At 63.8% G+C, this 56,475-nt stretch carries 54 protein-coding genes (2 of these 54 running past the window's edge); 35 read left to right on the forward strand and 19 right to left on the reverse strand.

Features of this window, described 5'->3' with window-relative positions:
• On the reverse strand, positions 1-192 hold the start of the coding sequence (locus DYZ14_RS10460) for a PilZ domain-containing protein (protein ID WP_115669344.1). Its footprint begins 420 nt before the window's first position; the window shows 192 of its 612 coding nt (coding positions 1-192); its start codon is at positions 190-192; its stop codon lies off the left edge, out of view.
• A 322-nt stretch (positions 193-514) separates the two neighbouring features.
• Here DYZ14_RS10460 and DYZ14_RS10465 point away from each other — a divergent pair, with 322 nt between their 5' ends.
• Both DYZ14_RS10465 and DYZ14_RS10470 read left to right on the forward strand, forming a co-directional pair.
• Positions 515-1,279 (forward strand): rhomboid family intramembrane serine protease, encoded by a 765-nt coding sequence (locus DYZ14_RS10465; protein WP_154720615.1) that lies wholly within the window; start codon positions 515-517, stop codon positions 1,277-1,279.
• 114 nt (positions 1,280-1,393) lie between these two features.
• Positions 1,394-1,828, forward strand: a complete 435-nt coding sequence (locus DYZ14_RS10470; RefSeq protein WP_154720616.1) for a CBS domain-containing protein — start codon at positions 1,394-1,396, stop codon at positions 1,826-1,828.
• A 60-nt stretch (positions 1,829-1,888) separates the two neighbouring features.
• On the opposite strand, the gene DYZ14_RS10475 is transcribed toward DYZ14_RS10470, so the two are convergent.
• The 3 genes from DYZ14_RS10475 to folE form a co-directional block, all read right to left on the reverse strand.
• Positions 1,889-2,848 (reverse strand): patatin-like phospholipase family protein, encoded by a 960-nt coding sequence (locus DYZ14_RS10475; RefSeq protein ID WP_154720617.1) that lies wholly within the window; start codon positions 2,846-2,848, stop codon positions 1,889-1,891.
• A gap of 102 nt (positions 2,849-2,950) precedes the next feature.
• Positions 2,951-3,412, reverse strand: coding sequence for a phosphoribosyl-AMP cyclohydrolase (gene hisI, locus DYZ14_RS10480; protein WP_154720618.1), 462 nt, complete (start codon positions 3,410-3,412; stop codon positions 2,951-2,953).
• Positions 3,413-3,438: 26 nt separating this feature from the next.
• Entirely contained in the window at positions 3,439-4,044 is a 606-nt protein-coding gene (gene folE / locus DYZ14_RS10485) for a GTP cyclohydrolase I FolE (protein ID WP_115669527.1), read from the reverse strand.
• Positions 4,045-4,322: 278 nt separating this feature from the next.
• Between folE and DYZ14_RS10490 the strand changes: the two genes are divergently transcribed.
• The 4 genes from DYZ14_RS10490 (at position 4,323) to thrS (ending at position 7,711) form a co-directional block, all read left to right on the forward strand.
• Complete coding sequence (locus tag DYZ14_RS10490; protein ID WP_154720619.1) at positions 4,323-4,772, forward strand: iron-sulfur cluster assembly scaffold protein; 450 nt, start codon at positions 4,323-4,325, stop codon at positions 4,770-4,772.
• Between the two features lies 1 nt (position 4,773).
• Positions 4,774-5,157: a membrane protein insertion efficiency factor YidD gene (gene yidD / locus DYZ14_RS10495; RefSeq protein ID WP_154720620.1), complete on the forward strand. Its 384-nt coding sequence runs from the start codon at positions 4,774-4,776 to the stop codon at positions 5,155-5,157.
• Complete coding sequence (locus DYZ14_RS10500; protein ID WP_210209287.1) at positions 5,154-5,582, forward strand: DUF2267 domain-containing protein; 429 nt, start codon at positions 5,154-5,156, stop codon at positions 5,580-5,582. Before yidD ends, DYZ14_RS10500 begins: the two co-directional genes overlap by 4 nt.
• Positions 5,583-5,704: 122 nt before the next feature.
• Complete coding sequence (thrS, locus tag DYZ14_RS10505) at positions 5,705-7,711, forward strand: threonine--tRNA ligase (protein ID WP_154720622.1); 2,007 nt, start codon at positions 5,705-5,707, stop codon at positions 7,709-7,711.
• A 109-nt stretch (positions 7,712-7,820) separates the two neighbouring features.
• Here the strand turns inward: thrS and DYZ14_RS10510 are convergent, their stop codons facing one another.
• Positions 7,821-8,768 carry a hypothetical protein gene (locus DYZ14_RS10510; RefSeq protein WP_154720781.1) on the reverse strand — a complete coding sequence of 316 codons (948 nt, stop codon included), beginning with the start codon at positions 8,766-8,768 and terminating at the stop codon, positions 7,821-7,823.
• A 109-nt stretch (positions 8,769-8,877) separates the two neighbouring features.
• On the opposite strand from DYZ14_RS10510, the gene DYZ14_RS10515 reads away from it, so the two are divergent.
• Together DYZ14_RS10515 and DYZ14_RS10520 are read left to right on the forward strand one after the other, a co-directional pair.
• Positions 8,878-9,462: a nitroreductase family protein gene (locus DYZ14_RS10515; RefSeq protein WP_154720623.1), complete on the forward strand. Its 585-nt coding sequence runs from the start codon at positions 8,878-8,880 to the stop codon at positions 9,460-9,462.
• A complete protein-coding gene (locus DYZ14_RS10520; protein WP_154720624.1) occupies positions 9,462-10,085 on the forward strand; it encodes a flavin reductase family protein in 624 nt (207 codons plus the stop codon). The genes DYZ14_RS10515 and DYZ14_RS10520 overlap by 1 nt, the downstream gene beginning before the upstream one ends.
• Here DYZ14_RS10520 and DYZ14_RS10525 read toward each other — a convergent pair.
• Positions 10,076-10,771 carry a hypothetical protein gene (locus DYZ14_RS10525; RefSeq protein ID WP_154720625.1) on the reverse strand — a complete coding sequence of 232 codons (696 nt, stop codon included), beginning with the start codon at positions 10,769-10,771 and terminating at the stop codon, positions 10,076-10,078. The genes DYZ14_RS10520 and DYZ14_RS10525 overlap by 10 nt on opposite strands.
• 150 nt (positions 10,772-10,921) lie before the next feature.
• Between DYZ14_RS10525 and DYZ14_RS10530 the strand changes: the two genes are divergently transcribed.
• Positions 10,922-12,055, forward strand: a complete 1,134-nt coding sequence (locus DYZ14_RS10530) for a DUF2336 domain-containing protein (protein WP_154720626.1) — start codon at positions 10,922-10,924, stop codon at positions 12,053-12,055.
• Between the two features lie 25 nt (positions 12,056-12,080).
• Here the strand turns inward: DYZ14_RS10530 and DYZ14_RS10535 are convergent, their stop codons facing one another.
• From DYZ14_RS10535 to parE, 4 genes are all read right to left on the reverse strand, one after another.
• Positions 12,081-12,512 (reverse strand): hypothetical protein, encoded by a 432-nt coding sequence (locus tag DYZ14_RS10535; RefSeq protein ID WP_154720627.1) that lies wholly within the window; start codon positions 12,510-12,512, stop codon positions 12,081-12,083.
• Positions 12,513-12,623: 111 nt separating this feature from the next.
• A complete protein-coding gene (locus DYZ14_RS10540; RefSeq protein WP_154720628.1) occupies positions 12,624-13,850 on the reverse strand; it encodes an AI-2E family transporter in 1,227 nt (408 codons plus the stop codon).
• 67 nt (positions 13,851-13,917) lie between these two features.
• Entirely contained in the window at positions 13,918-14,289 is a 372-nt protein-coding gene (locus DYZ14_RS10545; protein ID WP_154720629.1) for a hypothetical protein, read from the reverse strand.
• Between the two features lie 29 nt (positions 14,290-14,318).
• A complete protein-coding gene (gene parE, locus DYZ14_RS10550; RefSeq protein ID WP_154720630.1) occupies positions 14,319-16,382 on the reverse strand; it encodes a DNA topoisomerase IV subunit B in 2,064 nt (687 codons plus the stop codon).
• Between the two features lie 239 nt (positions 16,383-16,621).
• Between parE and DYZ14_RS10555 the strand changes: the two genes are divergently transcribed.
• The 5 genes from DYZ14_RS10555 to DYZ14_RS10575 all read left to right on the forward strand — a co-directional run bounded on the left by DYZ14_RS10555 (position 16,622) and on the right by DYZ14_RS10575 (position 21,493).
• Positions 16,622-17,509, forward strand: coding sequence for an alpha/beta hydrolase (locus DYZ14_RS10555; protein WP_154720631.1), 888 nt, complete (start codon positions 16,622-16,624; stop codon positions 17,507-17,509).
• 160 nt (positions 17,510-17,669) lie between these two features.
• Entirely contained in the window at positions 17,670-18,443 is a 774-nt protein-coding gene (tpiA, locus tag DYZ14_RS10560) for a triose-phosphate isomerase (RefSeq protein ID WP_154720632.1), read from the forward strand.
• Positions 18,444-18,546: 103 nt separating this feature from the next.
• Positions 18,547-18,972 carry a preprotein translocase subunit SecG gene (gene secG / locus DYZ14_RS10565; protein WP_154720633.1) on the forward strand — a complete coding sequence of 142 codons (426 nt, stop codon included), beginning with the start codon at positions 18,547-18,549 and terminating at the stop codon, positions 18,970-18,972.
• A gap of 134 nt (positions 18,973-19,106) precedes the next feature.
• On the forward strand, positions 19,107-20,744 hold the full coding sequence (locus tag DYZ14_RS10570) for a CTP synthase (RefSeq protein ID WP_269749445.1): 1,638 nt from the start codon (positions 19,107-19,109) through the stop codon (positions 20,742-20,744).
• 215 nt (positions 20,745-20,959) lie between these two features.
• A complete protein-coding gene (locus DYZ14_RS10575) occupies positions 20,960-21,493 on the forward strand; it encodes a DUF992 domain-containing protein (protein ID WP_154720635.1) in 534 nt (177 codons plus the stop codon).
• A gap of 127 nt (positions 21,494-21,620) precedes the next feature.
• Here DYZ14_RS10575 and DYZ14_RS10580 read toward each other — a convergent pair whose 3' ends face one another.
• The 5 genes from DYZ14_RS10580 to DYZ14_RS10600 are packed head-to-tail and all read right to left on the reverse strand — an operon-like array spanning position 21,621 to position 27,084.
• Positions 21,621-22,844 carry a molybdopterin molybdotransferase MoeA gene (locus DYZ14_RS10580; RefSeq protein WP_154720636.1) on the reverse strand — a complete coding sequence of 408 codons (1,224 nt, stop codon included), beginning with the start codon at positions 22,842-22,844 and terminating at the stop codon, positions 21,621-21,623.
• Positions 22,845-23,330: a cyclic pyranopterin monophosphate synthase MoaC gene (gene moaC, locus DYZ14_RS10585; protein WP_154720637.1), complete on the reverse strand. Its 486-nt coding sequence runs from the start codon at positions 23,328-23,330 to the stop codon at positions 22,845-22,847.
• Positions 23,330-24,142, reverse strand: coding sequence for an indole-3-glycerol phosphate synthase TrpC (gene trpC, locus DYZ14_RS10590; protein WP_154720638.1), 813 nt, complete (start codon positions 24,140-24,142; stop codon positions 23,330-23,332). The genes moaC and trpC overlap by 1 nt, the downstream gene beginning before the upstream one ends.
• 9 nt (positions 24,143-24,151) lie before the next feature.
• Positions 24,152-25,174 (reverse strand): anthranilate phosphoribosyltransferase, encoded by a 1,023-nt coding sequence (gene trpD, locus DYZ14_RS10595; protein ID WP_154720639.1) that lies wholly within the window; start codon positions 25,172-25,174, stop codon positions 24,152-24,154.
• A 20-nt stretch (positions 25,175-25,194) separates the two neighbouring features.
• Positions 25,195-27,084, reverse strand: a complete 1,890-nt coding sequence (locus DYZ14_RS10600; protein ID WP_154720640.1) for a peptidylprolyl isomerase — start codon at positions 27,082-27,084, stop codon at positions 25,195-25,197.
• A gap of 285 nt (positions 27,085-27,369) precedes the next feature.
• On the opposite strand from DYZ14_RS10600, the gene DYZ14_RS10605 reads away from it, so the two are divergent.
• The gene (locus tag DYZ14_RS10605) at positions 27,370-30,000 is read left to right on the forward strand and encodes a cation-translocating P-type ATPase (RefSeq protein ID WP_232365502.1); all 2,631 of its coding nucleotides are present in this window, start codon (positions 27,370-27,372) and stop codon (positions 29,998-30,000) included.
• 90 nt (positions 30,001-30,090) lie between these two features.
• Here the strand turns inward: DYZ14_RS10605 and gltA are convergent, their stop codons facing one another.
• Positions 30,091-31,380 (reverse strand): citrate synthase, encoded by a 1,290-nt coding sequence (gene gltA / locus DYZ14_RS10610; protein WP_154720642.1) that lies wholly within the window; start codon positions 31,378-31,380, stop codon positions 30,091-30,093.
• Between the two features lie 281 nt (positions 31,381-31,661).
• On the opposite strand from gltA, the gene DYZ14_RS10615 reads away from it, so the two are divergent.
• Positions 31,662-34,235 carry a ComEC/Rec2 family competence protein gene (locus DYZ14_RS10615; RefSeq protein WP_154720643.1) on the forward strand — a complete coding sequence of 858 codons (2,574 nt, stop codon included), beginning with the start codon at positions 31,662-31,664 and terminating at the stop codon, positions 34,233-34,235.
• Here the strand turns inward: DYZ14_RS10615 and lexA are convergent.
• A complete protein-coding gene (gene lexA, locus DYZ14_RS10620; RefSeq protein ID WP_115669375.1) occupies positions 34,216-34,923 on the reverse strand; it encodes a transcriptional repressor LexA in 708 nt (235 codons plus the stop codon). The two genes, DYZ14_RS10615 and lexA, sit on opposite strands and share 20 nt — an antisense overlap.
• 249 nt (positions 34,924-35,172) lie before the next feature.
• Between lexA and DYZ14_RS10625 the strand changes: the two genes are divergently transcribed.
• From DYZ14_RS10625 to DYZ14_RS10695, 15 genes are all read left to right on the forward strand, one after another.
• On the forward strand, positions 35,173-36,066 hold the full coding sequence (locus tag DYZ14_RS10625; protein WP_154720644.1) for a VOC family protein: 894 nt from the start codon (positions 35,173-35,175) through the stop codon (positions 36,064-36,066).
• The gene (kdsA, locus tag DYZ14_RS10630; RefSeq protein ID WP_154720645.1) at positions 36,063-36,911 is read left to right on the forward strand and encodes a 3-deoxy-8-phosphooctulonate synthase; all 849 of its coding nucleotides are present in this window, start codon (positions 36,063-36,065) and stop codon (positions 36,909-36,911) included. Before DYZ14_RS10625 ends, kdsA begins: the two co-directional genes overlap by 4 nt.
• Before the next feature lie 176 nt (positions 36,912-37,087).
• On the forward strand, positions 37,088-38,362 hold the full coding sequence (gene eno, locus DYZ14_RS10635; protein ID WP_154720646.1) for a phosphopyruvate hydratase: 1,275 nt from the start codon (positions 37,088-37,090) through the stop codon (positions 38,360-38,362).
• Between the two features lie 140 nt (positions 38,363-38,502).
• On the forward strand, positions 38,503-38,823 hold the full coding sequence (locus DYZ14_RS10640) for an FtsB family cell division protein (RefSeq protein WP_154720647.1): 321 nt from the start codon (positions 38,503-38,505) through the stop codon (positions 38,821-38,823).
• 145 nt (positions 38,824-38,968) lie between these two features.
• Positions 38,969-40,015 carry a pyruvate dehydrogenase (acetyl-transferring) E1 component subunit alpha gene (gene pdhA / locus DYZ14_RS10645; protein ID WP_115669380.1) on the forward strand — a complete coding sequence of 349 codons (1,047 nt, stop codon included), beginning with the start codon at positions 38,969-38,971 and terminating at the stop codon, positions 40,013-40,015.
• 15 nt (positions 40,016-40,030) lie between these two features.
• Positions 40,031-41,449 (forward strand): pyruvate dehydrogenase complex E1 component subunit beta, encoded by a 1,419-nt coding sequence (locus tag DYZ14_RS10650; protein WP_154720648.1) that lies wholly within the window; start codon positions 40,031-40,033, stop codon positions 41,447-41,449.
• Between the two features lie 15 nt (positions 41,450-41,464).
• The gene (locus DYZ14_RS10655; RefSeq protein WP_154720649.1) at positions 41,465-42,805 is read left to right on the forward strand and encodes a pyruvate dehydrogenase complex dihydrolipoamide acetyltransferase; all 1,341 of its coding nucleotides are present in this window, start codon (positions 41,465-41,467) and stop codon (positions 42,803-42,805) included.
• Positions 42,806-42,823: 18 nt separating this feature from the next.
• On the forward strand, positions 42,824-43,462 hold the full coding sequence (locus tag DYZ14_RS10660) for an SGNH/GDSL hydrolase family protein (protein WP_154720650.1): 639 nt from the start codon (positions 42,824-42,826) through the stop codon (positions 43,460-43,462).
• Positions 43,463-43,555: 93 nt separating this feature from the next.
• Positions 43,556-43,795, forward strand: a complete 240-nt coding sequence (locus tag DYZ14_RS10665) for a YdcH family protein (RefSeq protein ID WP_154720651.1) — start codon at positions 43,556-43,558, stop codon at positions 43,793-43,795.
• A 76-nt stretch (positions 43,796-43,871) separates the two neighbouring features.
• Positions 43,872-45,317: a dihydrolipoyl dehydrogenase gene (gene lpdA, locus DYZ14_RS10670; protein WP_154720652.1), complete on the forward strand. Its 1,446-nt coding sequence runs from the start codon at positions 43,872-43,874 to the stop codon at positions 45,315-45,317.
• A 70-nt stretch (positions 45,318-45,387) separates the two neighbouring features.
• Entirely contained in the window at positions 45,388-45,642 is a 255-nt protein-coding gene (locus DYZ14_RS10675; protein ID WP_154720653.1) for a GlsB/YeaQ/YmgE family stress response membrane protein, read from the forward strand.
• 141 nt (positions 45,643-45,783) lie between these two features.
• Positions 45,784-46,098 (forward strand): hypothetical protein, encoded by a 315-nt coding sequence (locus DYZ14_RS10680; protein WP_210209284.1) that lies wholly within the window; start codon positions 45,784-45,786, stop codon positions 46,096-46,098.
• Between the two features lie 35 nt (positions 46,099-46,133).
• Positions 46,134-47,099, forward strand: coding sequence for a lipoyl synthase (gene lipA, locus DYZ14_RS10685; protein WP_154720654.1), 966 nt, complete (start codon positions 46,134-46,136; stop codon positions 47,097-47,099).
• Positions 47,100-47,163: 64 nt separating this feature from the next.
• Positions 47,164-48,207 (forward strand): phytanoyl-CoA dioxygenase family protein, encoded by a 1,044-nt coding sequence (locus tag DYZ14_RS10690; protein WP_154720655.1) that lies wholly within the window; start codon positions 47,164-47,166, stop codon positions 48,205-48,207.
• A gap of 80 nt (positions 48,208-48,287) precedes the next feature.
• The gene (locus tag DYZ14_RS10695; RefSeq protein WP_154720656.1) at positions 48,288-48,737 is read left to right on the forward strand and encodes a type II toxin-antitoxin system RatA family toxin; all 450 of its coding nucleotides are present in this window, start codon (positions 48,288-48,290) and stop codon (positions 48,735-48,737) included.
• Positions 48,738-48,760: 23 nt separating this feature from the next.
• On the opposite strand, the gene DYZ14_RS10700 is transcribed toward DYZ14_RS10695, so the two are convergent.
• Together DYZ14_RS10700 and DYZ14_RS10705 are read right to left on the reverse strand one after the other, a co-directional pair.
• Positions 48,761-49,258 carry a CinA family protein gene (locus DYZ14_RS10700; protein ID WP_154720657.1) on the reverse strand — a complete coding sequence of 166 codons (498 nt, stop codon included), beginning with the start codon at positions 49,256-49,258 and terminating at the stop codon, positions 48,761-48,763.
• Positions 49,255-50,466 carry a bifunctional 2-C-methyl-D-erythritol 4-phosphate cytidylyltransferase/2-C-methyl-D-erythritol 2,4-cyclodiphosphate synthase gene (locus DYZ14_RS10705; protein WP_154720658.1) on the reverse strand — a complete coding sequence of 404 codons (1,212 nt, stop codon included), beginning with the start codon at positions 50,464-50,466 and terminating at the stop codon, positions 49,255-49,257. The genes DYZ14_RS10700 and DYZ14_RS10705 overlap by 4 nt, the downstream gene beginning before the upstream one ends.
• Positions 50,467-50,636: 170 nt before the next feature.
• Here DYZ14_RS10705 and dusB point away from each other — a divergent pair, with 170 nt between their 5' ends.
• The 4 genes from dusB to DYZ14_RS10725 all read left to right on the forward strand — a co-directional run.
• Positions 50,637-51,641 carry a tRNA dihydrouridine synthase DusB gene (gene dusB / locus DYZ14_RS10710; protein ID WP_154720659.1) on the forward strand — a complete coding sequence of 335 codons (1,005 nt, stop codon included), beginning with the start codon at positions 50,637-50,639 and terminating at the stop codon, positions 51,639-51,641.
• Positions 51,638-52,774 carry a two-component system sensor histidine kinase NtrB gene (locus tag DYZ14_RS10715; protein ID WP_154720660.1) on the forward strand — a complete coding sequence of 379 codons (1,137 nt, stop codon included), beginning with the start codon at positions 51,638-51,640 and terminating at the stop codon, positions 52,772-52,774. Before dusB ends, DYZ14_RS10715 begins: the two co-directional genes overlap by 4 nt.
• Positions 52,771-54,222: a nitrogen regulation protein NR(I) gene (gene ntrC / locus DYZ14_RS10720; protein WP_115669394.1), complete on the forward strand. Its 1,452-nt coding sequence runs from the start codon at positions 52,771-52,773 to the stop codon at positions 54,220-54,222. Before DYZ14_RS10715 ends, ntrC begins: the two co-directional genes overlap by 4 nt.
• Positions 54,223-54,368: 146 nt before the next feature.
• On the forward strand, positions 54,369-56,475 hold the 5' portion of the coding sequence (locus DYZ14_RS10725) for a sensor histidine kinase NtrY-like (protein ID WP_269749446.1). Its footprint extends 152 nt past the window's final position; 2,107 of the gene's 2,259 nt are visible here — the first part of the coding sequence; its start codon is at positions 54,369-54,371; its stop codon lies off the right edge, out of view.

The following is a 56,475-nucleotide window of genomic DNA, read 5'->3' on the forward strand; positions in this document are numbered from 1 at the left end:
TTCATTGGGCTGCGGGCACCCGGCACAGGCGAAGCGCACGTCGCCGGGCGACATGTCGACGACCTTGCAGACATACTCTTCGTAATTGGCCAGCATCAGCCGGCCTTGCAGGTTCACGGCTACGCGTTGGAACGCCCGCCGTTGAGCAGGAGAGACAAGACCGCCATTCTGTGCCGCCTGAGAAGAATACATGGTGCGGTTTCTGAAATATTTCTCTACCGTTAAACAATTACCGGCAAGCCGTTAACATATCGTTTTGCGCGGCGCGCCGATCCTTGGTGTCCGCGCGATCATACTGTGGAATTAAGGTTAATTCTTTCTGAGTGTTGCGAGCTTCGTCCCGCTATGGCAAATGACGGTCATCAACTTCCCGAAGGATAGCCTTCGGCACCAATTTTCGGGTACAGGTTCGCTCCTGATTTACCCAACGAAGCCGTCCGCAAGCCCGGACGGCTTTTTTTTATGGCGGCCGTCGTTTATGCCTCTTCGAGAAACTTGTGAAGGTGCGTGCCGCATGGATGAATTTCCGCCGAGATCGCCTCGTGGCGAGGAGCCCCACGAAGGGCAAGATGGACCGCCGGCGCAACGCGTTCCGGTGTTCAACCTTCCCTCCGGCATTCTCATCGTCTTGGTCGGCCTCGGCGTCATCTATGCCGTGCAGTCGCTGCTGCTGCCCGGTGCCGCTGCCGAATGGCTCGCCGTCACCTTCGGCTTTTCTCCACTGCGCTATGTTCATCCGCTGTCGCAGCAGGGCTATGAGTGGTTCTGGACGCCGGTGACCTATTCCCTGCTACACGGGAGCATCGAGCATCTCGCCTTCAACGGATTGTGGCTTGCCGCCTTCGGCACCCCCGTTCTTCGGCGAATCGGCAATCTGCGCTTCGTGATCTTCTGGATCACCTCGGCGGCCGCCGGCGCCCTGGTGCATGCCGGCTTCAACTGGGGCCAGCCGACGATCATGATCGGGGCCTCCGGCGTGGTGTCCGCCCTGATGGGAGCTGCCTGCCGATTTGCCTTCGGCACGTCCGGTCGCACGCTGCAGCATCATGTCGGCTATCAACCGCCGTTGCTGTCGATCGGCGCGGCGCTTTCCCTGCGCACCGTGCGGGTGTTCATCCTTGCATGGTTCGCCGGCAATTTGGCGATCGCGCTCGGCCTGCCGCTCTTTGGCGAACTGGCCGGCACGATTGCCTGGGATGCGCATATCGGCGGTTTCCTGTTCGGCTTCCTGCTCTTTGCCCCGTTCGATCCGACGCGGGCGCGCAACCGATCCTTTTAGCTGCATTGCAGGTATATTGCATTCCGCTGAGATAACGGGCACCATTTTCTCCGTTGCGGCCGCGCAGAGGAATGCGGCTGCAGCCATTGCGCAATGAATGCGAAGGAGGAGTGAATGTCTGTGTCAGTCAGGAGCATACTGGACGTCAAGGGCCGGGACGTCGTGACCATCGGTCCGAATGTCACTCTCACCGAAGCTGCCCGGATACTCGACGAACACAAGATCGGTGCCGTCGTCGTCGTCGGCATGGAAAACCGGATCGTCGGCATCTTCACCGAACGCGATCTTGTGCGCTCGATCGGTCGCGCCGGCGCAAGCGCGCTGGACCAGCCGGTCTCCGCCATGATGACCGCCGACGTCTATCGCTGCCGGGACGACAGCACGGTCAACGAACTGATGGAAATCATGTCCAGCCGCAGGTTCCGCCACGTGCCCGTCGAGGACAATGGCAAGCTCTGCGGCATCATCTCGATCGGTGACGTGGTGAAATCGCGCATTCGCGAAGTCGAGATCGAGGCTGAGCAGATCAAGGCCTATATCGCCAGTTGAGGGGATGACCGCTCGGTACCCACCTCAAGCCCGTTCCGCTGGCGCCGCACGGGAGGGGCGCTAGCGGGCGAAGGCCTCCTGCATGCGCTTCAACTCGCCGATACGGGCCTGTGCCTCCTCGTAGCCGCGATCGATCGCTTCCCCGGCCTTGTGGAATTCGGAAAGGCCGATCTCGTTGACGCGCGGGTGAAGCGCCAGGTCCGGCGGATCGCCGGCGAGGCGGGCGCGTGAAATGCGATCCTGGATGATGTTGAAGGCCTGAACCATGACACTGGTCAGGCCGACTTTGTGATGGTCCTTCGGCGGCTCGGCCAGGCTGTCGGGCAGTTCGCTGGCGCGGTGCTTGACGACGGCGGAGCGGCCGAACACGTCATATTGCAGGTTGACCGCCATGACGAGTGGCTGCTCATAGGCGCGGCACACCGAGACCGGCACAGGATTGACCAGCGCGCCGTCGATCAGCGTTCGATTGTTGCATTTGACCGGCTCAAAAATGCCGGGAAGCGCATAAGAGGCGCGCAGCGCAGTGATCAGGTTGCCGCCGTCGATCCACACTTCGTGGCCGCTGTTGAGTTCGGAGGCCACGGCGACGAAAGGCTTGGGCAGGTCCTCGATCATCAGGCCTTCCAGATGCTCCTGCATCCGTTTGGTGAGCCGCATGCCACCGAGCAGCCCGCCGCCGCCGATGGTCAGGTCGAGCAGCGAGGCGATCCGGCGCATGGTGAGCGAGCGCGCGAAGGTTTCCAGTTCGTCGAGCTTGCCGGCGAGGTAGCAGCCGCCGACCAGCGCGCCGATCGAAGTGCCGGCGATCATGCCGACCTCGATCTCGGCCTCGTCGAGCGCGCGCAGCACGCCGATATGCGCCCAGCCGCGCGCGGCGCCGCCGCCGAGCGCCAGGGCTATCTTTGTCTTCCTGGGCTTTTCGGGTTCTCTCACCAGCGGGATGGCGCCGGTTGGTCCATCACCCGCCGGCTGCAGTGAACGCGTCGCCGTACCGTTCCTCAAACTCCAGTTCAGCATCTGCGCACACCCTCATGGCTGAACAACTCCAGTACACTATTAGCGCACCGGATACTTACCATTTCGTTTCGTGGACAGGCTGCCGTGTCCGATTCCGGTCCATCAGGCCTTGTCAGGTTCGCCGTAGACCGCGCCAGGATCGAAATGACGATGATTGTCGGTGATTTCAAGGCGCGCAGCGCCGTCTGCGAGCGTGACGCTACGATAGAAGCAGGATCGCCGGCCGGTATGGCAGGTGGCATCATGGCCCGCGACCTCGACCTTCAGCCAGACGGCATCCTGATCGCAGTCGGTGCGCATTTCCCGGACCGTCTGCAGGTTGCCGGAGCTTTCGCCCTTCTTCCATATCTTGTCGCGCGAGCGGCTGTAATAGTGGGCGATGCCGGTTTCGAGCGTCAAGGAGAGGGCCTCGGCGTTCATGTGCGCAACCATCAGCAGTTCGCCATCGCGCGCATCGGTCACGACGGCGGTCAGCAGGCCGTTGGCATCGAACTTGGGCGTAAAGCGACCATCTTCCTCAAGCGCATGCTTGTCGGCGGGCGGCGGATCGAAGGAGACAGCCATTGATGGGTCCTCAAGAGGAAAAGCGGTCAACGGCCCCGCACCATCGACATGAACCGCGCCTGTTCGGCGGCATTGTCCTTGAAGACGCCGGTGAAGGTGGTGGTGAGTGTGGTGGAGCCGGATTTCTGCACGCCGCGCATGGCCATGCACATGTGCTCGGCCTCGATGAAGACGGCAACGCCCCGCGGCTTGAGGGTTTCGTCGATCGCTGCGGAAATCTGGGCGGTCATGGCTTCCTGGGTCTGCAGGCGCCGACCGAACACTTCCACGACGCGGGCGATCTTGGAGAGCCCGAGAACGCGGCCGTCGGGAAGGTAGGCCACGTGCGCCTTGCCGATCACCGGCAGCATGTGATGCTCGCAATGCGAAAAGAACGGTATGTCACGCACGACGACGATGTCGTCATAGCCGGCAACCTCCTCGAAGGTCGTGCCGAGCACGTCCTCGATATCGGCATCATAGCCGGCGAAAAGCTCGCGATAGGCATTGGCGACGCGCTTCGGCGTGTCGAGCAGGCCCTCGCGTGCCGGATCGTCGCCGGCCCAGCGCAGCAGAACACGCACGGCGTTTTCCGCCTCTTCGCGGCTCGGGCGCTTTGCGTTCGGGGCGAGTTTGTTGACGATGGCATCCATGCCCATGGTCTCCCGGTCCTTGAGGTTCCGGACCGCCTGTTTCGACTTTTCCGCCTGTAAATGCGTAACTCGGCTCATCTTGGCAAGTCCGTTCTTCCGATTCTCGCTCCGGCGCGGTCAATTGCGCTTGATTTGTTTGGACCGAGTTCTGACCTTACATATAATAGCGACTTGGGAAGTGTGAAGGAACACGGGCGCAACAGAGTGTCGCGCATGTGACGACAATCCACTGCGCACCCAACGACGTATAGACGTTTCAGGAAAGTGCCAGGCCGACCATGGACGACATCTACAATTCCAGGATCCTCGAATTTGCCGGCAATATCGAGCGGGGCGGCAAGCTCGCCGACGCCGATGCCAGTGCGGAAAAGCACTCGAAACTGTGCGGTTCGCGGGTCAAGGTCTATGTGAAGATGTCTGACGGTGTGGTCAGCGATTTTTCCCACGAGGTGAAGGCCTGCGCGCTCGGGCAGGCATCGTCGTCGATCATGGCGCGCCATGTCGTCGGCGCGACGCCCGCCGAAATCCGCCAGGCGCGGCAGGACATGCTGGCCATGCTGAAGGAGGGCGGCGAGGGGCCTTCCGGCCGTTTCGAGGACATGCGCTTTCTCAAACCCGTCAAGGACTACAAGGCCCGCCACGCCTCCACCATGCTGACCTTCGAGGCGGTGGTCGATTGTCTCGACCAGATCGATGCGAAGGGCGCGGCCGTCGCCGTGGCCGGCTGAGATGTGCAACTCTCCCGGTTGCGGGCATCCCGGCCAGAAACCGGGTAGTCCAGGCCGTTCCCGCAACTGGTCGGGACCGTTTCGGAAGACACCCGACCGGCTGCTTGGCATGGGCCTGATCCGTCTTTACCAACTGACCCTGTCGAGCATCGTCGGAAGTTCGTGCCGACACATGCCGACCTGTTCCGAATACGGCTACGAGGCGATCGCCCGCCATGGCCTTTGGTCGGGTGGCTGGCTCACGCTGTTTCGCGTCGGACGTTGCGGCCCGGGCGGCACCTGGGGTTTCGATCCGGTGCCGGAGACGCTGCCTGGCGATGTGCGCTGGTGGGCGCCCTGGTCCTTTTGGCGCGTGGGGCGCAAACAGGGCGAAAAGGAGCGCTGATCCTCATGCCCATGCCGATGGAATACAGGCAGGCGTCGCGGGATTTCGACAGGTTCATGGAGGACCTGCGCGACACCTCGATGCTCGCGACCACGCATCAGGCCTATACGATGCTTCAGGGCGTGCTGCAGGTCTTCCGCAGACGCCTGACCGTGCAGCAGGCGCTTCGCTTCGCCGATGTCCTGCCGCCCGTGCTGCGGGCGATCTTCGTCAGCGACTGGAACGTGGAGGAGCCCCCGAGGGCGTTTGCATCGGCTGCGGAGATGAATATCGAGGCACGGGAACTGCGCCCGGACCACAATTTCTCCACCGAAACTGCCATCGCCGATGTGGCATCCGCGCTTCGACGCCATGTCGATGCCGCGGCGTTCGAGCGCATGCTTGGCCAGTTGCCGCCGGCGGCACGGGCCTTCTGGACGCCGTGATCGCCCAACATAATCTTTACTCACGCCCGGTTTGGCATTATCAACCGGCCCGTTGATGGTCGGCCAAGCCGGCCTTTTTTTACCACCCGCATTGGTTGGCGGGACTGGATAAGGAGCAAACCATGTCAGAATCCGTTTCCCTCACTTTTCCCGATGGCTCCGTCCGCGCTTATCCTGCGGGCACGACCGGCCGCGAGGTCGCCGAGGCGATTTCCAAGTCGCTGGCCAAGAAGGCGCTCGCGATCACGCTCGACGGTACCTTGCGCGATCTCTCCGATCCCATCGAGACCGGTGCGATCGAGATCGTGACCCGCCAGGATCCGCGCGCACTCGAACTCATCCGCCACGACACGGCCCACGTCATGGCCGAGGCGGTGCAGGAATTGTGGCCCGGTACCCAGGTGACCATCGGTCCGGTGATCGAAAACGGCTTCTACTACGACTTCAAGCGCGTCCACCCGGACACCCGCGAGGACTGGCCCTTCACGCCCGAAGATCTGCCGAGGATCGAGAAGCGCATGAAGGAGATCATCCAGCGCAACAAGCCGTTCACCAAGGAGATCTGGTCGCGCGACAAGGCCCGTGACGTCTTCGCCGACAAGGGCGAGGCCTACAAGGTCGAGTTGGTCGATGCGATACCGGCCGACCAGGACCTGAAGATCTATTTCCAGGGCGACTGGTTCGACCTTTGCCGGGGGCCGCACATGGCCTCGACCGGCCAGATCGGCACGGCCTTCAAGCTGATGAAGGTGGCCGGCGCCTATTGGCGCGGCGATTCGACCAAGCCGATGCTGACCCGCATCTACGGTACGGCCTGGGCCGAGCAAGAACAGCTCGACAACTACCTTCACATCTTGGCAGAAGCCGAAAAGCGCGACCACCGCAAGCTTGGTCGCGAAATGGACCTGTTCCACTTCCAGGAAGAGGGTCCCGGCGTCGTCTTCTGGCACGGCAAGGGCTGGAGCATGTTCCAGTCGCTGGTCGCCTATATGCGCCGCCGTCTCGCTGGGACCTATCAGGAGGTCAATGCACCGCAGGTTCTCGACAAGTCGCTGTGGGAGACTTCGGGTCACTGGGGCTGGTACCGCGACAACATGTTCAAGGTGACGGTGGCCGGCGACGAAACCGATGACGAGCGGGTCTTCGCGCTGAAGCCTATGAACTGCCCCGGCCACGTACAGATCTTCAAGCATGGCTTGAAGTCTTACCGTGAATTGCCTGTTCGCCTTGCGGAATTTGGCAACGTCCATCGCTACGAACCGTCCGGTGCCCTGCACGGCTTGATGCGTGTGCGCGGATTTACCCAGGACGACGCGCATGTGTTCTGCACCGACGAGCAGCTGGCCGCCGAATGCCTGCGGATCAACGACCTCATCCTCTCGGTCTACGAGGATTTCGGCTTTAGCGAGATCGTCGTGAAGCTTTCCACCCGCCCGGACAAGCGCGTCGGCTCCGACGCGCTGTGGGATCGTGCGGAAAGCGTCATGATGGAGGTCTTGAAGCAAATCGAGGCGCAGTCCGGCGGACGCATCAAGACCGGCATTCTGCCGGGCGAGGGCGCCTTCTATGGTCCGAAGTTCGAATATACCCTGAAGGACGCCATCGGCCGTGAATGGCAGTGCGGCACGACCCAGGTCGACTTCAACCTGCCGGAACGATTCGGTGCCTTCTACATCGACCAGAACTCGGAGAAGACCCAGCCGGTGATGATCCACCGTGCCGTCTGCGGTTCGATGGAGCGTTTTCTCGGTATCCTGATCGAGAACTATGCCGGGCATATGCCGCTGTGGTTCGCGCCGGTTCAGGCGGTGGTCGCGACGATCACCTCGGAAGCCGACGAGTACGGCAAGGAGGTCGCCGAGGCCTTGCGCGAGGCGGGTCTCTCGGTCGAGACCGACTTCCGCAACGAGAAGATCAACTACAAGGTCCGCGAGCACTCGGTGACCAAGGTCCCGGTCATCATCGTCTGCGGCAAGCGCGAGGCGGAGGAGCGCACCGTCAACATCCGCCGTCTCGGTTCGCAGGACCAGGTGCCGATGACGCTGGACGAGGCGATCGCATCGCTCAGCTTCGAGGCAACGCCTCCGGACGTGAAGCGCAAGCTGGCGGCCAAGGCTGCCAGAGGCTGAGACCCGCACCAGAAGACGAAAAAAGGGCCGCCCGGATCTTTCGGGCGGCCCTTTCCGTGGAGGCGGGCACTCTATCCGGCGAGATTCGCGGAAACCCGGCCTCGCCGATTTACTGGGTCAGCAGGATTTCGACGTCCTCGTTGCGGCCGGCGTCCACGGCAAAATCCTTCTGGTAGATCTTGTCCTTGTTGCGCGCAACGGCGGTATATTCGCCTTCCGCCAGCACCATGACCGGGAAGGCGCTGACGCTTTCGGCGACGATGTCGCCCGAACCCGCCAGCACCGACCAGGCGGTATCGGCAATCGCCTCGCCGCCGGGTTCCGACACCAGCTTGAGATTGATTTGCGAGGCATGGTGCTGCATCACCGCCTCGGTCAGCTTGCCTGCCTCGACCTTGATGTCGGCGCGGACCACCGCATTGACCGAACCATATTCCGAAACGATGTGATAGGTGCCGGCATTGAGACGGACGATCGCGTTCGGCGGCACGTCGGCCAAGACCAGGCCGCGTTCACCATCGGCCAGAGCCTCGGAAGAATAGACGTCGAACTTGAGTTCCTTGGCCGGTATCCGCGTATCGGGCCCGGAGACGGCGTTGAGGATGATGCCGCCGGCATCGAGGACCATGACCTGCTTTTCCATCTCGCCATCGCGCGGGACGGTCAGCTTCTTGGTCGCACCGGCGCGTCCAAACGAGACATTGACGAAATAGTCGCCGGGTGCGAGCTGGAAGTCGGCGGAGCCGCCCTCGGCGCTGGCCAGAAGCGGCAGCTTGCCGTCGGTGCCTGGGATCGGGCTGAATACCCGCCATGACAAACCCTGCTGCATGGCCTCGCCGTCATTGGTCAATCGTGCCTCGAGGCTGACATTGCGCGATGTCGATGGCGAGATGGTCCCGCCCATATTGGCCGAGAAGGCGTTGAGCTTCGGCATCTTGACCGAGCCGTCCAACTGCTTGAAGGCCTTGAAAGCGTCTTCGCCATGGGCCGGCGTCAGGGCAAGGAATACCGTCGCCACGACGGAGACGGAGCGGGCAGCATGCATTAGGCAATTCATGGGTGACACGGCAGGTTGACTTCCTCTCCAATGGAAGCAAGTTCAATCCCAATGCGGTGGCAATTTCAAGACGTCGCAGGTGCCAGAAAAGCCGTGAAAGTGTCTGAATATGAAAAATGATATCAAGCTGATCGATTATCTCGCCACACGCCGCTCGGTTCCGGCCTTCCAGATGTGCGAACCGGGTCCTTCGACCGCCGAACTCGAACAGATCCTGACGCTGGCCGTGCGTGTTCCCGACCACGGAAAAATCGCGCCCTGGCGATTCGTCGTCTATCGTGGCGCCGAGCGCGCCCGTATCGGCGAGGCGCTTCTGGCCATGGCGCTCAAGAAGAATCCCGAACTGTCCGAAGAGATGATCGGCGTCGAGCGCGCCCGCTTCACCCGGGCGCCGGTGGTGATCGGCGTCATCAGCACCGCCGGTCCGCATGTGAAAATTCCCGAATGGGAACAGCTGATGTCGGCTGGCGCGGTCTGCCTCAATCTGCTTATGGCCGCCAATGCCCATGGCTATGTTTCGAACTGGCTGACCGAATGGTTCGCCTATGACGAGAAGGCCCATCCGCTGCTCGGCATCAAGCCCGGCGAGAAGGTGGCCGGATTCATCCACATCGGTTCGACGACGTTCCCGATCACCGAGCGGCCGCGTCCGGCGCTTGGCGATGTCGTCACCTGGGTCGGCGACGAAACGTGATGTTCTACGAGACCGCGGACAATCGGCATGGCCTGGCGCACGATCCCTTCAAGGCGATCGTCGCGCCGCGGCCGATCGGCTGGATCGGCACGAAGGGGCGGGACGGATCGTTGAACCTGTCGCCCTATTCCTTCTTCAACGCGGTGAGCGACCGGCCGAAGATCGTCATGTTCTCGTCGAGCGGGCGAAAGGACACGCTGCGCAATGCGACCGAGACCGGTGTTTTCTCGGTCAATTATGTCAGCGCCGATCTGGTTGCCGCGATGAACGCGTCGTCCATTGCCGTGCCTTACGGCACGGACGAATTCGCCCTTGCCGGCCTGACGCCGGTCATGGGGCGGTTGGTCGACGCGCCTTTTGTCGGCGAGGCCTATGCCGTGCTCGAATGCCGGGTGACCGAGATCCACACGCTGAAGACGGTCGACGGCACCGATAGCGACAGCCATGCCGTGTTCGGCCAGGTGGTCGCCATCCATATAGACGAACGGGTCATCCGCGACGGTCGCTTCGACGTGGCACTTGCCCGGCCGGTGACCCGCCTCGGCTATATGGATTACGCCGAGGTGCAGCCGGTCTTCGAACTCCAAAGGCCGAAACCGCCCATTGGCGGCGATCAGCCATAGGCGGCGGCGATCGCCGGCAGATGGTCCGGCGTCTCGGTGATCAGCGCGGTAAACCCGTCGCGGCGGGCCGCGGCGCAGGCGCGTTCCAGATCTCCGCCCGCAAGGGAAAGGTCGAGCCAATCGAGCGCCGCCACTCGAGCCTTGGCCGCGCCGAGCAGGGTCAGCCCACGGCTGAGCGCAACGGGCGCCGATTCGTCGCCCTGCCGATCCGGCGAGCCCGGAACCTGCAGCTCTGCCGCAAGGGCCGTGGCAGCGCGGCCGACGGCCCTCAGCCGCGGCGTCCGGCCGGCAAAGCTTGCGAACGTAAGCAGGCCCGAGGCATTGTCGCCGATCATGACGATCAGCGGGGTCTCGCCGGGTTCGCGCCCCGCCATCGCTTCGGCCACCGCGAGCGCGACATCGAGCCTCTGCAACTCCGTCCCATCGGCGACGCCCGAAAGGACGATGCCGTCGGGGCGAGCCGGGATCAGGATTTCCAGTCGCTCGTCGAGCGCGTCGCTGTCGAGTGACGAATCGACGAGAGCGAGCAGCGGCGTTTCGTCGTCGACTGCCCTGCGGTGGGTCATGAAGAGTGCCGCCGCCTGCCAGTCCGCAATCGATTCTCCGGTGATGATGACCAGCGCATCGGCCGATGGCGCCAATTGGCCGGCATCGTCCGTCGCCCGCACGACCAGGAGAGAATACAAAGGCTTGCCGCCGATGCTGAGGCTTGAAGGGATGGGCAAAGGGATCTCGCGGTTAACGGACATGGTGAACCAATTCTTAAACACTTTCCCGCTAGCGTGAAGCATGGCTGATCGGCCAGGCGTTTTTCTCTTCGGGGATTGGGTTTTTCAGTGATCGTGGCGGCTTTTCTTCGGTGGGTGGAAACGGCAAAGGCAGGGGACAGGGCGCGCGCGGCCAATGCACTGGCGAGGGCCTTTCTGCGCTCGGCCATGGCGCCTCAGGAGCGCCGCGCCGCGCATGTGGCGCTGATCTATCTGCTCGATGATCCTTCGCCGCGCGTCAGGCTGGCGCTCGCCGAGGTTCTGGGAAGTTCGTCCGACGCACCGCGCGGTCTTGTGGTTTCGCTTGCCGAGGACCAGCCGGAAATCGCCGCGCTGCCAATCCTGAATTCCCCGGTTCTGACCGATGCGGATCTGGTCGATCTGGCCGGACGCGGCAGCGCTTCGACCCGCGCACTGATCGCTGCGAGAGCGGGCTTGTCCCGCGGCGTCGCGGCAGCACTTGCTGAAATTGGCGACGCGGAGGAAGTTGTCGTCCTGCTGGAAAACCCGACGGCACAAATTGCGCGGCTGACCTTGAAGCGCATCGCCGAGCGACACGGCGCAAACGACGGCGTGCGGTCGCTGCTGCTCGAGCGCGCCGACCTGCCGGCCGCCGTACGCCAATTGCTGGTGCAATGCGTCGCCGAGGCTCTCTCCGGTTCCGCCTTCGTCCGGGCGGCGATCGGTGCGCGTCGGATCGAACGGGTGACGCGAGAGGCCGGACATGCGGCGACGATCGCCATCCTGGGTAATGTCACGGCCGATGAATTGCCGGTGCTGGTCGAGCATCTGCGGGCCGAGCGCCGACTGACGCCCGCCTTCCTGATGCAGGCCTTGTGCCTGGGCCGGACGGATTTCTTTGCCGCGGCCATCACCCTTCTCTCGGGCGTCGAGGAGCGGCGGGTGCGCTCGATCCTGGCGACGGCACGCCACCATGCGGTGCGCGCCCTCATCGAATCGGCCGGTCTTGCGCGCGAGGTCAGCGCCGTCTTCGTCGAGGCCATCCTGCTTTGGCGCAATGCGGTCCACAGCGCCAGCGACGAGACCGACAATATCGCCCCGCTGCTGGCCGAGAGGCTTCAAGGCTCCGTCCCGCATTCCCCGTCCGCTTGTGAACTGATCGAGATGGTGGGCAAGCTGGCCGTCGCCGAAGAACGACGGCGCGCCCGCGACTATGCGACGGGCCTGGCTCTTGTCGCCTGACATCGATGTCGGTGCTCGTTCCGGTTCACGGCGAGATCTTCTTGGCGACCCAGGAATAGCCGTCTGCGACGACATGCAGCGGGGTTTCGAACACCATACGGATGTCCTGCGTATCGGGTAGAACCTTGCGGATCTTGCCGACGGCGCGTGCTGCCAGCGACTGGCGTTCGCTTTCCGGCAGGGTCGCTGCCGGTCCTGGAAGCGGGGCTGGGTCGGCGATTGCCGGCTTTGCCGCACCCGCGGGGGGCGCGGCGACCTCCGCCTGCGTGTCGGGCGGCTGGCAGACCGCAACCAGCATCGGGTAGCTGACACCCGAATAGCCCGCCAATATCTTCTCCGAGGCGGCGTCGCAGAGCGCCACCGAGACGAAGTGCTCCTGCGCGGTGGCGACGTAGTGGCACTGGGTCACGCTGTCGTCGCAGCCGAGGATGGTCATGACGATGAGGGCGGTCTGCATGGGCTGGTCCGGTGTTGATGGCGCGGGGCGGCGGGGTCAATAAAGCGAGTTCAAACAGAGGATTGCAGCCAAACCAAGACCGGGTGATCCGGCCTGTGACCTGCGGCAGCTTCAACTCCGCGCGTGGATGGTGGGTGTTTCCGCGGGGACGGGATCGGCGGCATAGGGCCCCGGTACATCTTCGCTCGCAAGGCCCGCAGCGCCGGTTCTCGCCGGATCCGCCAGCGCTACTTCGCGGATCCATTCCCGCCAGATCGAGACGATCAGCGCCATCAGTACCGGACCGATGAACAGACCGAGAAAACCCATGGTCTTCACCCCGCCGACCAGACCGAAGAAGGTGGGCAGAAAAGGCAGCTTGATCGGTCCGCCGACGAGTCGTGGACGGATCGTCTTGTCGACGATGAAGAGTTCCACGGTGCCCCAGACGAAAAGAGCGATACCCTGGATATAGGCGCCGCTGGCGACGAGATAGATTGACACCAGCGTGAAGGAAAGAGGCGCACCGCCCGGTATCAACGCCATGACGCCGGTGAGCACGCCAAGCGTGACGGGCGAGGGGACGCCGGCCATCCAGTAGGCGATGCCGAGTACGATACCCTCTCCGATGGCGATCAGGGTCATGCCGGTCACCGTCGAACTGATGGTGGCCGGGACGACGCGGGAGATGCGTTCCCATCGCGTCGGCAGGATGCGCTCGCCCAGAAGGTCCAGCTGGCGCGAGAAGTTGGAGCCGTCACGATAGACGAAGAACAGGGCGATCAGCATGAAGAGCAGGGTCAGGGCCAGATGGAAGACGCCATCGCCGGCGGCGACCAGGGCCCGATAGATATTGCCGATATTGGCGCCGCTGACGATCTGGATGAGTTCACCGATCGCGCCGGGAGAGCCGATATGCTCCCGCCACTTCTCCGAGAGCCACTCGCCGACGCCGGGAAGCCGGGTTATCCACTCCGGCGGGGGCGAGCCGATCCGGTTGACCTCGAGCGTCCAGCCGATCCACTGACGCAGTTCCTCGACGGTGTAGGCGATCGCGATTCCGATCGGGACGATGAGGAAGGCGAGAATGGCGAGCAGCGCCAGCGTTGCCCCGACGGTCGTATTGCCCCCGATCGCTTCGAGAAGCCGGCGGTAGAGGGGCCAACTCGCGAAGGCGATGACGAGTGCGGCGAGGACGGGCACGGCGAAGCCATGGAAGAAGTAGATCGCGGCAATCACGATCAGCACCAGCAGCCAGCGGGCAGCCGAAATCGGCGTGATGAGGGCGGATCTGCTCGGGGTGGTCGGGCCCAGCCAGCGGGGGCCGGGTTGCGGCTTGGGTTCTTCGGCCTTGCTCACGTCTCTACCGGTCCATTTTCTGTGTTGCCCAGCATATGGGGCATTCTCCGCGGGCACGCAAGGACGCTTAAGGCAAAGCCGGCGGCGCCGGTGAAGTCCGGCACATGAACGGCAGGAAGGAACTGGCCGCACCGCCGTTCATCGCCATCAGCGTGAGCGCATTGGCGAACTCCATATCGCCTGGCGATGTCGGGCATATGTCGGCGCCGTTCGAACAGCCGGCGGAGATGAAATTGCGATTGCCACGGATGAAGCCGTCGGTGATGCCGCGCCCCTCAAAGACCTTCAGCAGATCGGTGAAAGCCCGGCGGTAGCGATCGCATTTCTCGATCGTCCAGGCATCGGGCGCTGCAACGTCGTCCTGGCTTGCGGCGCTGGCGCTGGATGGGGCGAGGACCAAGCTTGAAAGGAGGATCGCCGTGGCGGGACGGAGTCTCATCTCAACTCTCCCGCCCGGACGTTCGTCCGTCAGATATCGAGGTTGTCGGCGAAGGCCGCACGTTCCTGGATGAAGCGGAAGCGGGCCTCGGGCTTCGTACCCATCAGCGCGTCCACGGCATCGCGGGTGCCCTCGAAGTCGACGTCGTCGATATCGACGCGCAGCAGGGTGCGCTTTGCCGGGTCCATGGTGGTTTCCTTGAGCTGCGCCGGCATCATTTCGCCCAGGCCCTTGAACCGCCCGACCTCGACCTTCTTGCCCTTGAACACCGTCTCCATCAGTTCGGCGCGGTGCGCGTCGTCGCGGGCATAGACGCTCTTGGCGCCCTGACGGATGACATAGAGCGGCGGCACCGCGAGATAGAGATGGTTGCCGCGGATCAGTTCCGGCATTTCCTGGTAGAAGAAGGTGATCAGCAGCGAGGCGATATGCGCGCCGTCGACGTCGGCATCGGTCATGACGATGATGCGCTCGTAGCGCAGGTCTTCCTCGCGGTATTTCGTCCGCGTGCCGCAGCCGAGCGCCTGGATGAGGTCGGCAATCTGCTGGCTGGCGGTCATCTTGTCGCGGCCGGCGCTGGCCACGTTGAGGATCTTGCCCCTGAGCGGCAGGATCGCCTGGTTGGCGCGATTGCGCGCCTGCTTGGCCGAACCGCCGGCCGAATCGCCTTCGACGATGAACAGTTCCGCGCCTTCCGCCGTGTTCTGCGAGCAGTCGGCGAGCTTACCGGGCAGGCGCAGCTTGCGCACCGCGGTCTTGCGGTTGACTTCCTTTTCCTTGCGCCGGCGAAGCCGCTCCTCGGCGCGTTCGATCACCCAGTCGAGGAGCTTCGCCGCCTCGTTCGGATTGTCGGCGAGATAGTGGTCGAACGGATCGCGCAGCGCGTTCTCCACCAGGCGCTGGGCCTCGACGGTCGCCAGCTTGTCCTTGGTCTGGCCGACGAATTCCGGCTCGCGGATGAAGACCGACAGCATGCCGACGGCGGAAATCATCACGTCGTCGGTGGTGATCTCCTTGGCGCGCTTGTTCTGGGTGAGTTCGGCGTAGTTCTTCAGGCCCTTGGTCAGCGCGATGCGCAGGCCGGCCTCGTGCGTGCCGCCTTCGGCCGTCGGGATCGTGTTGCAGTAGGAATGCACCATCGGGTCGCCGCCATACCAGGTGATCGCCCATTCCATCGCGCCGTGGCCGCCGGACTTTTCCGTCTTGCCGGCAAAAATCTCGCGGGTGACGGTGAATTCCTTGCCGAGCGTGGCCGCCAGATAGTCCTTCAGGCCGCCGGGGAAACGGAAGACCGCCTTTTCCGGAATGTCGCCGCCTTCCGGCACCATTCCCGGATCGCAGGACCAGCGGATCTCGACACCGCCAAACAGATAGGCTTTGGAGCGGGCCATGCGGAAGATCCGGCCGGGATCGAATTTTGCATGGTCGCCGAAGATCTGCGGATCGGGGTGGAAGCGAACCCGCGTGCCGCGGCGGTTGTGCACGTCGCCCAGCTCTTCCAGCCCGCCGAGCGGAACGCCGCGCGAAAAGCGCTGGCGGTAGAGCTTGCGATTGCGGGCCACTTCCACCTCGAGCAGATCGGACAGCGCATTGACGACCGAGACGCCGACGCCGTGCAGGCCGCCGGAAGTCTCATAGGCCTTGCCGTCGAACTTGCCGCCGGCATGCAGCTTGGTCATGATCACTTCAAGCGTCGACTTGCCGGGCACCTGCGGATGCAGCTCGACCGGAATGCCGCGACCATTGTCGGTGACGGTGAGGAACCCTTCCGTATCGAGATGCACGTCGATGAAATCGGCATGGCCGGCCACCGCCTCGTCCATCGCGTTGTCGATGACTTCGGCGAAGAGGTGATGCAGCGCCTTCTCGTCGGTGCCGCCGATATACATGCCGGGACGCATGCGCACCGGCTCCAGCCCCTCGAGCACGCGGATCGACGAGGCGCCGTATTCGCTCTCGCTCGATGTGGTATTGGCCTTGGGCGCGGCGGCCGCCGGGCGCGGAGCCTCGGCCTTCGGCGTGGCCGCAGGCGAGGGGGCGTCCGCCGGCTTGGTCACATGCGGCAGGGCGGCGAAAAGATCGTTGTCGTCCATGGCGTCGTTCAATAATCTGTCCGTTGCGTCGGCTCAATCGGCAGGGCCGGGGGTCGCAAGCTGCCTCACGCCCCAATCGCTCTTGCGAATCAGCGGGATCATGCCAGAAAGGCGGGGCAGGCGCGACCGTGCCGGCAGGCTGCCGCGAGGAATTCGTTCAAACCTTCTCGTGTCGGCCAAGCTTTGCGTTCCGGCTTGGGCGAAGGCAAGGCCCGATCCCGGAAGGAGACCCCGCTTCGATGCAGATGTCCACAGCTCATTTCCGCAAGGCCGCCGTTTTGTGCGGGCTTCTCGGCGCGCTCGCCGCCGGCCCGGCCAGCGGCGAGGCTTTGCAGCCGTTCAAGGATGCGCTGTTTTCTCAGCCGATCGTCCTGGAAAGCCGCGACGGCGGCGATTTCGAGGTGATCGACTACCAGGAACTGCGCGACATCAACGGCCGCGACCAGATCCCCGAGCGGCGGGTGAAATCGAAGTATGTCGATCTCGGCGTCAAGCGCCAGCAGGCCAACGAGACGCTGCAACTGCCCTCCGGCAATCTGGAGGTCGCCCGCGTCGGCCAGGCCGAGGGTGCCGCCTTCACCGTGATCTTCATCCACGGCCGCGGCGGCGACCGGCGGCTCGGCATCAACGATGTCTCGTTCGGCGGTAATTTCAACCGGCTGAAGAATCTCGCGGTGAAGAACGGCGGCGTCTACTACGCCCCCTCGGTGCCGTCCTTCGACGAAGCTGGCGTCGCTGCCGTATCCGGCCTGATCGCCCATGCTGCCGCCCGCTCTCCCGGGCGGCCGGTGGTGCTCGCCTGCGCCTCCATGGGCAGCTTCATCTGCTGGGGTGCTGCCCGCGATGCCCACACGGTCTCCCATCTCGCCGGCCTTGCCATTCTCGGCGGCGCAACGGATCCGTCCTTCATCGGCAGCGCCGCGCACAAGGCGAAACTGCCGGTTTTCTTCACCCATGGCAGCCGTGACAGCGTCTATGCGCCAGCCGACCAGATCGCCCTCTACGACCGGCTGCACAAGGCCGGCTATCCGACCCGCTTCACCCTGTTCGAGACCGGCTCGCACGGTACGCCGGTGCGCATGAGTGACTGGCGCTCGATCCTCAACTGGCTGCTGGCTGCGCGGTGAAGATGGGTGCCCGCGCACAGGCTTTGCTAATTTATGCCGCAATATCGCGTCGGATTTTCACCATATCGCCCGATTCGCAGGCGAATCGGAGCCGCCGCGCTTTTCATCTCCCCCTCGATTTGCTAGGTCCGGCCTAACGTAGCTGGGGTGGGTTTTGACCATGACGACACCGAATGTCCGTCCGCTTGTCGCGGGTAACTGGAAGATGAACGGCACGCGTGCCTCGCTTGACCAGATCAAGGCGATGGCCGAGGGCGTCAAAGGCCCGCTTTCGGAAAAGGTCGAGACGCTGATCTGCCCGCCGGCGACGCTGCTCTATGTGGCGACCGCGCTCTGCGACGACAGCCCGCTGGCGATCGGCGCGCAGGATTGCCACCAGAACGCTTCGGGCGCCCATACCGGCGATATCTCGGCCGAAATGATCGCCGACTGCTTCGGCACCTATGTGATCGTCGGCCATTCCGAGCGCCGCACCGACCATGCCGAGACCGACCATCTGGTGCGGGCGAAGGCCGAGGCTGCCTATGCCAGCGAACTGACCGCGATCGTCTGCATCGGCGAGACGGCCGACGAGCGCAAGGCCGGCCAGACGCTGGACATTCTCAAGCGCCAGCTCTCCGGCTCGCTGCCCGACGTCGCCACCGCCGAAAACACCGTGATCGCCTACGAGCCGGTCTGGGCGATCGGCACGGGGCTCACCCCGACCGTAACCGACGTCGAGGAGGCCCATGCCTTCATGCGCACCGAACTCGTCAAGCGCTTCGGTGCGGAAGGCCAGAAGATGCGCATCCTCTATGGCGGTTCGGTCAAGCCGTCCAACGCGAAGGAACTGATGGGCGTCGCCAATGTCGACGGCGCGCTGATCGGCGGGGCCAGCTTGAAAGCCTCCGATTTCCTCGCCATATACCGCGTCTATGAGGAACTTACCGCCTGAAAAGGCGGTGGGTGCGACCGTTCAGGGCTTCCTTTGCCGTGGCCTCTCATGTAAAGAGCGGCCAACCGATTGATTGTGCCCCTTTCGGGCAGGTGGAAAATTCATGCAGACCGTATTGATTGTCATTCATCTCATGATCGTGCTGGCGCTTGTCGGCGTCGTTCTGATCCAGCGTTCCGAAGGCGGCGGCCTCGGTGTCGGCGGGGGCTCCGGCTTCATGTCGGCGCGCGGCACGGCCAATGCGCTGACCCGCACCACGGCGATCCTTGCGACGCTGTTCTTCATCACCTCGCTGGGCCTGGGCCTTCTCGCCCGCTACGAAGCGAAGCCGACCGACATTCTCGACCGCATCCCGGCCGGAACGGCGGTTCCGGGCGGCAACGTGCTCGACCAGCTTCCGGGTGCCGCTCCGGCGACCACGCCGGCACCGGCCGCCAATGGTGCAGCCGCACCTGCCGCCAACGGTGCGGGCGTACCGGCACCGGCCGCCCCCAAGGCCGATCCGAACGCCGTACCCACCGGCAACTGATCGCCTGACTTCTCATCGCTCCGGCGGGCTCTCGGGTCCGCCGGTTTTCTTTTGTGCATATTCCGCCCCGCTTAAGAAAAAAGTGGGAAGAATCCCATTTGGGGCTGGCGGAATCAATTTCGAAACGGTATCCGGTGAAGCCCATGGCGCGATATGTATTCATCACTGGCGGCGTGGTTTCCTCTCTTGGCAAAGGAATTGCGGCCGCGGCACTCGGAGCTTTGCTGCAGGCCCGCGGTTACCGCGTTCGTCTGCGCAAGCTGGACCCCTATCTCAACGTCGATCCCGGCACCATGAGCCCCACCCAGCACGGTGAGGTTTTCGTGACCGATGACGGCGCCGAGACGGACCTCGACCTCGGTCATTACGAACGCTTCACGGGGCGTTCGGCCACCAAGACCGACAACATCACCACGGGTCGGATCTACAAGAACATCATCGACAAGGAGCGGCGCGGCGACTATCTCGGCGCCACCGTGCAGGTCATCCCGCACGTCACCAATGAGATCAAGGATTTCGTCGTCGAAGGCAACGAAGACTATGATTTCGTCATCTGCGAGATCGGCGGGACGGTGGGCGACATCGAGGCCATGCCGTTCATGGAGGCGATCCGCCAGCTCGGCAACGACCTGCCGCGCGGCACCGCCGTCTACGTCCACCTGACCCTCATGCCCTATATCCCGGCCGCCGGCGAGCTGAAGACCAAGCCGACCCAGCATTCGGTCAAGGAACTGCAGGCGCTCGGCATTCATCCCGACATCCTGCTTGTGCGCGCCGACCGCGAGATCCCGGAAGCCGAACGCCGCAAGCTGTCGCTGTTCTGCAATGTGCGGGCGTCCGCCGTCATCCAGGCGCTCGACGTCGCCAATATCTACGACGTGCCGATGGCCTATCACAAGGAAGGCCTCGACAACGAGGTTCTGGCTGCCTTCGGCATCGAGCCGGCGCCAAAGCCCCGCCTCGACCAGTGGGAAGAGGTCTGTAACCGCATCCGCACGCCGGAAGGCGAGGTGACCATTGCCATCGTCGGCAAGTACACGGGCCTCAAGGACGCCTACAAGTCGTTGATCGAGGCGCTCTATCACGGCGGCATCGCCAACCGCGTCAAGGTCAAGCTCGAATGGATCGAGTCGGAAGTCTTCGAAAAGGAAGACCCGGCGCCTTATCTCGAAAAGGTCAACGGCATCCTGGTTCCCGGCGGCTTCGGTGAGCGCGGCTCGGAAGGCAAGATCCACGCCGCCCAGTTCGCCCGTGAACACAGGGTGCCGTATTTCGGCATCTGCTTCGGCATGCAGATGGCTGTCGTCGAAGCCGCCCGCCATCTCGCCGGCATCGAAAAGGCCTCCTCCACCGAATTCGGCAAGACCGAGGAGCCGGTGGTTGGCCTGATGACCGAGTGGATGAAGGGCAACCAGCTGGAAAAGCGCGCCGCATCCGGCGACCTCGGCGGCACCATGCGTCTCGGCGCCTACAAGGCGGCCCTGAAGAAGGGCACCAAGATCGCCGAGATCTACGGCTCGACGGAAATCTCCGAGCGCCACCGCCACCGCTACGAGGTCAATGTCGACTACAAGGACCGCCTCGAAGCCTGCGGGCTGGTGTTCTCCGGCATGTCGCCCGATGGCCTTCTGCCGGAAACCGTCGAATACCCGGACCATCCGTGGTTCATCGGCGTGCAGTACCACCCAGAGCTCAAGTCCCGCCCGCTCGAGCCGCATCCCCTGTTCGCCAGCTTCATCGAAGCTGCCGTGGAGCAGAGCCGGCTGGTCTGAGACCAAGAGCCTCCTTCTTCTGTGCGAGCCCGGCGGAAACGCCGGGTTTCGTCGTTGAGGGATGGGTGCGCCCGTTACCTTCGAGGACAAGGAACGGTCCGCCGCTGTGCCGCCGTGATTGGATCATTCTTTCGACACGCGCGTTCACCAAGCTCCGCTCCTGCGTCGGCCAAGCGGCCCGGGCGGACAATGTGAAGACAAAAAGGAATTCAGCGATGAAGAAGATTATCACCATGGCGATCGCCGCTCTGCCCGTGCTGACCTCTGCCGGGATGGCGGTTTCCGCCGACATGGTCACGGCACGCGATCCGGTTCCGACCTATCAGGAGACCGATCGGGTTGGCGGCGTCAAGATCGGCTATCTGACGTGTGATGTCGCCGGCGGCGTCGGCTATGTGCTGGGCTCGGCCAAGCAGGCGGACTGCGTCTTCTCCTCGGCCATGGGCGGCGAGGCGCTCGACCGCTATTCCGGCACGATCCGCAAGATGGGCGTCGATGTCGGCTTCACCACACGCTCCAAGCTCGTCTGGGCGGTGTTTGCTCCGACCGCCGGCTATCATCATGGCTCGCTCGGTGGTCTCTATCAGGGTGCGAGCGCGGAAGCGACGCTCGGCGCCGGCATCGGCGCCAATATCCTCGTCGGCGGCACCGCCGGCTCGATCCACCTGCAGACGGTGAGCGTCACCGGCCAGCTCGGCCTCAACCTCGCCGCCACCGGCACTTCCGTCACGTTGACGCCGGAGGGGTGAGCCGCGATCCGCGAAGCGGAGCAATCGATCCAGTGAATCGATTGCAGCGGCGAAGCCGTGGAACGGCTCAGAAATCAGAACGGCCGGCCTTCGCCGGCCGTTCTGCTAGGAGACCAGAGCGTTCCGATCAGTTCTCCAAGGGCCGCAGCAACAGCACGGCGGTCTCGGCGCCGACCGGCAGTTCCGGTGCATGCGGCGGGCGCACGATCAGGCAGTCGGACTGGGCGAAGATCTTCATCATCGAAGAATCCTGCTTGCCGTAGCTCTCTGCCAGAAGGCTGCCATCGGCATCGCGCGACAGCCGTGCCCGCAGATAGTCCTGACGCTTGTCATTGGCGGGCAGGGCGGTCGCGGTGCGGGCCATGGCAAGGCGCGAAATGGCGGGTCGGCCGGACAGCCGGGCGAGCAGCGGCTCGAGGAAGAGCAGGCCGCAGACCATCGATGAAACCGGATTGCCGGGCAGGCCGAGCACATGCATGCCGTCGAGCTCGCCGACCATCAGCGGCTTTCCTGGCCGCATGGCGATCTTCCAGAAATCGAGCCGCATACCGGCGGCGAGAAGCGTCGACTGCACGAGGTCATGGTCGCCGACCGATGCGCCGCCCAGTGTGACGAGGACATCGGCGTGGGCCGCGCGGGCCTTGTCGATCGCTGCAGTGATGCGGTCGCGATTGTCGGGTACGATACCCAGATCGATCACGTCGGCGCCCGCCTGGCGCACAAGCGCGCCAATGCCGAAGGTGTTGGAGCCGATGATCTGGTGGGGCCCTGGCGGAGTGCCGGGCGGCACGAGCTCGTCGCCGGTCGCGAGGATCGCGACAAGCGGTCGGGCGAAGACCTCGACGCTTTCGTGGTTCATCGCCGCGATCAGCATGAGCCGGCTGAAATCGAGCCTGGTACCGGCCGTCAGCACTGTCTCGCCTTCGGCGAAATCCTGTCCGCGCGGCCGGATATGGCGGCCTTTGGTCACCGCGAAGGTGGTGCGGATGGCATGGCCTTCCAGCTTCTCCGCATCCTCCTGGATCAGCACCGTATCGGCGCCGGCGGGCACCGGAGCGCCGGTGAATATGCGTACCGTCTCACCCGGACCGACCGTGCCGGCAAAGCCGTGACCGGCCGCGGACGTTCCGATCACTTTGAGGGTCGCACCGGGCTCGGGCGCGTCGGCGGCGCGCAGTGCATAGCCGTCCATGGCGGATGCGTCGAACGGCGGCTGCGTCAGTCGGGCCTGGATGTCCCTGGCCAGCACCCTTCCGTCGGCCGCGTCGAGCTTGAGGGTCTCGCGCCGGGAGACCGGCACAGCCGTCTTGAGCAGTGTCTCCTGGGCATCTTCGACCGCGAGCAGGGCCATTCAAAATGCCTCCGGGTGGCGGAAGGTTCCCGACTTGCCGCCGGTCTTCTCCATGAGCCTGATGCCGCCGATTTCCATCGCCTTGTCGGCGGCCTTGGCCATGTCGTAGATGGTCAGGCAGGCCACCGAGACGGCGGTCAGCGCCTCCATCTCGACGCCGGTCTTGCCGGTCAGCTTGGCAGTGGCTGTGACGCGCAGGCCGGGAAGGTTAAAGTCTTCCTCGATATCGACCGTGACCTTGGTGAGCATCAAGGGATGGCAGAGGGGGATGAGATTCGAGGTCTGCTTGGCCGCCATGATGCCGGCTATGCGGGCCGTGGCGATCACGTCGCCCTTCTTGGCATTGCCGGAGCGGATCAGTTCCAGGGTGGCGGCCGCCATCCTGACATGGCCCTCGGCTGTGGCGCTGCGCGCGGTCTCGGCCTTGTCGCCGACATCGACCATATGCGCCTCGCCCGCGGCGTTGATATGGGTGAGCGTACCCATCACGCGACCTGTGCCGGAGGTTGTCCGGTCAAGAGGAAGCGCGTTGCGGCGGCGACATCCTGCTGGCGCATCAGGCTTTCACCGACGAGGAAGGTGGTGATCCCGCAGGCTTCAAGGCGCTTGCAGTCGTCAAAGGTGAAGATCCCGCTCTCCCCGACCAGCAGACGGTCGGACGGGACCATGGCGGCCAGGCGTTCGCTGACGGAGAGGCTGACCTCGAAGGTGCGAAGATTGCGATTGTTGATGCCGATCATCGGCGAAGCCAGCTTGACGGCGCGTTCGAGTTCTTCCTCGTCATGCACTTCGATGAGCACGTCCATGCCGAGGCCGAAGGCCTCGTCTTCGAGGCGTCTTGCCTCGTCGTTTGAAAGCGAGGCCATGATCAACAGGATACAGTCGGCGCCATAGGCGCGCGCCTCGTGCACCTGGTAGGTGTCGAACATGAAATCCTTGCGCAGCGCCGGAAGGGCGCAGGCGGCACGGGCCTGGACCAGATATTCGAGCGAACCCTCGAAGCTCGGGCCGTCGGTCAGCACGGACAGGCACGCGGCACCGCCCGCCTCATAAGCGGCCGCCAGCGCCGGCGGGTCGAAATCCGGGCGAATCAGGCCCTTGGAGGGGCTTGCCTTCTTGATCTCGGCGATCAGCCCGAATTCGCCGGCCTCACGGCGTTTCGACAGCGCACGCAGGAAGCCGCGCGGGGCAGGCTGTTCGGCGGCCCGTGCCTTCAGGTCTGCAAGCGAGCGGGCGGCCTTGGCAGCTGCGATCTCCTCGCGCTTGTAGGTTTCGATACGCTTGAGGATGTCCGCCATGGCTCTGTCTTAGTCCCGTGGTGCCTGGTTGGAAACGGTGATCAGCGTGTCGAGCGCCCTAGCGGCAGCGCCGCTGTCGATGGAATGGCTGGCCAGCTCCATGCCTTCGCGAACGGTGTCCGCCTTGCCGGCGACGATCAGCGCGGCGGCGGCGTTGCACAGCGAAACATCGCGGTAGGCATTGCGGGCGCCGGACAGCACTTCGCGGAGCGCCGCGGCATTGACCTCGCCGTCGCCGCCCCTGATGGCGTCGAGCGGTACGGTCGGCACACCGAAATCCTCCGGCGTCAGCTCGAAGGTGGTGATCTCGCCATTCTTCAGTGCCGCGACCTGCGTCGGGCCGGTGGTGGTCACCTCGTCGAGACCGCTGCCATGGACGACCCAGGCGCTCTCCAGTCCGAGGTCGCGCAAGGCCTCCGCGCCCGGCAGCAACCATTCCGGCGAGTAGACGCCGAACAGCTGGCGCGTGACGCTGGCGGGGCTCGTCAGCGGACCGACGATATTGAAGATGGTGCGGGTGCCGAGCTCGACCCTCGCCGGGCCGACATGGCGCATGGCGGGGTGATGGAGCTGCGCGAACATGAAGCCGATGCCCGCTTCGCGAATGCAACGCGCAATGGTATCCGGATCGATGTCGAGGCGGACGCCGAGCGCCGACAGGCTGTCGGCGGCGCCAGACTTCGAGCTCAAGGCGCGGTTGCCGTGCTTGGCGACGGGCACACCGGCACCAGCGACGATCAGCGCGGCGAGCGTCGAGATGTTATAGGTATTGGTGCCGTCACCGCCGGTGCCGACGATGTCGATAGCACCGGCCGGCGCTTCCACCTTGACCATCTTGGAGCGCATGACCGAAACCGCGCCGGCGATCTCGTCGACGGTCTCACCGCGCACCCTGAGCGCCATCAGGAAGCCGCCGATCTGGGCCATGCTGGCTTCGCCCGACATCAGCACTTCGAATGCGCCACTCGCCTCCTCACGGGTGAGGGCCTGGCGCGTGGCGACCTTGGCGATGTAGGGCTTCAGACCGGACATGTTTCTTGGCTCCCCCGTCCTTAGCGTACCATGGCCTGTTCGGCGAGCTGCTGGTTGATCGTCACGCCATAGTCGTCCTGCAGGCGATTGACCATCTGGTCGAGAATGTCGTCACCGGCGGCATTGGCGATTTCGGCGATCTGGGCGTCCTCGTTTCCGAGGGCGTCGGTCGAAGGCTGGTCCTTCACGTCCGTCACCTTGAGAAGGATCTGCGTCTCCGGGTCTGCGCCCGGCGCACTTGCGACCATGCCGACAGCGCCGCCAAAGGCCGCCGTCACCGCGGCTGGGCCGAGCACCGCGTCTTCCGTCTGGCGACGGATGCCGACCTTGAATTCGACTGCAATTCCGAGTTCGCCGGCGATCGCGTCCAGCGTCTCGCCCTTGGCCGCCCGCTCCTTGAGGCCCTCGGCCTTTGCGCCCAGCGCAATCTTCTGTTGCTCCGCCGTCCAGTCGGCCGCCGCCTTTTCCCGGACTTCTTCGAGGGTGCGGTCACGCTCGGCGACGATGTCCTTCACTTCGAGCCAGATGAAGCCGTCATTGCCGATGTTGACCGGCAGCGCCTCGACGCCGACGTCGGTCTGGAAGACCTCGGCCAGCAGGGCGTCACGCTCCGGCAGGTTTGGCACGTCCGCTTCGTTTTCGTCCTTGCCGTTGCGATCCGACGCCTTGACGATGAACGGCTTCAGGTTGAGCTGGGTTGCCGCTTCTTCGAGCGTCGAGCCGCCGGCCCGCAGGTCCTCGAACTGGTCATGGACGGTGGCAATGTCCTCCATCGCTGCCGCTTCCGCCAGTGCTTCGCGGATCTCCTCCTTTACCTCGTCAAGGGTGCGAGTCCGGCCTTCCTTGATATTGGTCACGCGCAGGATGACGGGGCCCAGCGCGCCATCGACGACATCGGTCGTCGCGCCTTCCGCCGTCACGGCGAAGGCGGCATCCGCGAGCACGGGATCGGGAAGCTTGTCGCGCGAAAACTCGCCGAGCAGCACATCGCTTGCGGTCTTGCCCTGATCGGCGACCAGCTGGTCGAAGCTCATGCCGGACTTCAGTTCGGCCAAGGCTGCCTCGGCCATCTCTCGGGTTTCGAAGCTCAGCTGTTCGATCGTCCGGGTGCCGGCGATCTCGTAGGTCTTCTTGCGGGCCTCATAGTCCTGACGGATCGCTTCGTCGGAAATCGCCGCCTTGTCGGCGATGTCGGAGGGCTCGAGCTTCACATAGGCAAAGCTGCGGTATTCGGGCGCACGGTAGCGGGCCTTGACCGTCTCGAACCAGGCGGCAAGCGTCGCCTCGTCGGGCGCCTTGATCGGATCGATATTGGCATTGGTCAGCAGCAGGTAGCTCACATCGCGGGTCTGGTTGCGATAGGCTTTCAGTGCATCGATGAGGGTCTTGGGCGCGAGAAAGCCATCCGACGTCGCCTCGACGATCTGGCTGCGCATCGCCACCTTGGAGCGTTCGAGAATGTAGTCGTCTTCACGCAGGCCGGCATTGCGAAGTCGGGTGGTGAAGAGATTGCGGTCGAACTGACCGGTTTCGCTCTTGAAGGCCGGGTCTTCGGCGATAAGCTCGGCCAGGCGGTCCTTGGACAAGCCGAGATTCATGTCCTGCGACAGCTGGTCCAATGCCGCGCCGGCGGCCAGTTGGGCATAGACCTGGCTCGGCACACCGAGGGCTTTCGCCTGCTCCGTGGTCAATTGCTGGCCGAAACGGCGGCCGAGTTCGGCAAGCTGGCGCTGGTAGGCCAGGCTGAACTCGCTGGCGGAGACCTTCTGGTCGCCGACGCTGATGACTGTGTCCGTTGCCGTGTTGAAGAGCGACGCAGAAATGCCCCAGATCCCGAAGGACGCGACAAGCAAGAGCATCAGCATTTTCGCGACCAGCGTACGGGCGCCTTTTCTCAGAACTTCCAGCATCGGAACTCAATCACCTTATTTCAGCTCTTCGCAGACGGCGAAGCGGTTGATGTTCCTTAGAACAAACCGTGGCGGAAATGAAGGCGTGTTCGGCGAAAAGGCGCCGGCCGACGCACCGGTGGTTCTCAGGGGCCGATCGAGCCCGGTTCAGACTGGCGGTGGGCGCGCACGAACCCGGCGCGTTCCGATTTTCATATTGTCGCAATAGCATCGGCATCAATATCGGGTACAACAAAATACTGGCGACGTTCAGATGGTCGACAAGGCGGGGTAGGAATGGCAGCGATGGATAGTGCCACGGGCGAGGTGGGGCTGGGCGTGACCGGACTGACCAGTGTTGAAGCCGGACGAGCGCTGGAGAGATTTGGCGAAAACCGTCTGCCCGTGCCCGCCAGCCCGTCCTTCCTCAAGGTTCTTGCGCTGCAATTCCTCAGTCCGCTGATCTACATCCTGATGGCGTCGGCAGCCCTGTCGATGCTGATCAGCGAGATCACCGACGCAATCTTCATCGCCGTCGTGCTGATGGTCAACGGCATCGTCGGGGCGATCCAGGAATACTCGGCCGGCAAGTCGGCCGAGGCGCTGCGCGCCTTGGAGCAGCCGCACGCGACGGTCATTCGCGACGGCCAGCGCCGGGTGATTGATGCGGCGGGGCTGGTGCCCGACGATCTCGTCATGCTCGAATCCGGCGAGCGCGTTCCGGCCGATATCCGTCTGGTCGAGGCCAACGGACTGCAATGCGACGAGGCCGCCCACACCGGCGAATCGCGGGCGGTAGCGAAGGAGGAGGGAGACACGGTCTATGCCGGCACGATCGTGACGCGTGGCAGGGCCCGTGGCCTGGTGTTCGCCACCGGCCGCCAGACGGAACTCGGCCGGATCGCCGGCGCAATTCAGGAGCGTTCCAGCGCCAAGCCACCGCTGATGATCCGCATGGAGGATTTCACCCGGCTGATCGCCGTTGCGGTCGGTGTGGCCATCGTCTTCCTCATTGCCGTGGGCCTGTGGCGCCAGATGGCGCTCGGCGAATTGCTTACCATGTCGATCGGGCTTGCGGTCAGCGCCATTCCGGAGGGCCTGCCGATTGCGATCACCGTGGCGCTCGCCATAAGCATGCGCCGCATGTCCAAGGTCAATGTGGTGGTGCGCAATCTGCCGGCGGTCGAATCGCTCGGCTCCTGCACCATGATCGCCACCGACAAGACCGGCACGCTGACGCTCAACGAACTGACCGTGACCGATATCCGGCTGCCGGACGGGAGCCATTGGCTGTTCGACACCGGCGTCGATCCGACGGCGGGCGGCATTCGAAACCATGAGGGCGAACGCGACCATCCGAGCCTGGCGGTAAAGCGCCTCTTGCGAGCGGCGACCCTGCCGAACGAGGGCGAACTCGGCCGCACGGATGGCGGCGGTTTCGATCCGATGGGGGATACGGTGGATGTCGCGCTCTTGGCCGCGGCCCACAAGGGTGGGCTCAGCAAGGGCGAGCTCATGGAGAAATACCGCCTGGCGAAGCTCATTCCGTACGAGCCGGAACTGAAATATGCCGCCTCCTTCCATTTGGACGAGGAGCATCTGCACATCTTCGTCAAGGGTGCGCCGGAAATGCTGGCGACCATGTGCGGCACGATGCAGGTCGGCGACCATGCAGTGCCGCTCGATCACGAGCTGTTGCATCGTCAAATGGACGCGATGGCACGCGAGGGGCTCCGGGTTCTGGCTTTCGCCGAGGGGCGAATGGCGCATGCGGGAAACGGCGATTACGGCGACCACATGCTCATCGACCTCTGCTTTCTCGGTTTTGCCGGCATGCAGGACCCGATCAGGCCGGAAGTGCCGGCCGCGCTCGCCGCCTGCCGCACAGCCGGCATCGAAGTGGTGGTGATCACCGGCGACGACCCCCGTACCGCAACCGCGATCGCCCGCGAAGCCGGGCTGACCTTCGCGCCCGGCGATGTCGCGACCGGCGAGGAGGTTGCAGCCGCGATCGCCGCAGGCGAACCGGCTCTCGACGACCTGACCCGGCATGTGCGGGTGTTTGCCCGGGTCAAACCCGACCACAAGCTCGCCATCGTTCGCTCGCTGGCGCGCAACGGTCACTACGTGGCGGTGACCGGCGACGGGGTGAACGACGCGCCGGCGCTGAAGCACGCCCATGTCGGGGTGGCAATGGGCCGGGCCGGAACGGATGTCGCCAAGGAGAGCGCCGACATCATCCTGACCGACGACAATTTCGCTTCCATCGTCGCCGGCATCCGCGAGGGCCGGGTCGCCTACAGCAATATCCGCAAGGTGGTCTTCATGCTGGTGTCGACGGGGGCGGCCGAAGTTCTGCTCTTCCTGCTGGCGATGATCCTCGGCACGCCGATGCCGCTCACCGCGGTGCAACTGCTCTGGCTGAACCTGGTGACCAACGGCGTGCAGGACATCGCCCTGGTGACCGAGCCGGCGGAGGGTGACGAGTTGACGCGGCCGGTGCGCAAGCCGGAGGAATCGCTGTTCGACCCCTTGATGATCCGTCGCATCGTGGTCGCCACCCTGCTGATGGGTGTCGGCGGCTTTGCACTGTTCTACTGGCTGATCTCGACGGGGGTCAGCGAATTCACCGCGCGCAATCTGCTGCTGGTGCTGTTCGTGCTGTTCGAGAACTTCCAATGCATCAACAGTCGCTCCGAGCGACGGTCGGTGTTCCGCCAATCGCTCGCCTCCAATCCATTTCTCCTGGTGGGCATCGTCGGGTCGCAGGCCCTGCATCTCGGAGCGATGTATGTGCCCGGCCTGAACGATCTCCTCGGGATCACGCCGATCGCGCTCGAGGAATGGCTGCTGCTGGCGGCGCTGGCCTCGGTCCTGCTTTTGGTGAGCGAGGTCGAGAAGATCATTTACCGCCGGCAGCTTCTGGCGCGCCCCTGAGCCGGGCTTGTTCGCTGTCGTCGGACGACGCATAGAAAAAGGCCGGCGGAATGCATCCGCCGGCCTTCCTGCTTGCGGGACTTGCCGCGCTTAGCGCTGCGAGACCGGAACGTATTCGCGCTGCGGAGCGCCGGTGTAGAGCTGGCGCGGGCGGCCGATGCGCTGCTGCGGGTCCTCGATCATTTCGTTCCACTGGGCGATCCAGCCGACGGTGCGGGCGAGCGCGAAAAGAACGGTGAACATGGTCGTGGGGAAGCCGAGCGCACGCAAGGTGATACCCGAATAGAAGTCGACGTTCGGGTAGAGCTTCTTTTCCTTGAAGTAGGGGTCGTTGAGCGCGATCTTCTCGAGCTCGAGCGCCACCTGCATCAGCGGATCGTCCGAATGGCCGGTGGCTTCCAGCACTTCGTACATGGTCTTCTGCATGATCTTGGCGCGCGGGTCGTAGTTCTTGTAGACGCGGTGGCCAAAGCCCATCAGGCGGAAGGGGTCGTTCTTGTCCTTGGCGCGGGCGATGTATTCCGGAATACGATCGACGGTGCCGATCTCCTGCAGCATGTTGAGGGCCGCCTCGTTGGCGCCGCCATGGGCCGGGCCCCAGAGGCAGGCGATACCGGCCGCGATGCAGGCGAACGGGTTGGCGCCCGACGAACCGGCGAGACGCACGGTCGAGGTCGAGGCGTTCTGTTCATGGTCGGCATGCAGGATGAAGATGCGGTCCATGGCGCGGGCGAGAACCGGGTTCACCTTGTATTCGTCGCAGGGAACCGCGAAGCACATGCGCAGGAAGTTCGCGGCGTAGTCGAGATCGTTCTTCGGGTAAACGAAGGGCTGGCCGATATGGTACTTGTAGGCCATGGCGGCGATCGTCGGCATCTTGGCGATCATCCGCAGCGAGGCGACCATGCGCTGGTGCGGATCGGTGATGTCGGTCGAGTCGTGGTAGAAGGCCGAGAGCGCGCCGACGGTGCCGACCATGACGGCCATCGGATGAGCGTCGCGGCGGAAGCCGGTGAAGAACTTGCTCATCTGCTCATGCACCATGGTGTGGTGCGTGACGCGATAGTCGAAATCCTTCTTCTGGGCAGCCGTCGGCAGTTCGCCGTAGAGCAGCAGGTAGCAGACTTCGAGGAAGTCGCCCTTCTCGGCGAGTTGCTCGATCGGGTAACCGCGGTGCAGCAGAACGCCTTCGTCGCCGTCGATATAGGTGATCTTGGATTCGCAGGACGCCGTGGAGGTGAAGCCCGGGTCATAGGTAAATGCGCCGGTGTGTTTGTAGAGGGTGCCGATGTCGATGACCTCCGGGCCGATCGTGCCGGCCTTGACAGTCAATTCGACCGTCTTTTCCCCGAGATTCAAAGAAGCGCTTTTGTCCGTCATGCTAATCCTCCGGAATTGGCGGTTAGGCGTCCGAAAGGGCGCCTGGGGTTAAGCGTAGGGATGTAGCTATATGATACGGACGTTAATGCCAAGCTAGCCAAAGGGCAAATTGTGCATTGCAAAAGCGATTATACTGTAAAATCAATTAACCTAAATCGATTGATGAATTTTGGCGGGAAACAGCTTTCCCGTGCACGCATTGCTTGCTAGCCTGCCGTGCAGGGTGTCGCCCCTTCACTTCGGCGGATGTGTCGCCGGAAGGGGCGGGCGGGGAGCGGGACGTGGCGGTTGTCACCGATCGGGGAGCCGGCTTGAGCGAGGTTGGCGGCGCAGCGCCGCCGGCCCCGGTCGCGCGCGCGCCACCGGTACCGGCGGATCAAGGCCGGCACGGTACCGCTTCACCTATTCAGCGGATCCGTGAGAAGGTCGCTGACGGCGGAAGACGGTTCCTCGCCGCATTGTCGCTCGAGCAGGATCACGGCCACTTCTTCCACTCCGTTCCCGTCCTCCTGGGCGCGGGCGCGGTCTTATGGTTCGCCCTTGGGCGGCCTCCCTCGGCAGCGGCCCTGGTCACCTTGTCGGCCGTCTTCGCTGGCGCCGGTCGGTTCGCAGCCATCCGCGATCGCCCCGGTGCTCACCTGCTCGCCGCCGCCGCTCTGGTTTTTGCCGGCATGCTGCTGGCCGACCTGGAGACGCGGCGGGCGGCGACGACGATCCTCGACAGCGGCGTAACGACGATCGTGACCGGGGTGGTCGAGCGGCGTGAGGCGGGCCCGCGGGGGGAGTGGCGCTATCTGGTGCGCGTGACATCCACCGCAGAACCACGGCTGAAGCGTCCGCCCGAGCGGGTCTCGCTCCTGGCGCGAGGCAGCCAGAAGGCGGCTGGTCTCGGAGAAATGCTGACCGGGCGGGCTCGCCTGTCTCCGCCCTCAGGGCCGGCGCTGCCGGGGCTCAACGATTTTGCCTTCTCGAGCTATTTTAGCGGTATCGGCGCAGTTGGGTTCTTTCTCGGCGCGCCACGCCTTCAGGGCGGGGAGAAGGCGGACGACAGCGAGACCGGCTGGGCGGCCGGTGAACGCGTGCTCTTTTCGCTGCGCGACGGAATATCGACCCGCATCCGTGACGTGATCGGCGGCGATCCCGGCGCCTTTGCCGCCTCGATCGTCACCGGGGAACGGCGCGCCATGTCGCGGGAGGCCACCGAGGCGCTTCGTCTTTCGGGGCTCGCCCATATCACCGCCATTTCGGGACTCAACATGGCGCTGGCCTCGGGGATATTCTTCGTCGGCCTGCGCATGGCGCTCAGCCTGCTGCCGGGTCTCGCCCAGGCCATTGCGATCAAGAAGATCGCGGCGGGCGGGGCGCTTGTCGCGGCCTTCGCCTATCTCCTCATTTCCGGCTATCAGGTGTCCGCCGTGCGCGCCTTCCTGATGACCGCGATCATGCTGATCGCGGTCTTGTTCGACCGGCCGGCGATCAGCCTGCGCAACCTGTCGCTCGCGGCGATCGTCATCATTACGCTGACACCCTCGGCGGTGATGGGGCCGAGCTTTCAGATGTCGTTTGCCGCGACCGCGGCCCTGATCGCCGGATATGCGGCATGGCGCCGCCGGCCGCGCCGGAGCGGGCTCAGGCTCTCTTTCCCTGGAGCCAGGCTGCTGGGCGAGGGCGGCAAGCTGATCGGCGGCACATTCCTCACCTCCCTCATCGGCGGCCTGTCGACGGCCATTTTTGCCATCGCCCATTTCCACCGCATGGCGCCGCACGGTCTTGAGGCCAATCTCGCGGCGATGCCGATCATCTCGATGATGGTCATGCCGGCCGGCCTGATCGCCATGCTGCTGATGCCCTTCGGCCTCGATCAGCCGTTCCTGGCGATCATGGGCCTGGGCCTGGAATGGGTGCTGGTGATCGCGCACGCGGTGGCCGGCTGGGACGAGCCGATCGGCTTTGCCCGGATGCCCCTCTGGTTCCTGCCGACGGCATCGCTTGGCCTGCTGCTCCTGACGCTGCTGCGAACCGGGCTGCGACATGCCGGCAGTGCCGTGCTGGCAGTCGTCTTGGCGATTCTCGTCCTGCGCCCCGTAACGCCGGCTCCCGACATCCTGGTTTCGGAAGACGGCCGGCTGGTCGGTTTGCCGGGGCCGCCGGAAAGCGTCGCAACCAATCGCGCTCGACCGCCGCGTTTCATCTTCGACCAGTGGCAGGCGGCCCTCAGGCTCAAGACCCATGTCGGACCACAGGACGTGCAGGCGGCGGCGACCGGGCCGCCCCGAAAGACACCGCCGCCATCGACGGCCTTGGTGCCCGCCGGTGCGGCGTCGCCCGGCGAGCCTCGCGAGACGTCCAGGATAGCGCAGAGGCGACAATGGTCGGAACAGGAGATCCAGGCGGCCCGCGCGCTCATGCGCGAGGCCGTCAAGGCTAGCGGGCCGGGACGATTTCAGTGCGCGTCAAAACTGTGGTGCGTGGCGCAGGTCCGCGACGGGTGGACCATCGCCACGGTGGACGAGCCCGCCTTGGTCGGCGGTGCCTGCGACGTGGCCGACATCGTCATATCGGCGCGGCGGGTGGGTTTTTCGGCCTGCCGCTCGGGCGCCCGCCTTTTGACCGCCGAAACACTGCGTCGCAGCGGCGCCGTCGAAATCCGTCTCGGCCGACAGGGTGCCGGCGAAATGGCGCTGGCCACATCCTTCGAGGGCCCGGCGCGGGCCTGGTCGATCCACCGCCGCTATGACTGGCGCAGCGACAGTTTCCTCAGCGAAACCGCGCCGGAAACCGCAGGTCCGGCGGTCTTCGAGCCGACGGTTCCCGACAGGGCGGATATCGAGCCGATCAGTGATAGCGGCGGATGAGGCCGACCAGCTTGCCCTGAATCTTGACCCGGTCCGGGCCAAAGATGCGGGTTTCGTAGGCCGGGTTCGCGGCTTCCAGCGCAATCGATGCGCCGCGGCGGCGGAAGCGCTTGAGCGTAGCCTCCTCGTCGTCGACCAGGGCGACGATGATATCGCCGGGATTGGCGTTGGAGGCGTTGCGGATGATGACCGTGTCGCCGTCCAGGATACCGGCCTCGATCATCGAATCGCCCTTGACTTCGAGCGCGTAATGCTCGCCGGACCCCAGCATTTCGGCCGGAACGGTGATGTCGTGGGTGTTGTTCTGGATCGCCGAAATCGGCACGCCCGCCGCGATGCGCCCCATGACGGGAACACTGACCGAATTCGAGGCCTCCTCGACGGCTTTTGGTGCAACGGCCGGCGACTTGCCGAGGCTGCCTTCGATGACACTCGGCGAAAAGCCGCGGCGCGGCTGCAAGCTGGACGTATAGGCCTCCGGGAGCTTGATCACTTCGAGCGCCCGGGCCCGGTTCGGCAGGCGCCGGATGAAGCCCCGTTCTTCGAGCGCAGTGATCAGTCGGTGGATGCCCGACTTGGAGGCGAGGTCGAGCGCATCCTTCATTTCGTCGAAGGAGGGCGGGACGCCCGATTCCTTCATCCGCTCGTGGATGAACAGAAGCAGTTCCTGTTGCTTGCGCGTCAGCATGTTGCGGTGCCTCAATTGGTGAAACAAATACGGAACATACACTATATGTTCCATTTGTGTTCCGCAAGTGCCTAAGATTCCGTGAAGTGTGCGATGCGAAACGAGATTCTTCCGAAATGCCATGTCCGGGGCAAAGCCATTGCACCGGCATGATCTATGACGAAGATCCGGGCAGGCCGGCCAGCTTGCCAAGACGGACCAAATGGCGCAAACCTCCGCCGCATCACGCCCGCCGACCAGAGGTGCAGAATGTCCGCGCTCAACGTACCACGGGGTCTCGACCACCTCGTCCTTCCCGTCCAGTCGCTCGAGGCGGCGCGAGAGCGCCTGACGACACTGGGTTTCACCGTCGCGCCCGATGCGCGACATCCATTCGGGACGGAGAATGCCTGCGTGTTCTTCGCCGACGACACCTATCTGGAGCCGCTGGCGATCGCCAGCCGCGAAGATTGCGAGGCGGCAGCCAAAACCGGCAATGTTTTCCTCGCGCGCGACCAGGCGTTCCGCTTCCGCAACGGCCCGGAAGGTCTGTCGGCGATTGTCGTCAAGACCGACGATGCCGAGGCCGACCACCGGCGGTTCCTTGGGGAGGGATGTTCCGCCGGTCCGTTGCTGCATTTCGAACGCATGTTCAAGATGGCGGACGGATCGGAGGTCCTGGGCGGCTTCAAGCTGGCCTTTGCCGCCGACCTGCGCGCGCCGGATTTCTTCCTGTTTGCCTGCGAGCGTGTCAATCCGCTGCCGGCCGATCGTGGCGCGATGGCGCGACACGCAAACGGCGCGCTCGGCCTGTCGACCGTCGTGCTCGGCGAGGACAATCCGAGCGATTTCCAGTACCTGCTGGAGGAAGTTTTCGAACAACGTGCGGTCGAGGCCCATTCCTTCGGCCTTTCGCTGCAATCAGCCAATGTCACTGTCGAGGTCCTGACACCGGCCGGGCTGTCCGGTTATTTCGGGCTTGATACCGAAGATTGCGGACGCGGGCTCAAGGGGCGGCTGATCGTCATCAAGGTTGCCGATATCGGCGTGACAGAACAGCTGCTCGCTGCTAAGGGCATCGTATTCAGCCGCCGCGGCGCGCGCCTGGTTGTTCCGCATGAGGTCGGGCAGGGCGTGCCCTTTGTATTCGAGGAAGTTCGATGAGCAATCCGACAAATTCCGAAGTCGTCGTTGGCGAAGGAGCCGCCAAGGTCGTCTTCTCCAATTCCAAGCGCTTTTCGCTGATCGCCGGCCCGTGCCAGATGGAAAGCCGCGACCATGCCTTCATGGTTGCGGGCAAGCTTTCGGAGATTTGCCGCGAATTGGGGCTCGGCCTCGTCTACAAGTCGTCCTACGACAAGGCGAACCGCACCTCGCTTTCGGCCGAGCGCGGCATCGGGCTTGAAAAGGCGATGGAGGTCTTTGCCGATCTCAAGAAGGAATACGGCTTCCCGGTCATCACCGACGTGCACACCGAAGAGCACTGCCGCCTGGTCGCGCCGACCGTCGACGTCCTGCAGATCCCGGCCTTTTTGTGCCGGCAGACCGATCTTCTGGTGGCCGCGGCCCAGACCGGCCGCGTGATCAACGTCAAGAAGGGGCAGTTTCTCGCCCCCTGGGACATGAAGAACGTGCTGAACAAGATCAATGCCAGCGGCAACTCGAACGTGCTTTTGTGCGAGCGCGGCGCGTCCTTCGGCTACAACACGCTCGTGTCCGACATGCGTTCCCTGCCGATCATGGCGGAAACCGGCGCGCCGGTCATCTTCGACGCCACCCATTCGGTGCAGCAGCCCGGCGGGCAGGGTGGATCGTCCGGCGGCGAACGGAAATTCGTCGAAACTCTGGCTCGGGCGGCGGTGGCGGTCGGGGTTGCCGGCGTGTTCATCGAGACCCACCAGGACCCGGACAACGCCCCTTGCGACGGCCCGAACATGATCGACCTCAAGGACCTGCCGCGCCTGCTGGAAAAGCTGCTAGCCTTCGACGCGATCGCCAAGGCTGCCTGACATCGATTGCAGCAAGCTGCGGATTTCACGGACGCCGGCCCCAGGGCCGGCGCCTTGCGTTGGAGCGAGGGCCCGCTATCGCCTTTCGGCTTCTGTCATGTCGCTGCCATTGTATTTTCCGCATCATCGATTAAGACAGGCCATCCTCAATCCGACCCATTAGCAGGGAGGCTCCCATGACTGCCATCACCGACATTATCGGCCGCGAAATTCTCGACAGCCGCGGCAACCCGACCATCGAGGTCGATGTCTATCTCGAAGACGGCAGCATGGGCCGTGCGGCCGTTCCGTCGGGTGCCTCGACCGGTGCGCATGAAGCCGTCGAACTGCGTGACGGCGGCAGCCGCTATCTCGGCAAGGGCGTCGAAAAGGCCGTCGAGGCCGTCAACACCGAGATCTTCGACGCGATCGGTGGTCTCGAAGCCGAGAACCAGATCCAGATCGACAATCTGATGATCGAGCTCGATGGCACGGCGAACAAGTCGCGCCTCGGCGCCAATGCCATCCTTGGGGTTTCGCTGGCCATCGCCAAGGCCGCCGCCGAAGCCACCGGCCTGCCGCTCTATCGCTATGTCGGCGGCCCCAACGCCCATATGCTCCCCGTTCCGATGATGAACATCATCAATGGCGGCGCGCATGCCGACAATCCGATCGACTTCCAGGAATTCATGATCATGCCGGTCGGCACCGACAACATGCGCGATGCTGTGCGCATGGGCTCGGAAGTCTTCCACACCCTGCGCAAGGAACTGGCGGCCCAGGGTCACAACACCAATGTCGGCGACGAGGGTGGTTTTGCCCCCGGCCTGAACAGCGCGCCGGAAGCCCTCGACTTCATCATGAAGTCGATCGAGAAGGCCGGATACCGGCCGGGCGAGGACATCTATCTGGCGCTCGACTGCGCATCGACCGAGTTCTTCAAGGACGGCAAGTATGTGATGGAAGGCGAGGGCCGCACCCTCGAGCCGGAAGCCATGGCCGAATACCTCGCCGAACTGGCCGCCAAGTATCCGATCATCTCGATCGAGGACGGCATGGCCGAGGACGACTGGGACGGCTGGAAGGCGCTGACCGACAAGATCGGCAATTCCTGCCAGCTGGTCGGCGACGACCTGTTCGTCACCAACTCGTCCCGCCTGCGCGACGGTATCAAGATGGGCGTTGCCAATTCCATCCTGGTCAAGGTCAACCAGATCGGCTCGCTGACGGAAACGCTCGACGCCGTCGAAACGGCGCACAAGGCGGGTTATACGGCCGTCATGTCGCACCGCTCGGGTGAAACCGAGGATTCGACGATCGCCGACCTTTCGGTCGCCACCAATTGCGGACAGATCAAGACTGGCTCGCTGTCGCGCTCGGATCGTCTGGCAAAATACAACCAGTTGATCCGCATCGAGGAGATGCTCGGTCCGCAGGCCCGCTACGCAGGTACGTCGATCCTGCGCGCCTGATCGCATGAAGTCATGCTTGAGCGGCCGCGTCCTCACAAGGGGCGCGGCTTTTTCTTTGCTCCAGCCGTTACGGTCAACGATCGGTTAAGCTCTGGCCGATATTTTGAAATCATAGTTTTGCGTTTCAGGGCACGAGCGGCATGTGGACCAGGCACCATAAGAAGAAAAAGATCGGTCGTCTCATCCTGCCCGCCGTCACCATCGCCTTTCTGTCCTATTTCGGCTATCATTCCATCCATGGCGACTATGGCTTGCGTGCCAGCCAGGAATTCGAACGGCAGCGGATGGTCCGCAGTGCCGAACTGGCCGAGCTGGTTGCCCATCGCCAGCAGTTGGAGCGGCAGGTGGAATTGCTCAGCGATGGCTCGCTCGAGAGAGACATGATGGATGAGAAGGCGCGATATCAACTCAACATGTCGCGGCCGGACGAGATTGTCATTTTTGACGTCTACCTCGATTAACTGAAATCCAGTTAATTTAAAATTCCGTCGTTGATTCATAGGTTTAGGCGGAATGTGTGCCATGCATTTATGGCATTGCCGAGCGGGCTGTTCTTGCCTATTCTACTGCCCAACAAAGACCCGAGATAAGCCCAGGGAGGGATGAATGGCGCCGCGAAAAGCCGCGACTGCTGCCGGTCGCAAGACCACTGCCAAACCAGCCAAGAAGGATTTCACCGAGGGGGCGATTGCCGAGTTCGATCGCGAAGCCGAGCTCAAGTCCTATCGCGAAATGCTGCTGATCCGGCGTTTCGAGGAGAAGGCCGGGCAGCTCTACGGCATGGGCTTCATCGGCGGCTTCTGTCACCTCTACATCGGCCAGGAAGCTGTGGTCGTCGGCATGCAGATGGCGCTGAAGGATGGCGACCAGGTCATTACCGGCTATCGTGACCACGGCCACATGCTGGCCTGCGGCATGAGTGCGCGCGGCGTGATGGCCGAGCTTACCGGGCGTCGTGGCGGCTTGTCCAAGGGCAAGGGCGGCTCGATGCACATGTTCTCCAAGGAGAAGAACTTCTACGGCGGCCACGGTATCGTCGGCGCCCAGGTCTCGCTCGGTACGGGTCTGGCTTTTGCCAATCGTTACCGTGACAACGGTCAGATCTCGGTTGCCTATTTCGGCGATGGTGCTGCCAACCAGGGCCAGGTCTACGAGAGCTTCAACATGGCCGAACTGTGGAAGCTGCCGGTCATCTACGTGATCGAGAACAACCGCTATGCCATGGGCACCGCGGTGTCGCGCGCCTCGGCGCAGACGAATTTCGCCCAGCGTGGCGTGGCCTTCAATATTCCGGGCCTGCAGGTCGACGGCATGGATGTGCGCGCGGTCAAGGCGGCCGCCGACCAGGCGGCTGAATACTGCCGCTCCGGCAAGGGTCCGGTCATCCTCGAAATGATGACCTACCGCTATCGTGGTCACTCCATGTCCGACCCGGCCAAGTACCGTTCCAAGGATGAAGTGCAGAAGATGCGCTCCGAACACGACCCGATCGAGCAGGTGCGGGCGCGCCTGCTGGAAAAGGGCTGGGCGAGCGAAGAGGAGCTGAAGGCGATCGACAAGGACGTCCGCGATATCGTCGCCGACAGTGCCGATTTCGCCCAGGCCGATCCGGAGCCGGATGTATCCGAGCTCTACACCGACATTCTTCTGTAAGCGGGGAGGGAACCCATGCCGATCGAAATTTTGATGCCCGCCCTCTCTCCGACGATGGAAGAAGGCACGCTCTCCAAATGGATCAAGAAGGAAGGCGACACCGTCAAGTCCGGCGACGTGATCGCCGAGATCGAGACGGACAAGGCGACCATGGAAGTGGAAGCCGTCGATGAAGGCGTGCTCGGCAAGTTGCTGATTGCCGCCGGCACCGAGAACGTCAAGGTCAACACGCCGATCGCCGTGCTGCTGCAGGATGGCGAGAGCGCTTCCGACTTCGGGACCGCAAAGCCGGCCGAGCCGGCCAAGGCCGATGCCGATACCCCGGCTGCCACCGCTGGTGCTGCCGGCGGCAAGGCCCGCGAAGCCAAGGACGAACTTCCGAGTGGCGCCAAGGCGCCGGCCGCACCCAAGGTCGAAGCCGCCGCCGACCCGGACATTCCGGCCGGCACGGCAATGGTCACCATGACGGTGCGTGAAGCGCTGCGCGAGGCCATGGCCGAGGAAATGCGCGCCAATCCGGACGTCTTCATCATGGGTGAGGAAGTCGCCGAATACCAGGGCGCCTACAAGATCACGCAAGGGCTGCTGCAGGAATTCGGCGCCAAGCGCGTCGTCGACACCCCGATCACCGAACACGGCTTTGCCGGCGTCGGCGTCGGTGCGGCCATGGCCGGCCTGCGTCCCATCGTCGAGTTCATGACCTTCAACTTCGCCATGCAGGCGATCGACCAGATCATCAATTCGGCTGCCAAGACCCTCTACATGTCGGGCGGTCAGATGGGCGCGCCAATCGTGTTCCGCGGCCCGAACGGGGCTGCTGCCCGCGTCGGCGCCCAGCACAGCCAGGATTATGCCGCCTGGTACAGCCATATCCCCGGCCTCAAGGTCATCCAGCCCTATACGGCGGCCGACGCCAAGGGCCTTTTGAAGGCCGCGATCCGCGATCCGAACCCGGTGATCTTCCTCGAGAACGAGATCCTCTACGGTCATTCGTTCGAAGTGCCGAAGATGGACGACTTCGTTCTGCCGATCGGCAAGGCGCGGATCCACAAGGTGGGCAAGGACGCCACCATCGTCTCCTTCGGCATCGGCATGACCTATGCGGTCAAGGCGGCCGAGGAACTGGCCAAGGACGGCATCGACGTCGAAATCATCGACCTTCGCACCATCCGCCCGATGGACCTGCCGACCGTCATCGAATCGGTGAAGAAGACCGGCCGCCTGGTGACCGTCGAGGAGGGCTATCCGCAGTCATCCGTCGGCACGGAAATCGCCACCCGCGTGATGCAGCAGGCCTTCGACTATCTTGATGCGCCGATCCTGACGATCGCCGGCAAGGACGTTCCGATGCCTTACGCCGCCAATCTCGAAAAGCTCGCTCTGCCGAATGTCGGCGAAGTGGTCGAGGCGGTCAAAACCGTCTGCTACAAGTAACGGGAGGGTCAGCATATGCCGATCAACATTACGATGCCGGCACTCTCCCCGACCATGGAAGAGGGCAATCTGTCCAAGTGGCTGGTCAAGGAAGGCGACAAGGTCAAATCCGGCGACGTGATCGCCGAGATCGAGACCGACAAGGCGACGATGGAAGTCGAAGCCGTCGATGAAGGCACGGTCGCCAAGCTCGTCGTGCCGGCCGGTACGGAAGCGGTCAAGGTCAATGCCCTGATCGCCATTCTGGCGGCTGACGGCGAAGACGTCGCGGCGGCTGCCGCTGGCGGCGGCTCCGCCGCGCCGGCAAAAGCCGAGGCAGCGCCTGCCAAGGCCGAAGCGGCGCCCGCCGCATCTCAACCGATCACCGACAAGGCACCGGCGCCTTCGACGCCGGCGCCCGTCGCCAAGTCCGGCGAACGCGTGTTCGCCTCGCCGCTCGCCCGTCGCCTGGCCAAGGAAGCCGGTGTCGAGTTGTCTGCCGTATCGGGTTCCGGTCCGCATGGCCGCGTCGTCAAGAGCGACGTCGAGAAGGCCGTTGCCGGAGATGGCGCCAAGGCTGCTCCGGCGGCTGCGACTGCTGCTGCACCTGCTGCTGCCGCGCCGGCCATGGCCAAGGGCGCGTCGGAGGAGGCCGTGCTCAAGCTGTTCGAGCCGGGTTCCTACGAGCTCGTGCCGCATGACGGCATGCGCAAGACCATCGCCAAGCGGCTGGTCGAATCCAAGCAGACCATCCCGCATTTCTACGTCACCGTCGATTGCGAACTGGATGCGCTGCTGGCGCTGCGCGCCCAGCTGAACGATGCCGCCCCCCGCAAGGACGGCGCGCCGGCCTACAAGCTTTCGGTGAACGACATGATCATCAAGGCGATGGCCATGGCGCTGACGGAAGTGCCGGATGCCAACGTCTCGTGGACCGAGACCAACATGGTCAAGCACCGCCACGCCGATGTCGGCGTCGCCGTGTCGATCCCGGGCGGCCTGATCACGCCGATCATCCGGCATGCGGAGCTGAAGACGCTGTCTGCCATCTCCAACGAGATGAAGGATCTCGGCAAGCGCGCCAAGGACCGCAAGCTGAAGCCGGAAGAATACCAGGGCGGCACCACTTCGGTGTCGAACATGGGCATGATGGGCGTCAAGCAGTTCGCCGCCGTCATCAACCCGCCGCATGCGACGATCCTTGCGGTCGGCGCCGGCGAGCAGCGGGTGGTGGTGAGACAAGGCGAGATGAAGATCGCCAATGTCATGTCGGTGACGCTCTCGACCGACCATCGCTGCGTCGACGGCGCGCTCGGAGCCGAACTGCTCGGCGCCTTCAAGCGCTACATCGAAAACCCGATGGGCATGCTCGTCTAAGGGCGGAGGCGGACGGCGATGAAATCCGTTCTGTGCTACGGCGACAGCCTGACCTGGGGATACGATCCGCAAACGGTCGGTCGCCATTCGCATGGCGACCGCTGGCCGAGCGTTCTCGGTGCCGCACTCGGGCCTGAGGTCAATGTGATCGCCGAAGGCCTGAACGGACGCACGACCGCCTATGACGACCATCTCGCCGACTGCGAACGCAACGGCGTGAAGCTGCTGCCGAGCGTCCTGGAGAGCCACAAACCGCTGGACCTGGTGATTCTCCTGCTCGGCACCAACGACATGAAGCGCGGCATTTCCGGCACGGCGATCGGCGCGACCAAGGGGATCGACCGGCTGGTCAAGCTGATCCGGCACCACGACTGGGGTTTTGGCTTCGAGGTGCCGGAGATTCTGATCGTCGCGCCGCCGGCGATCTGCGAAACGGCGAATGCGCCGTTCGCGGCGATGTTCCGCGGCGCGATCGACGAATCGGCGATGCTGGCAAGCTTCTACCGGGACCTCGCGGACGAGACGGGTTGCGGTTTCTTCGATGCCGGTTCGGTTGCGCAGACCAGCCCGCTCGACGGCATCCATCTCGACGCCGACAACACGAGGGCGATCGGGCGAGGGCTCGAGCCGGTGGTGCGCATGCTGCTGGGGATTTGACCGAATACCCGGCGAAAGTTGATCAAGATCAAGGGAGTGGCGTTTTCGGGTGAATAGGCTACAGGTATCGACCGACACAAGAGGAGATACCGAATGTCGAATACCCCGCACGAAATCCACGACGAGTTTCCGGAATATGCGGACAAGATGCATGCGCTCAAGGTGAGCGACGAGCGTTTTGCCAAGATGCTTGAGGATTACCGCGACGTGAACCGCGCCATCCATCGTTCGGAAACCGAAGTGGAGCCGGTCGGCGACGTCGAGATGGAAACCATGCGCAAGCAGCGCATGGTTCTGAAGGATGAAATCTACGGGATGCTGACCAAGGCCTGATCAGGTCCGTCTTCATCCCCCGGAAGGGCTCCGCCTCAAAGGTGGAGCCCACCCGCCAAAGAGGAGATGAAGACCAGTGTCGAATGCCTATGACGTTCTCATTATCGGCTCCGGCCCCGGCGGCTACATTGCCGCGATCCGTGCCGCCCAGCTGGGCTTCAAGACTGCTATCGTCGAGCGCGAACATCTCGCCGGCATCTGCTCCAACTGGGGCTGCATCCCCACCAAGGCGCTGCTGCGATCGGCCGAAGTCCTGCATCTCGCCGAACACGCCAAGAATTACGGCCTGACGCTCGAAGGCAAGATCACGCCGGACCTCAAGGCGATCATCGCCCGTTCGCGAGGCATTGCCGAGCGCATGAACGGCGGCGTCGGCTTCCTGATGAAGAAGAACAAGGTCGACATCATCTGGGGCGAGGCCAAGCTCACCAAGCCCGGCGAAGTCGTCGTCTCCAAGACCACCAAGACGATCGTCCAGCCGCAGGCGCCGCTGCCTAAGAACACGCTGGGCGAGGGCACCTACACCGCCAAGCACATCATCATCGCCACCGGCGCGCGCCCGCGTGCGCTGCCCGGCATCGAGCCGGACGGCAAGCTGATCTGGACCTATTTCGAGGCGATGAACCCGGATGCAATGCCGAAGTCGCTGCTGGTCATGGGATCCGGCGCCATCGGCATCGAGTTCGCCTCCTTCTACCGCACCATGGGCGTCGACGTGACCGTGGTCGAGGTGATGAGCCAGGTCATGCCGGTCGAGGATGCCGAGATCTCGGCCTTCGCCAAGAAGCAGTTCGACAAGCAGGGCATGAAGATCCTGCTGGAGGCCAAGGTCGCCAAGGTCGAGAAGAATGGCAATTCCATCACCGCCCATGTCGAGAAGAAGGACGGAACGGTCGAGAAGATCACGGCGGACCGGATGATCTCGGCGGTCGGCGTGCAGGCCAATATCGAGAATATCGGCCTGGAGGCGCTCGGCGTGAAGACCGATCGCGGCTTCATCGCCATCGACGGCTACGGAAAGACCAACGTCGCGGGCATCTATGCGATCGGCGACGTGGCCGGCCCGCCGATGCTCGCCCATAAGGCCGAGCACGAGGCCGTCATCTGCGTCGAGAAGATCGCCGGTCTGCCGAATGTCCATCCAATGGACAAGGCCAAGATCCCCGGCTGCACCTATTGTAATCCGCAGGTGGCCTCCGTCGGCCTGACCGAAGCCAAGGCGAAGGCGGAAGGCCGCGACATCCGCGTCGGCCGCTTCCCCTTCGTCGCCAATGGCAAGGCGATCGCGCTCGGCGAGGACCAGGGCATGGTCAAGACCATCTTCGACAAGAAGACTGGCGAACTCCTGGGCGCGCATCTGGTCGGAGCGGAAGTGACGGAACTGATCCAGGGCTTCGTCGTGGCGATGAACCTCGAAACCACCGAGGAAGAGCTCATGCACACGATCTTCCCGCATCCGACCATTTCCGAAACGCTGAAGGAAAGCGTGCTCGACGCCTATGGCAGGGCGCTCAACGCCTAAAGGCGAGTTGTGGGGCCGGGTCCCGCCGCCTATATAGGGGCGGAATCTCTTTGAAGCGAAGGAATAGGCAATGGCTGGGTTTGAAATTGGCTGGTTCCTGACCATCATCGTCGGCGGCTTTGCCGGTTGGATGGCGGGCAAGTTCCTGGACATGCGCTACGGCATCATCATGAACATCATCATCGGGATTGTCGGCGCGGTGGTGGCCGCCGCCATCTTCCGGCGTTTCGGCGTCGTGATCCAGGGCGACTGGCTCGGCTTCCTGCTGACCAGCTTCGTCGGCGCCAGTCTGCTTCTCTACGCGGTGAAACTGCTTCGCCGCTAGGGCAGCTTATCAACCACAAAGGGGTGGCATTGCATGTTTGCAGGGCGCTTTGGTCGGATTTCGTTGCTTGCCGCAGGCTTGTCGGGGTTCGTGCCTGTCGCTGCGCTCGCAGACAGTTGCTGGGTCCACAATGGTTCCCTGATGCGCCTGACGGCCGCGGGCAACCAGCGCGCCTTTTACTATGAACATCCGAAGCAGGTCATGCGCGGCGCGGGCGTCATCCATGGCACGCTGCTGTTCAACGGTTCCAACATCAACGGTCGCTATTCGGGCACGGCGCGGGTCTTCTCAAAATACTGCCCCGGCACGCCGCTCGAATACCATGTTGAAGGTCCGGTTGATCGCGATCAGACCCGTGTGACGCTGCGCGGCAACCGTGAGGTGATGGAGCGATGCCAGCCGACGGGACGCTCGATCACCGACACGCTGGTTTTCACCTACAGCCATCAATGCTAATAGCGCCTGACAGACGCGGCGCGGAGTAACGACACGTGGTTACCATTCTCGACAAGATCAACGATCCGCAGGCTCGCGTCCGGCATCCGGAAAAGGCGCACAAGCCCGACACCGAGGTGATGCGCAAGCCGGAATGGATCCGCGTCAAGGCGCCGACCTCGAAGGGCTATGCCGAGACGCGTTCGATCGTCAAGGACAACAAGCTCGTCACGGTCTGCGAGGAAGCCGGCTGCCCGAATATCGGCGAATGCTGGGACAAGAAGCACGCCACCTTCATGATCATGGGCGAGATCTGTACCCGCGCCTGCGCCTTCTGCAATGTCGCGACCGGCAAGCCCAATGCGCTTGACATGGCCGAGCCGGACAACGTCGCCAAGGCGGTCAAGCAGATGGGGCTTTCCCATGTCGTCATCACCTCCGTCGATCGCGACGATCTGGAAGACGGCGGGGCCGAACATTTCGAGAAGGTGATCTTCGCCATCCGCGCCGCTTCGCCGGAAACGACGATCGAGATTTTGACGCCCGACTTTTTAAAGAAGCCGGGCGCGCTGGAGCGCGTGGTCGCCGCCAAGCCCGACGTCTTCAACCACAATCTGGAAACGGTCCCCGGCAACTATCTGACGGTGCGTCCAGGCGCACGCTACTTCCACTCGATCCGCCTCCTGCAGCGGGTCAAGGAACTCGATCCGACCATGTTCACCAAGTCCGGTATCATGGTCGGGCTGGGTGAGGAACGCAACGAAGTGCTGCAGTTGATGGATGACCTGCGCGTCGCCGATGTGGACTTCCTGACGATTGGCCAATACCTGCAGCCGACCCGCAAGCACCACAAGGTAATGAGCTTCGTCACGCCGGACGAATTCAAGTCCTACGAGACGGTTGCCTATGCCAAGGGCTTCCTGATGGTCTCGGCCAGCCCGTTGACGCGCTCGTCGCATCATGCCGGCGACGATTTCGCCCGTCTCAAGGCCAATCGCGAGAAACTCTGGGCCGTTCGATAGTCGACAGTCCGGGCAAACGACGCTAGTTTGCGCGCCTCAGCTTAGACTGATCGAGGAGATGTGCATGGCGCTGAAGTTGAAGGACATTCTGCTCTCCCCCTGGTATGCGATCGAGATCCTGACCGGGGAGAAGTCCTTTTCCAACAATCCCATCATCGGCAGCGAGGCGCTCAATCGGCGCGGTCTGCACGTGTGGCGGGTCAAGGCTGCGGCCCGTATGGTCGACTATCGCCGGCGAAAGCTCAAGCATCTCGTGGCGCCGGCCGACCGGCAGGCCTATGCAGAAAATGGTTATATCGAGAAGCGTAACCTGGTGCCGGCGGATCAGTTCCGTCAACTGGTAGCCGAAATCGAAGGCCTTCAGGTCCCCGCGCGGGAAATGTATGAGGGCAATGCCGTAACCCGGCGTACGCCGCTCACACCGGAGGTGGTCGCCAGGCTGCCGGCGGTCAAGGCCTTCCTCGAAAGCCCGGAATGGACCAACCTGATCCGTTATATCGGCGGCTTTGATGTCGAGCCGGTGATCAGCGTGCAGACGATCTTCGCCGATGCCTCGCCAAAGGAAAAGGGCAAGGATCCGCAGACCAATCTGCACATGGATACCTTCCACTCGACCGTGAAAGCCTGGTTCTTCCTGCACGATGTTCCCGTCGAGGAAGGGCCGTTCACCTACGTGAAGGGGTCGCACAAGCTGACCCGACGCCGGCTCGCCTGGCACAAGCGCAAAAGCATCCTTGCCTCGCGTAACCATGGCGGCGGCGCCTTCCGCCTGAGCCCCGACGAGTTGAAATACCTGCATCTCCCCGAGCCGACCGTGTTTTCCGTGCCGGCAAACACGCTGGTGGTCGGCGATACCTTCGGCTTTCACGCGCGCGGCGCGTCGACCCGACCGTCGATCCGGGTGGAGATCTATGCGTCGCAGAGACCCAACCCCTTCCTGCCGTTCATTCACCTCGACACGGCGGCTCTTCCCTTCGTCAAGGGTCGCAAGCAGGTCATTCCGTGGATCTTCGAGGATCTGGGCGTCAAGCTCGGTCTTGCCAAGCGGAAATGGTTCCCGATCGGCAATCCGCGCCCGGGCGAGCCAGTGCCGTCGGCCAAGAGATGAGCGTTTCCAGAGCGTCTAATATCCTGCCTCCGTGTGGCGAACCTCTTGCCAATTGCGAGCTTGGGCATTAGCTCTCGCGCATGCCGCAGTTCGAAACCCGCCGCCCCGTCAAGCATTCTCCCGAACGGATGTACGCCCTCGTCGCCGATGTGGAGCGCTATCCGGAATTCCTGCCATTGTGCGAGGCGCTGACCATCCGCTCGCGGCGCGAGCGGGACGGCAAGGAGTTGCTGGTCGCCGACATGACGGTCGGCTACAAGGCGATCCGCGAGACCTTTACCACTCAGGTGCTCCTCAATCCGGCGGAACTCGCCATCGACGTCAAGTATATCGAGGGGCCGTTCCGCTATCTCGACAATCGCTGGCGTTTTGAGATGGCCCGTGACGGTGGCTGCACGGTGCATTTCTTCATCGACTATGAGTTCAAGAACCGTATCCTCGGCGCGCTGATGGGGTCGATGTTCGAACGGGCCTTCCGCATGTTCGCCGAAGCATTCGAAGCGCGCGCCGACAAGATTTACGCAGCCTGAAAGGGGGGGCTTCGGTCTCCGGTTCAGTCTATCACTTCTGCAAGCATTTCGAGCGCCGTGCGGACGGTTGCCAGGCGGATTTGGGAGCGACCACCGTCGCCATAGCGCATTTCGCGATGAAGGACGGCACCCATCCGCGCCTTGGCCGCCAGATGGACGAGGCCGACGGGCTTTTCCGCGCTGCCGCCACCCGGACCGGCAATGCCGGTGACGGCAACGGCCACATCGCAAGCCGAGTGGCTCAAGGCGCCTTCGACCATTTCCAGCACGGTCTGCCGCGAAACCGCACCACAGCGTTCCAGCGTGTCGCCTGCGACACCCAGAAGATCGATCTTGGCCTGGTTGGAATAGGTGATGAAGCCGCGGTCGACGACGGTGGATGAGCCGGCAATCTCGGTGAGCGCGCCGATGATCAGCCCGCCTGTGCAGGATTCGGCGGTGGCGAGCGTAAGGCTGCGCGCACTGAAGGCGGAGATGATCCGGGCCGCCATTGCTTCGATGTCGGCCGGATAGAGGCTCATCGTGCGTCTCCCGCGAAGACGACGGTTGCCGTGGCGATCGCGGCGATGCCTTCGCGGCGGCCGACAAAGCCGATGGTCTCGTTGGTGGTCGCCTTGACCGAGCAGCGGTCGAGGGTGATGGCAAGGATCTCCGACAGCTTTTCACGCATCGCCTGGCGGTGCGGGCCGATCTTCGGCGCCTCGGCGATCAGCGAGATGTCGGCGTTCATGATGGTGCCGCCGGCCTTGCGGACGATCCGGGCGGCATGTTCGAGGAAGATGCGCGATGGTGCGCCCTTCCACTGCGGATCGGAGGGCGGGAAATGGTCGCCAATATCGCCGGCGCCACACGTGGCGAGCAGCGCATCGGTCAGCGCATGAAGCGCGACATCCGCATCGGAATGGCCCTTCAGCGCCTGATCGTGCGGGATGAAGATGCCGCAGAGCGTCACGCCGTCGCCGGGCACCAGTTGGTGCACGTCGTATCCGTTCCCGGTTCGCACGTCGGGCAGGGCGGTGCGGGTAAGCTTGGCGTCGGCCATGGCGATGTCCTTCTGCAATGTCAGCTTGACGTTGTCGGGCGAGCCTTCGACGAGACGGACCGCAAGGCCTGCCCATTCAGCGATCGACGCGTCGTCGGTAAAATTGTCCCGTCCGGACTCCTTTGCCGCCTCATGGGCCTTCACAATGGCGGGGTATGAAAAAGTCTGTGGCGTCTGGGCCGCGAATAGTCCGGCTCGCGGAACGGTTTCGACGACCAGCCCGGCCGTATCGCCCCGCTTCAACGTGTCGGTGACCGGCATGGCCGGCAGAAGGCAGGTGTCGCCGGCCTCGATCCCCGTGGCAATCCGCTCGAGCAGGTCCTCGTCGATGAACGGGCGCACCGCGTCGTGGATCATGACATGGGTCACGCCGGTGTTGGACAGCGCCCGAAGCCCCGCTAGCACCGATTGTTGTCGGGTGACGCCGCCGAAGCAGACAAGGATATTTTCGCCGCCGACCAGATCACTCCGCGCGATTTCAAAAAGCGCCGCATCGTCGGGATGGATCACCGTGACGATCCGCGCCGTCTTCGACCAGGCGAGGAATCGTGCAAGCGTATGTGTGATCACCGGCCTTCCGCCGATTCGCCGGTATTGTTTGGGGCCCTCGACAGATGAGCCGGCACGTTCGCCCCGTCCCGCGGCGACGATGATGATGCCGATGGCTGTGTTCGTGCATTGCTGCATTGCAGTGTCCGGCCTTGACATGGAAAACTCGTGGGTGTGTCTACCGGCTGCCCGATCGATTTTCCAGCATCCGTTCGAATTTAGTTCCAAGCCAAAGGAAATCCCTTGGCAAGGCGAGATTTAATGGCTAAAAATCGAGCATATACCTCGAATGCCTGAAAGATAATCAATTGAGCTCAAGCGCACTGCAGTCACCGTTCGAGATCGGTCCGATCACGATCCGCAATCGCGTGATCCTGGCGCCGATGTCCGGTGTCAGCGATCTGCCGTTCCGGCAGCTCGCCTGGCGTTTTGGCGCCGGTCTGGTCGTGACCGAGATGGTCGCCAGCAAGGAACTGGTGCACAACGCCGCCGAATCCTGGTCGCGCCTGAAGGGCTCCGGGCTGACGCCGCACATGGTCCAGCTTGCCGGCCGGGAGGCCCACTGGATGGCGGAGGCCGCGCGGATCGCCGAGGCCAACGGCGCCGACATCATCGACATCAACATGGGATGCCCGGCAAAGAAGGTGATCGGCGGCTATTCCGGCTCGGCGCTGATGCGCGATCCTGATCACGCCCTGTCGCTGGTCGAGGCAACGGTTCGGGCGGTCAAGGTTCCGGTGACGCTGAAGATGCGCCTGGGCTGGGACGAGAATTCGCTGAATGCGAACGAGATCGCTGCCCGTGCAGAGGCGGCCGGCGTGCAGATGATCATCGTACATGGCCGCACCCGCATGCAGTTTTACGAGGGACGCGCCGACTGGGATGCCATCGCCGCCGTGCGCGACGTTATTTCCGTGCCGCTCGTCGCCAATGGAGACGTCGAGACCCGTGAGGATGCCGAGGAGATCCGCAGGCGCTCCGGCGCCGATGCCGTGATGGTCGGTCGTGCCTGCCAGGGACGGCCGTGGCATGCCGGCTGGATCGCAGGCCATGCGGGGCCGCAGTCCAACGAGATCCCCGACCTTGTTGCCGGGCACTACGAGGCGATGCTCGGCCACTACGGCGCGGATGTCGGCGTCAGGCACGCGCGAAAACATGTGGGCTGGTATCTGGAGCGTTTCGCGCCGGATGTACCGGCGGCGCAAAAGGCGGAAATCATGACGTCGAGGGATCCGGCCTTCGTTTCGAAGGCGCTGGCGCGATGCCTGACGGATGCGGCAATGGACACGGATCGCCGGCGGGAGGCTGCATGACCGAGGATAACCTGGGCAATAGCGTGGCCATGGCGGTGCTGAACGCCATCCAGCATCCGGTCGTCATGGTCGATGCCGATGGCCATATCGTCTTTGCCAACTGGGAGGCCGAGGCCTTCTTCGGGGCAAGCGCCAGCCATCTGGCACGCTATCGGATCTCCACCTTCATTCCGTTCGGCAGTCCGCTTTTGGCGCTGATCGAACAGGTGCGCGAGCGCCGCGCGCCGGTCAACGAATATCGCGTTGACCTGAGCTCGCCGCGACTCGGTCAGGAAAAACTGGTCGACCTCTATGTCGCCCCCGTGCTCAGCCAGCCAGGCAGCGTCGTCGTGGTGCTGCAGGAACGCTCGATGGCCGACAAGATCGACCGGCAGCTGACGCACCGTACCGCCGCACGCTCGGTGACGGGCCTTGCCTCGATGCTGGCGCACGAGATCAAGAACCCGCTCTCGGGCATTCGCGGTGCCGCCCAACTGCTCGAGACCACGGTACCGGACGAGGACCGGCCGCTGACGCGGCTGATCTGCGACGAGACGGACCGCATCGTCTCGCTCGTCGACCGCATGGAAGTGTTTTCCGACGAGCGTCCGGTCGATCGCATCGCGCTCAACATCCATTCTGTCCTCGACCATGTGAAGGCGATTGCCAAGGCCGGCTTTGCCCGCAACATCCGCATCACCGAGAATTACGACCCATCGCTGCCATCGGTCTATGCCAATCGCGACCAACTCGTGCAGGTCTTCCTGAACCTCATCAAGAATGCGGCCGAGGCGATCGGCGACAAGCCGGACGGCGAGATCCAGCTGACCACCGCCTACCGCCCCGGCATTCGCCTGTCGGTCGCGGGTTCGCGCGAGAAGATATCGCTGCCGCTCGAATTTTGCGTGCATGACAATGGTCCGGGCGTCCCCGCCGACCTGTTGCCGCACCTGTTCGATCCGTTCATCACCACCAAGACCAATGGTTCGGGCCTCGGCCTGGCGCTGGTCGCCAAGATCATCGATGGCCATGGCGGCATCGTCGAATGCGACAGCCAGGCCAACCGCACGACGTTTCGCGTGCTGATGCCCGTCTCCAAGGACATCGCGCTCGACGATGCCATTCCGGCGAACTCCACAGGAAGCACCCGATGACTGCCACGATCCTTGTCGCCGACGACGACGCCGCCATCCGCACGGTCCTCAACCAGGCGCTGACGCGGGCCGGCTACGATGTCCGCATCACCTCCAACGCGGCGACGCTGTGGCGGTGGATTTCGGCCGGCGAGGGCGACCTTGTGGTGACGGACGTCATCATGCCGGACGAGAACGCCTTTGACCTCCTCCCGCGCATCAAGAAGGCGCGGCCCGACCTGCCGGTCCTGGTGATGAGCGCGCAGAACACCTTCATGACCGCCATCAAGGCGTCGGAGAAGGGGGCCTATGACTACCTGCCGAAGCCGTTCGACCTGACCGAACTGATCGCGATCATCGGCCGGGCGCTTGCCGAGCCGAAGAAGAAGCCCGCGCGGCTCGACGACGACACGCAAGACGGCATGCCGCTGGTCGGCCGCTCGGCGGCCATGCAGGAAATCTACCGCGTGCTGGCGCGCCTGATGCAGACCGATCTGACGCTGATGATCACCGGTGAGTCGGGCACGGGCAAGGAACTGGTGGCCCGCGCGCTGCACGACTACGGCAAGCGCCGCAACGGGCCCTTCGTGGCGATCAACATGGCGGCGATCCCGCGCGATCTGATCGAATCCGAGCTGTTCGGCCACGAAAAGGGCGCCTTCACCGGCGCGCAAACCCGCTCGACCGGGCGCTTCGAACAGGCCGAGGGCGGAACCTTGTTCCTCGACGAGATCGGCGACATGCCGATGGACGCCCAGACCCGGCTGCTGCGCGTCCTGCAGCAGGGCGAGTATACGACGGTCGGCGGGCGCACGCCGATCCGCACCGATGTGCGCATCGTGGCCGCGACCAACAAGGACCTCAAGCAGTCGATCAACCAGGGACTGTTCCGCGAAGACCTTTACTATCGCCTCAACGTCGTGCCACTCCGGCTGCCGCCGCTGCGCGACCGGGCTGAGGATATTCCGGATCTCGTGCGCCATTTCACCCAGCAGGGCGAGAAGGAGGGGCTGGACCCCAAGCGTTTCGACAATGAGGCCCTGGACGTGCTCAAGGGCTATTCGTGGCCGGGCAATGTGCGCGAGCTGGAAAACGTGGTGCGCCGGCTGATGGCGCTCTATCCGCAGGACGTCATCTCGCGTGAGATCGTCGAGCAGGAACTGCGCTCAGACATTTCCGACAGTCCGATCGCCAAGGCCGGTACCTCTGCCGGACCGATGACGATCGCACAGGCGGTCGAGGAGAACATGCGCAGCTATTTCGCCGGGTTCGGCGATTCCCTGCCGCCCTCCGGCCTCTATGAGCGGGTGCTGACCGAAGTGGAATACCCGCTCATTCTCGCGGCGCTGACAGCAACCCGCGGCAACCAGATCAAGGCGGCCGACCTGCTCGGGCTCAATCGCAATACGCTACGCAAGAAAATCCGCGAACTGGGCGTGTCGGTTTACCGCAGCTCCCGCTCCGCTTGACAAGCCGGCGAGGCCCGTTGCATTTTCGCCACAATGCGTTGCTCAATGGACACGAGGCCGTGGCTCCACGGTCATCTTTGTCTGCGCGAACCGGGGAATAACTCGTCATGCGCAGAGCGCGGGAGTTCTTGTTAATGATCAGGCAAATGGCCGAATCCGTTGCGGATACCGATCCCGCTTTGGCGCAGGATCGGCGGGCCTCCTTTGCCTTGCCGGGCCTGGCGCTCGCGGGCGGCGCCTTGGCCTGCGCCAGCTTCACGCTGCCCGTCCTGCTCGGCCTGACGCCGATCGAGCCGACGTCGAACGTGCTGATCGCCTCGGCGATCATCAACTCGCTGTTCATCGTCGGCCTGATGTTCCTCATCGGCCGGGAAGTGACGCGGCTCGTCAAGGCGCGCACCAAGGGGCGTGCCGCCGCACGGCTCCATGTGCGCATCGTCGTCTTGTTTTCGATCGTGGCGATCACGCCGGCTATTCTCGTGGCGATCTTCGCCAGTATCACGCTGAATGTCGGGCTCGACCGATGGTTCTCGATCCGCACCCAGTCGATCGTTTCCTCGTCGATGAACATCGCCCAGGCCTACATGATGGAGAATGCCAGCTATCTCCAGGGCCAGACCGTGTCGATGGCGAACGACCTGGAGCGCAACCGGGCGCTCTATTATCTCGACCGCACCGGCTTTGTCGAACTGCTCACCCGGCAGGCCAAGGGCCGCGGACTGCTCGGTGCCTTTCTCGTGCGTCAGGACGGTTCGGCGATAAACCAGGCCGATATCGCCACCGACAAGCCGCTGCCGGCAATCCCGAAGGATGCGCTGGAGAGCGCGGCCGCCGGCCAGCCGACTCTCATCCCGCCGGGCGTGACCAATCTCGTCGGCGCCATCATCAAGCTCGATTCGATCTCCGGGACGTTCCTCTACACAATCCGCGCGGTCGATCCGAAGGTCATGGCCGCCATGCGGCTGATGGAAGAGAACACCGCCGAATACAAGGCCATGGAAGCCGGACGGACGACGCTGCAGATCGCCTTTGCCGTGCTTTATCTGGGGTTTGCCCTGATCGTGCTGCTGGCGGCGATCTGGACCGCGATTGCGGTCGCGGACCGGATCGTCAGGCCGATCCGCCTGCTGATCGGGGCGGCCGACAGCATTGCATCCGGCAATTGGAACGTCATCGTTCCGGTGCGCGTCGCCGATGGCGATGTCGGAAGCCTGTCGCGGACCTTCAACAAGATGATCTCGCAGATCCGCACCCAGCGCGACGAGATCCTCGAGGCCAAGGACGAAGTCGATGACCGTCGCCGGTTCATCGAGGCGGTCTTGTCCGGGGTTACGGCCGCCGTCATCGGTGTCGAGGACGACGGGGTGATCACCATCGTCAACCCGTCGGCGGAGTATTTCCTCGCCGTGCCGGCCGAAGAGCTGATCGGCAAGAAGCTCAACCTTGTGGCGCCGGAAGTCGACCGCGTGCTGGCCGAGGCCACCGTGCGCCATCGGGGCGAGTATCGCGAGCAGATCAATCTCGTCCGGGGCGGCAAGGAGCGCACCTTGACCGTGCAGGTGACGCGGGAGGAGACGCGCGGATCGGCCGATTCCTACGTCATCACGCTCGACGATATCACCGACCTGGTGATCGCCCAGCGGTCCACCGCCTGGGCCGACGTCGCCCGCCGCATCGCCCACGAGATCAAGAACCCGCTGACGCCGATCCAGCTATCCGCCGAGCGGCTGAAACGCCGCTACGGCAAGCAGATCGCCGAGGACGACCGGGCGGTCTTCGACCAATGCACGGACACGATCGTGCGGCAGGTCGAGGATATCGGCCGTATGGTCGATGAATTTTCCGCCTTCGCGCGCATGCCCAAGCCCGCCAAGCAGCGCTCCGACCTGCGCGACATTCTGCGCGACGCGGTGTTCCTGCGCGAAATGGGCAATCACGATATCCGCTTCGAGCGGCAGTTCGGAGACGAGCCGCTGGAGGGCAGCTTCGATGCGCGCATGCTCGGCCAGGCGGTCGGTAACCTTATCAAGAACGCCGCGGAATCGATCGAAGCCGTGCCGCGGGAAGAATTGGGCGAGGGCGGCAAGGTGCTGGTCCGCTCGTCGTTCGACCACGAACACGACCGCTTCGTGGTCGATGTGATCGACAATGGCCGTGGCCTGCCGGTGGAAAATCGCCACCGCATCCTCGAGCCGTACATGACGATGCGCGACAAGGGCACGGGGCTCGGCCTCGCCATCGTAAAGAAGATTA

The sequence above is a fragment of the Ciceribacter sp. T2.26MG-112.2 genome (genome assembly GCF_900492205.1).
GTDB lineage: Bacteria > Pseudomonadota > Alphaproteobacteria > Rhizobiales > Rhizobiaceae > Allorhizobium > Allorhizobium naphthalenivorans_A.

What these genes read in the sequence shown, in the direction of transcription:
- DYZ14_RS10465 (WP_154720615.1), top strand. Translation starts at nt 515, where the DNA reads ATGGATGAATTTCCGCCGAGATCGCCTCGTGGCGAGGAGCCCCACGAA.
- DYZ14_RS10470 (WP_154720616.1), top strand. Translation starts at nt 1,394, where the DNA reads ATGTCTGTGTCAGTCAGGAGCATACTGGACGTCAAGGGCCGGGACGTC.
- DYZ14_RS10475 (WP_154720617.1), bottom strand. Translation starts at nt 2,848, where the DNA reads ATGCTGAACTGGAGTTTGAGGAACGGTACGGCGACGCGTTCACTGCAG.
- hisI (WP_154720618.1), bottom strand. Translation starts at nt 3,412, where the DNA reads ATGGCTGTCTCCTTCGATCCGCCGCCCGCCGACAAGCATGCGCTTGAG.
- folE (WP_115669527.1), bottom strand. Translation starts at nt 4,044, where the DNA reads ATGGATGCCATCGTCAACAAACTCGCCCCGAACGCAAAGCGCCCGAGC.
- DYZ14_RS10490 (WP_154720619.1), top strand. Translation starts at nt 4,323, where the DNA reads ATGGACGACATCTACAATTCCAGGATCCTCGAATTTGCCGGCAATATC.
- yidD (WP_154720620.1), top strand. Translation starts at nt 4,774, where the DNA reads ATGTGCAACTCTCCCGGTTGCGGGCATCCCGGCCAGAAACCGGGTAGT.
- thrS (WP_154720622.1), top strand. Translation starts at nt 5,705, where the DNA reads ATGTCAGAATCCGTTTCCCTCACTTTTCCCGATGGCTCCGTCCGCGCT.
- DYZ14_RS10510 (WP_154720781.1), bottom strand. Translation starts at nt 8,768, where the DNA reads ATGAATTGCCTAATGCATGCTGCCCGCTCCGTCTCCGTCGTGGCGACG.
- DYZ14_RS10515 (WP_154720623.1), top strand. Translation starts at nt 8,878, where the DNA reads ATGAAAAATGATATCAAGCTGATCGATTATCTCGCCACACGCCGCTCG.
- DYZ14_RS10520 (WP_154720624.1), top strand. Translation starts at nt 9,462, where the DNA reads ATGTTCTACGAGACCGCGGACAATCGGCATGGCCTGGCGCACGATCCC.
- DYZ14_RS10535 (WP_154720627.1), bottom strand. Translation starts at nt 12,512, where the DNA reads ATGCAGACCGCCCTCATCGTCATGACCATCCTCGGCTGCGACGACAGC.
- DYZ14_RS10545 (WP_154720629.1), bottom strand. Translation starts at nt 14,289, where the DNA reads ATGAGACTCCGTCCCGCCACGGCGATCCTCCTTTCAAGCTTGGTCCTC.
- parE (WP_154720630.1), bottom strand. Translation starts at nt 16,382, where the DNA reads ATGGACGACAACGATCTTTTCGCCGCCCTGCCGCATGTGACCAAGCCG.
- DYZ14_RS10555 (WP_154720631.1), top strand. Translation starts at nt 16,622, where the DNA reads ATGCAGATGTCCACAGCTCATTTCCGCAAGGCCGCCGTTTTGTGCGGG.
- tpiA (WP_154720632.1), top strand. Translation starts at nt 17,670, where the DNA reads ATGACGACACCGAATGTCCGTCCGCTTGTCGCGGGTAACTGGAAGATG.
- secG (WP_154720633.1), top strand. Translation starts at nt 18,547, where the DNA reads ATGCAGACCGTATTGATTGTCATTCATCTCATGATCGTGCTGGCGCTT.
- DYZ14_RS10575 (WP_154720635.1), top strand. Translation starts at nt 20,960, where the DNA reads ATGAAGAAGATTATCACCATGGCGATCGCCGCTCTGCCCGTGCTGACC.
- DYZ14_RS10580 (WP_154720636.1), bottom strand. Translation starts at nt 22,844, where the DNA reads ATGGCCCTGCTCGCGGTCGAAGATGCCCAGGAGACACTGCTCAAGACG.
- moaC (WP_154720637.1), bottom strand. Translation starts at nt 23,330, where the DNA reads ATGGGTACGCTCACCCATATCAACGCCGCGGGCGAGGCGCATATGGTC.
- trpC (WP_154720638.1), bottom strand. Translation starts at nt 24,142, where the DNA reads ATGGCGGACATCCTCAAGCGTATCGAAACCTACAAGCGCGAGGAGATC.
- trpD (WP_154720639.1), bottom strand. Translation starts at nt 25,174, where the DNA reads ATGTCCGGTCTGAAGCCCTACATCGCCAAGGTCGCCACGCGCCAGGCC.
- DYZ14_RS10600 (WP_154720640.1), bottom strand. Translation starts at nt 27,084, where the DNA reads ATGCTGGAAGTTCTGAGAAAAGGCGCCCGTACGCTGGTCGCGAAAATG.
- DYZ14_RS10605 (WP_232365502.1), top strand. Translation starts at nt 27,370, where the DNA reads ATGGATAGTGCCACGGGCGAGGTGGGGCTGGGCGTGACCGGACTGACC.
- gltA (WP_154720642.1), bottom strand. Translation starts at nt 31,380, where the DNA reads ATGACGGACAAAAGCGCTTCTTTGAATCTCGGGGAAAAGACGGTCGAA.
- lexA (WP_115669375.1), bottom strand. Translation starts at nt 34,923, where the DNA reads ATGCTGACGCGCAAGCAACAGGAACTGCTTCTGTTCATCCACGAGCGG.
- DYZ14_RS10625 (WP_154720644.1), top strand. Translation starts at nt 35,173, where the DNA reads ATGTCCGCGCTCAACGTACCACGGGGTCTCGACCACCTCGTCCTTCCC.
- kdsA (WP_154720645.1), top strand. Translation starts at nt 36,063, where the DNA reads ATGAGCAATCCGACAAATTCCGAAGTCGTCGTTGGCGAAGGAGCCGCC.
- eno (WP_154720646.1), top strand. Translation starts at nt 37,088, where the DNA reads ATGACTGCCATCACCGACATTATCGGCCGCGAAATTCTCGACAGCCGC.
- DYZ14_RS10640 (WP_154720647.1), top strand. Translation starts at nt 38,503, where the DNA reads ATGTGGACCAGGCACCATAAGAAGAAAAAGATCGGTCGTCTCATCCTG.
- pdhA (WP_115669380.1), top strand. Translation starts at nt 38,969, where the DNA reads ATGGCGCCGCGAAAAGCCGCGACTGCTGCCGGTCGCAAGACCACTGCC.
- DYZ14_RS10650 (WP_154720648.1), top strand. Translation starts at nt 40,031, where the DNA reads ATGCCGATCGAAATTTTGATGCCCGCCCTCTCTCCGACGATGGAAGAA.
- DYZ14_RS10655 (WP_154720649.1), top strand. Translation starts at nt 41,465, where the DNA reads ATGCCGATCAACATTACGATGCCGGCACTCTCCCCGACCATGGAAGAG.
- DYZ14_RS10660 (WP_154720650.1), top strand. Translation starts at nt 42,824, where the DNA reads ATGAAATCCGTTCTGTGCTACGGCGACAGCCTGACCTGGGGATACGAT.
- DYZ14_RS10665 (WP_154720651.1), top strand. Translation starts at nt 43,556, where the DNA reads ATGTCGAATACCCCGCACGAAATCCACGACGAGTTTCCGGAATATGCG.
- DYZ14_RS10675 (WP_154720653.1), top strand. Translation starts at nt 45,388, where the DNA reads ATGGCTGGGTTTGAAATTGGCTGGTTCCTGACCATCATCGTCGGCGGC.
- DYZ14_RS10680 (WP_210209284.1), top strand. Translation starts at nt 45,784, where the DNA reads ATGCGCCTGACGGCCGCGGGCAACCAGCGCGCCTTTTACTATGAACAT.
- DYZ14_RS10690 (WP_154720655.1), top strand. Translation starts at nt 47,164, where the DNA reads ATGGCGCTGAAGTTGAAGGACATTCTGCTCTCCCCCTGGTATGCGATC.
- DYZ14_RS10695 (WP_154720656.1), top strand. Translation starts at nt 48,288, where the DNA reads ATGCCGCAGTTCGAAACCCGCCGCCCCGTCAAGCATTCTCCCGAACGG.
- DYZ14_RS10700 (WP_154720657.1), bottom strand. Translation starts at nt 49,258, where the DNA reads ATGAGCCTCTATCCGGCCGACATCGAAGCAATGGCGGCCCGGATCATC.
- DYZ14_RS10705 (WP_154720658.1), bottom strand. Translation starts at nt 50,466, where the DNA reads ATGCAGCAATGCACGAACACAGCCATCGGCATCATCATCGTCGCCGCG.
- DYZ14_RS10715 (WP_154720660.1), top strand. Translation starts at nt 51,638, where the DNA reads ATGACCGAGGATAACCTGGGCAATAGCGTGGCCATGGCGGTGCTGAAC.
- ntrC (WP_115669394.1), top strand. Translation starts at nt 52,771, where the DNA reads ATGACTGCCACGATCCTTGTCGCCGACGACGACGCCGCCATCCGCACG.